Origin of the sequence: Sphingomonas faeni, assembly GCF_003053745.1 — a bacterium.
GTDB classification, from domain to species: Bacteria; Pseudomonadota; Alphaproteobacteria; order Sphingomonadales; family Sphingomonadaceae; genus Sphingomonas; species Sphingomonas faeni.
In genome coordinates, this window is the sequence record NZ_QAYE01000008.1 from 170561 (window position 1) to 225006 (window position 54446).

A 54446-nucleotide genomic window follows, 5' to 3' on the forward strand; every position below is an offset into this window, starting at 1 on the left:
GATGCTATCGCCCACCGACGTCCAGGCATCGGCGAGCGCCTTAGCGGCCGTGGCGGCAGCCTGCGCGTCCTGGATCGCATAGATCTGCTCCTGGAGCGCGCGGTTGCTGCTATCGAGCTTGGCGAGATCGAGCGCGCGGATCGCTGCGGTATCGCCCTGCAGCTCGAGCAGCTGGCGTTGGAGATCCTGCCGCTCGCTGGCGATATCGGCCGCGCTCTTCGCGCCCTCCATCGATGCCTGCAGATCGGCAAACGCCGGCGCGAGTTTCAACAGCGTGGCATAGGTCGATTGACCCGCCGCGGTGGTCAGATCCTGCGCCTCGACCAGCTGGCGGAATGCCGCCAGCGTCCCCGGCATCGCCAAGCCGAGGCTGGCGAACACGCCGTTCATCTGCGCGGTCTTGGCGGCCGCCTGCTCTTCCTTCGAGTAGAAAGTCTCGAAGTACGCACCGGCCGCGTCCGTCAGCGCCGAGACGCTGTCGAACTGATCCGCCAGCGCGAGCTTCACGCCGATCCCCATGGTCTGCGTGTTCGTGCCGAGCATGGTGAGCGACGTGCCGACAGCTTCCACCGTCGACGCCACGCGCACCAGCGTCTCGAACACACCCTCGCCGACCTTCTGGAACTGCTCGAGCCCCGGGAATGCTGCCGCGGCCATGCCGTCGGCCGCGGCGCCGAACACGGCCGACAGCTTCTCCTCGATCTCCGCGCCGGTGAGGCCCTTCAGGTCGATCTTGCCGATGTCGACGATGAAGCCGTTGAGCCGCGCCTGGACGTCGCCGGTGGCAACGCCGAGCGGTCCGGCCGCCGCGGCGATCGCGTCGTTGAACGACTTCAAGATGAGCGTGAACTGATTCTCAAGTCCGGCATCGGCGCCACTGTATTGCGTCGAGTATTTCGTGCTGGTCGTAAGTCCGAACAGCTTCTTCTTCTTTTCGATATCCGAATAGTACGAAGCATCGAAACCACCGCCGAGGATGCTGCCGACCGACTGCGCACCGCCATACAGGCCGCTGCCGATGACGCTGGTCTTCGAGCCGAACAGCCCGCCGAGGATCCCGCCGATGACAGGGATCCTGCTCAGCACGGATCCGATTGCGTTCGCCTTGAAGCCCTCGGTCACGCCGCTCGAGGCATCGATGTTGCCCGACCGCACGACCAGTGACGCGACGCCACCGATCTGGCTGTCGATCGACTTCAAGGAAGCGGCCATCTCGCGCGCGAAGGTATTGGTCATGGTGTCGACCTCCTTCAGCGCATCGATCGCGTTCTTGATGCTGTCGCTCTTGGCCGACGTGTCGCCGAGAACGGTGCCGGTACCCGAGTTGGTCGGCGCCAGCGTGTTCTTGCCGCCACCACCGAACGAACCGGCGATCGAGACGCCGATCGACGCCAGGGCGGCGACGGTTGCGGCGCCGGCCGCCAGGTTGAGCGGGAACGGCAGGCTCTTGATCGCATTCACGACCGCCTCGGTCGCGCCGACCGCGATACGCGCCACGCTGTTGGCGATCTTGGTACCCGTCTCGATCGCATCCTGCGCGATCGCGCGGACCGACAGGGCGAACTGCACCAGGCGGAATGCCTTCTCGGCGGTCTCGAGGGTCTTATAGCCCTGCGACCCTTCCTTGAAGAAACCCTTCGCGGCTGATGCCATATCGCCGAACGCGCCGATCTGCTGCGACGACGATCGGAGAGCGAAGAGGCGGTTCTCGCGATCGATCCGCGCCTGGTCGCCGTTCGCCGCGCGAATGGCCGCGGCATGGTCCTGCTGAAGCTTTGCCTGATCGGCGTAATAGCCGGTCATTACAGTCAGTGCGTCGCCGATCGCCGAACCGACATCACCGAACGCATCAGCCATGCCCTGCGCAGCCCGCTGCGCCGTCTGATCGATGGTATCGAACAAGTCGGCCGTCGCACTCAGCGAGGCGTTCCACGCGTCCTGCGCCTGCCGGTTGGTCTCGGCGCCGACCGCGATCTCGACCTGCTTGCCGATGTACGTGTTCGCATAGGCCGTACCGAGCTCGTAGCCCTTCGCCTGTAGCGTTTGCTCCGCCTGCAGCTTCGCCATGGCCTGCGCGCGGGCCATATCCGTTGCACCAACAAGCCGAAGCTCCTCGCGCTGCATAGCCAGCTGGCGATCGGCCTGCTGATCGGCGCCGGCGTAGAATGTGCCGATCTCCGCCGCCTTTACGGCACCGCGGGCGTCTTGCTGAGCCTTCAGCGCTGCGGTCGCCTTGTCGGCCTCTTCCTTCAAGCCGCGTTGCTGCGCCACCTCGATCGCTGCCAGAAGCGGGAGATCGGCGATACGATCCTGAACCAATTCAGCGGCGCGCTCAGCCGGCACGTTGCCGGCAGCGATCAGCGTATTGACCTCGGTCTGGATGCGCGCCTGGTCGCGCATCGAGGCGGCCGACTTCGCCGAGTCCGAAACCCGCTGCGCGATCTCGAGACGGATCTGGCGGTTCACCGCCGCCTCGATATCGGCCTGCTGCTTGATCGCCTTGCTTTCGGCCTTCACGCGCGCCTCGGCGATCAGTGCCGCGGCGCCGGACACGCCATAGGCTTCCGCCAGCTTGTAGAGGTTGCGGATCTGCGCCTCGGTCGCCTCGGCGTCGCGCGCGAGCTGCTCGGCGTGCTTATCGGTCTTCGGCTTCGGGAAATTGTTATAGCCGATCGACTTGGCGATACGCTCGCGCGCGTTGTCGATCGCGGCGACCCGCACGCGCTTACCGAGCTTCGTCAGATACTGATCAGCCGCGGTGTACGCGGCGCCGTAGGTCTTCTCGAGGAGCTTCGGATCGCCCTGGCCGATCAGCATCTTGCCGAGGCCGACGACGCCACCCTTCTCGACCTCGCCGAGATATGCCTTAGTCCCGGCCACGCCGGCGTAAATCGCCGCCAGGGATTGGCGCATGTAGCCGGTGAGGTCGTCGAGGACGCCCTTCACGCCCTTGGACATACCCTTCATGTCGCCGACGAAATAGTCCGAGATGTCCTTGCCGACGACGCTGAACAGCGCTTTGGTCGTGTCGGCCCAGGTGACCGTCTCGTCCTTCAGCTTGAAGAGTTCCTGCTTCGTTGCGTTGGCGCCGCCGGTGATCTTGCCGAGGTCGCGCGTCAGCTGGTCGTTCGTGACACCCTGATTGACCCACCGATTGAACAGCGCGAACCCCGCGCCGACGGCGGCAAAGCCGACCAGAAGGGGAGCGAACCGGAGAGCGAGAACGCCGACCTCCTTGCCGAAACCACGCAGGCCGCCTTCGCTCATCTGCGCGACCTGGAAGATCTGGGCGCCCTGCTGAATGAATACCTGGAACGGCTTCTGGCCGGTGAGCAGGCCCTGCGTGATATCCGGCAGCTGAACCGCGATGTTCTTCAACGCACCGCCGCTCCGGCGTGCGGATCCGGCCAGCTGGTCGTGCTGCTGCGCGGCGCTATTGCTACGTTCGGTCAGTGCGGCCTCGGCGCGGCCCAACTCGGCTGCCGATGCGCCCGCCGCGGTCATCACCCGTCGGGCTTCCGCCAGTTCGGCGTTCAATCGGTTCTGTGAGGCTGCGGCCGGATCGATCAGGGCACGCAGGCGAGCCAGGGCCGCAGCATCGCTTGCGGCCGCGGTCTCTTCCGCGCGTAGAGCCTCTGCACCGCGGCGCGCTGCGGCTTCGAATTGATCATGGGCAAACGCGGCCGAGCGGAGGCGCTGCGCCTCATCATCGCGTGCACTAGCAGCCTGAGCGGCGTCGAACTCGCGCTGAGCCGCGGCGCCCTTGCGCGCGGCCGACTCGAACAGGTCATAGGCGTGAGCAGCTTCGCGGATCCGCGTCGCTTCTGCCGTCGCGGCCGCGACCTTCTCCGCTGCTTCCATTTCGCGCATGGCAGCGATGCCACGCCGCGCTGCCGATTCGAAAAGGTCATGGGCGAACGCGGCCGAGCGCAATGCCTGCGCCTGTCGCTCGGCTGCCGCTACCGCCTGACTGGCGGCCAGGTCCTGCGCCTGGGCAAGCGCCTCGGTTTCCTCACGAGCCTTACGCGTTGCCGCGAACCGCTTATCGTACAGCGCGGCCTCTGCGGCGACCAAACGGGCGGACAAGTCTGCGTTGCCCTGCTTGCTATTTGCCAGCGCGAGTTCGGCAACCCGGGCTTCGCGCAGCTGCTCGCGGGTCTTGCCATAGGCTGCGGCCTCACGCTCGAGCGAACGCACCAGGGCTTCGCCGGCCTTTTCGACCTGCGCCATCGCCTGACGGCTCGCCGCCATCTCGCGCGTGGTAGCATTACCGAACGCGACAATGTTCGACGTGGCGGCCGAGACGTCGACCAGGCCCTTGGTGGCACGCTCGATGCGGGTGGCATCGGCGAGCACCTTGGCTTCGGTCGAGTCCATCGCGGTCTGCAGCTGCAGCAGCTCGCCAAACGAACCACCGGTGTCGATGACAAAGCCGACCTCGAGTGCTGGGGAGGAATCGTCCATGGGTATGTTCCTCCCCGGTCAGCCCAGCAGCTTGCGCAGCTGAGCTTCCTCGATGTCGACTTCGCGCTGAGACACAGGCGCACGCCATGGCGCCGGACAGTTCTCGCTTTCGGCGAGCCGGCCCTCGGCGATGTACGTTTTCGATAGCTGACGGATCAGCCGACCGACCCAAGGCTCGAGCCTTATGCCGGTGTTGTCCTGCCAGGCGGCAAGCTCGCGCGAGCTGATCGCTGCCGTGCCCATCCCGGCCGCTTCCGTCAGGCCCATCTCAATGAGCCAGTCGGTGATGTGCGGCGCGGGATTCGGAGGCATCGACGGAAGGATCTTCTTCCGCTTCAGATCATCGATCCGACTTAGCCTGGTCTCGGCCGGCTCATCTCTCCCGCGCCGGCTGCGGGCGTCCGGCTTTGGCGTAGCATGGAGCCACGCCATTTGCCGGACGTAGAGGGTTAGGCCGCCTTCGAGACGGCGCTGAAGTTTCCCCAGTCGCCGACGAACTTCGTCACCTGGCGGGTGATGAAACCGAGGCCCTGGTTGGCATAGACGGTGCGGAACAGATCCTCACCCTCGATCGGCTCGGCAGCGCCAGCCGGCTGATATTCGAAGTTCTCGAAGTGCGACGTGATCGCAGCGAGATCCTCGGCGGTCTCGGCGATACGCTCCTCGGGGGTCGCGGCGGTGATCTTGCCGTCATTGTCCTGCATGCGCTTCAGCGCGCGCGCCGACTGACGCGATTCGACGACGCCGTACGCCTTGCTGCCCGGGCCGTGCAGATGGATGCGAACAGGCAAGGTACGCTCTTCGTCGGCGAACAGCAGTTCGCCGGCCGGGTTCTTGACGTGGCAGGCGGCCGTGGCGGTGCAAGCGAGCAGTGCGATATTGAACTTCATGGTTTGATCCTTCGCGGGAGGATGGTGCACCAACTCGTCCCGCACCCGCGATAGCGAGGCGAGTTGATGCATGGGGAGCCGGCGTCGCGGGCGCCGGAAGGGGAAAAGTTAGGCCGCTGCGACCTTCACCGGCTTGGTGCAGATCTCGATCGTCGGCGCTGCCATCAGCATCGAGTCCGCGCCGTCGGCCGTCTCGGGCATGCCGAACACGCGACCCTGGAAGTAGCGCTTCGAGCCATCCTGATAGGTGACCTTGAACGAGTAGAGCTTCTGCGTCTCGTCGTCGGCCGACACCTGCATGAGGGTCTGGCCGGCATCGTCCGTATCGAGCGCCATGCTCGGCTGCAGAGCGCCGTAATCGGGCGAGCCCTTATACTTCTGCTTGCCACCCTTCAGCGGCTGGAACTCAACCTTGGCGAAGGTTGCGCCGAGGGTGCCGAGCTTCTCGACGTTGCCGACCTCGATCAGCGTCAGGGCAGCAAAGCCGGCCGCGTCATTGGTGGCGGGGGAAGCGGCAGCGATGGCGAGCGTCGAGCCCGCCGCGGTCATGGTCTTCATAATTTACCTCTCAGAAGGCGAGCCGGCTCGGCCGGCGTGGATCCTCCGCCGATCGGCGGAAGTGCGGGTCAGCTGCGGGTGCGGCCGGTCTTGGCGGGGTCGCCTTCCGCCGGTGCCGGCGCGGCCTCGGCGTCAGCCTCTTCGACCAGGCCGGCCGCGTGATAATTCGCGAACGCACCCTCGCTGACCTCGACGGTTTCGCCGCCGGTGAACTGGGTCTCGGTGCCGGCGTCCTTGAAGTTGCGGACGATCTTGGCGCGCTTGGTCTTGGTGTCGGACATGGTGGTCTCCTTCAGGCGGGAGCGTCGAAACTGACGCGGAAGTCTTGGGTCTGTTCGAAGCTGTTGCCGGGGCCGCGCGCATCGGGGCCGGCGCCGGCGGTAAGGACGGACACGCTCTTCGCTTCGCCGACGTCGCCAGTTCGGCCGGCGCATGCTTTGCGCACGAGGCCGATGGCCTTCGTCTGCTCGGCATAGGTTTTGCCGCGAACGGTGACGGCGACACGGTCGACGGTCCGGACGGATCCGCCACGTTTCAGCGGCTGGCGTTCGACGCTGCTGACCAGGCGAACCAACAACGCTGGCAACACGACGCCGTCGGGCAAGGCTCCGGCCTTGATCCGTTCGGCCGTGTGCATGTCGACGACCGCCTGGTCGTCGACGAGCAGCGCGCCAATGATATCGACACCGGTCATTCGTCATCGCCTTCCGGTTCGGCGCTGGCGACGATCCCTGACCGGGTGACGTGCGCGTTGATGTAGCTCTGCGCGGCCGCGATCGCTTCGGCGCCCTTGATGTCCAGCGATGGCCGGAGGAACGGATGCGGCTTCGCGCCCGGGTGGAAGATTGTCTCGCCGACGAACTTGCCGCCGATGACCATCGAGCGTTTGGTGGTTGCGTTGAATCGGGCGACGCTCTTTCCGCCGCTCTCGTCCTTCGCAAGTGTGATGAAATGGGCGTCGGTGCCGTACTCGAGCCAGTTGGCGATCGCGCGGCCCCAGCCCTTACGCACCGTGATCTTGACCGTGATGCGACCGGCTTCGAGCTTTGTCCGCAGCACGATCGCTTCGTCGACGTCGCTCGAGATCGAGCGCTCTTTCGCTTCCGCCTCGATGATCTTGCCGCCGGCGCGCGCGGCGCCGCGCAGGACCTGCTTTTCCAGCTTCGAGGGCAATTGCGAAATGAAGCGGCGCACCTCCGAACCACCCCGGCTCGTTGGCATCAGGTAGCGGCCCGCGGGTCGTAGTCTTCGACCATCAGCTCGAGCCCGCCCTTGCGGCCGAGTTCGGCAGGCGCGGAGACGATCTCCATGATCCTGTCGCCGAGAACCAAGCGCATCCCCGCGTCGACGTCCTCACGGTGATACATGCGGATCCGCGCCGGCCTGGTCGTCGTCGTGAAACCGCCCTGGTCACGCTCGCCGCGGCTCGGGAGCTTATCCTGGATCCCGACCCATATTTCGTCGACCAGCGCCCACTCGTCTTCGCCAGCGCTGGCAAACTCGGTGCTCTCGACTTTGCGCTCGAGCCGCACCAGGTGCTCGAGTTCGCCAGGCCGTACGACGATCATGCGATCGAGGTTGCCATGTAGCGGCCGATCATCGGCATCAGCTGCGCGTCGGTCAGCTCGGGCGCTTCGCGGTTGATGTAGAAGTCGGAAAGCGCGAGCTTGACGGCGTGCACGACGATCGCCGGCACCTTCTCGGCCGATGGCCAGCCAGCGTCGCCGACCAGCTCGCGGCCGAGATAGCTCTCAATCCGGCCGATCGCCGCCGGAATGAGCGGCGACACCTGAGCGTCGGCGCTGGCGCTGACCTTCAGGAAGGCGCGCGCAGCGGCGATCGTCAGCACGCCGCCATCGATCGCCGCTACGTCGACCATATCAGGCGGCCGGTGCCGACTTGGCGGGCGCCTTGTAGGTCTCGGCGATCTTGCGCTCGACCAGATCCTTTTCGGTCTCGGCGTCGAACTTGGCGATATCGCCCTTCACGAACAGCGACCCGTGCGTGTGGGTCATGAGCAACTTAACGGCCATGATAGTCTCCGGATGCGCAAACGGGCGACCGAAGCCGCCCGTTTGCAGGTGTCGATTGATCAGCGGCCGGCTGGCCGCGGACCGGCTCAGTCGTCGCCAGGTGCCCAGGTGACGCCGGTGAGCATGGCGAACGCAACGGCGTAGCGCGTACCGGTGTCGTGCTCGGCGATGAGGCGGACCACCGTCTCGTCGTTCGAGAACGCCGAACGGATCGTGCCGTTGTCGTCGTATGCCGCGGTGTCGGAGCTGGCGATCGTCACCGCCTCGGTGTCGCCGATCAGCAGCTGCGAGAAGTCGCCGAAGTAGATCTCCGACTCGTTGCCGCCTACGCCGAGGTTATCCGGCACCGACGTCGTCATGCCGATCGGGTAGCCATAGAGCTTGCCCGATGCCACTTCCGGGAAGGCGATGTTGCCGTTGCCGTCGCGCAACGTCTCAAGGAACATCTTCGAGCGCGGCGTCATGATCCAGCCACAGCTGATCATCGGCACGTTCGAATTGATGACCTTCAGGCGAAGCTTCGCGAGATCCGCCGTGACCGTCTTCAGCGTGGTCTCGGCGCTGACCGCGATCTTGTTGCCGACGGGCATCAGCGCCGCAAGGCCCTTCGGCGTGACGGCGTCGCCGGCGCTGCGGATGAACACGGCGTCCTCCTTGACAGCAACGCCCTCGAGGAGATCGTCGCGCACCATCTGGACCACGCCGATCGAGGCGCGGCGGATCAGCTGGTTCGTGATCGGCACCAACGCGCGCAGCGTCTTGGCGGACATCGACATCTGGCCGACCTCCACGTCGGTCGTCGGCGCCGGCGTGCGTTCGCCGACATAGCCGGCCGTCGTGCCCTTCGTCTTGTTGCGCATGGTCAGGTTGCCGTCGGGCATCGGGATCGAGCGCGCGCCGAGTGCGCGCACGACGACGCGCGGCCGAAGCAGGTCGATGAAGTCGGCGCTGTAGACCGGGTTGACCAGGAAGCCGCCCTTGACGTTGGTCGACTGCTCCTGGTTGGCGACGATCTGGCCGGTCTCGGTTCCCCAGAGCTGCTCGGCGTGGTCGGCCGCGGCGCGCTGGTCCATGTTGCAGGCTGCAAGCGACATGGCGATGCGGGTGAACATCGTGCCGGCCGGGAGCTGCGCTGCAGGCGCTGCCGGTACGCTACCGGCAGGCGTGCCACCGGGAGCGCCGACGACGATCGGAGCTGCCGTGGATGCCTTCAGCTTCAGGACCTGCTCTTCGCGGCCGATCTTCGTCTGCAGGCCGGTCGCCTCGGTCATCTTGGCGTCGAATTCCAGCTGTTCCTCAGCCGAAAGGTCGCGATCGCCATCGGTGGCCGCGGTGGTCATGATCAGCTCGGCTGCCGCGAGGACGCCGGCAAGGCTCGTCTTGAGCGCGGTGATGCGCATAGGTAGGTCTCCTGGGGTTTTAGAGGCCGGCGCGGGCGTGCGCGAGCTTCAGGGTGTTCTCCGCGGACGTGCGCCGGGTGGAGGGGTTGCGGGTCGCAAGGCGTCGGATCGCGCCGTCCAGGCCGTCCGCTTCGACGCGGTCGGCCATGCGGGCTTTGACGGCCGAGGCACCGGCGAGCGTGCCGCCCTGACCGAAATCGCTGCGCACGACCGCCTCGGTGACACCGCGGCCGCGCGCAACTGCGCCGATGAACACGTCCTCGATCGAATCGATCATGGCCTGGATGACCGCGCGGCCGTCCTCGGTCGTCAGATCCGGACGCTTGTTCGGCGCGCTCTTGCTGACGATCGCGATGTCGCGACGTCCGGCCTGGTCAGGATTCTCCTGGACGCTGCCGCCCATCATCACGCCGATCGAGCCGACCATCGCGGTCGCGTCGATCGAGATCTCGCTCACCTGGCTAATGATCCAGTAGGCAGCAGAGCAGCCCATGCCGCTGACGTGCGCGACGACAGGCTTCGTCGACTGCGCGACCAGGCGCGCGAATTGCGAGATATCGGTCGTCACGCCGCCCGGGCTGTCGACGGCGAGCAGGATCTTGCGCACCGCGGGGTCGGCCTGCAGCACCCGGAAGTCGGCCGCGAGCAGATCGAGCGCGACGGCACCGCCGCCCGACGGGCTGATCATCGCGGCGCGCGGCAGGATCGGACCGAAGATTGGCAGTGCACCGACGCCGTCGCGAATCGCGGCCGAGCGTGTGCCGGCAACGCGCTCGCCCATCTGAGCGACCGCCTCGAGGTGGCGCTCGATATGGCCATCGTCCTTCACCGCCGCGACGGCCGGATGATCGAGAGCGCGCATCGCCATCGCTTCGATGGCCTCGAGATAGCCAGGCATGATCGCCCAGGGCACGGACCGGATGGCCGCCAGAATACGATCGCTCATGCTGGATCCTCGTCTTTTTCGGGTGCGGGCGACGGCGCCGGCGCCGGCTGCTGTTCGCCTTCGATCTGCGAGCCCGATCCGACGCGGTATTTCTCGCCGCCGGGTCGCTTGTTCCGGTTCTCGAGACTTCGAACCTCGTCCGGATTGAGCACGCCCTTATCGATCGCGATCGAATAGGCCTCGTACCGGCTCTTGATGTCGCCCTTCAGGAGAGCGTCAGGCAGGAATTCGAAGAAGTGCCCGGGCTCGGCGAACTGGTGCGTCGCCGCGGCCGCCACGCGCTCGAAGTGACCCATCATCGAATACAGGATCAGCTCGAGGCTTTGCTGTTCGATGTTGGAGAAGGTCGCACGGCTCAGCTCGAAGACGATATGCGGGGGCACACCGAACGCGCGCGCGATCTCGACGACGTAGAAGCCGCGGACTTCGACATACTGGCTCTTCGCGTTGTCGTGCGCGAGGAACTTGGCGTCCATCTCCTGATCAAGCACCGCGACCGCGCCGGCGTTCTTCGGTCCAGAGAAGCGGCTCTGCCAGTCCGTTTTCAGCTTGGTCTTGTCACCCGGCTCCATCTTCGCCTTGGAGGTCAGGATCGTCGACGGCTGCGCGTTGTTTTCCCAGAAGCGCGCGGCAAAGGCCGACGTCGCCGCGGCCGCCTGCAGCGTGTCCTGCAGCAGCTTCAGCCGATCGATGCCGACCAGGCCGTCGCGCGAGAACCCGGGAATGAACCAAAGGTCGTTTCGGGTCAGCCGCTCGAACGTGCCGTCGGGCAAGTGCGTGTCGTAGAACACCTCGAGCCCATCGGCCTTGTCCCAGCTCGATACCGGCGAGACGCCGTGCGGATTGACGCGTGTCAACTTGCTGGCGCGATAGAGACCGTCACGATGGATATAGCCGGCAAACTTGCCGGTCATGATCAGATCGCCGAGCATCAGCTCTTTGAACAGGAAGGCGTTCTGGACGTCGTTCGTGCGCGTCCGGAGCATCATCGCTGGCGGGGCGTCTTCGACCCGAACCTTGCCGCCGTCCTCCTCGCGGTAGTAAATTAGCGGCGCCATGGCGAAGAGCCCGGTCAGCACCTCGAGCGCGCGCAGCACCGCCGGCGACGACAACGCCGCCTGCTCGCCGATCGAGCCGCCACGCGTACCGCCGAGCAGATTGAAGAACGTGAAGCCGCTCGTGTCGTTCAGACCGTCAGCGCTGGCCTGTACGGTTACCGCGGCTGAATCGTCTGACGTGGTACCGCGGCGACGAGCCTCGGCTTCTGCCGCACGTGGCGACAGCTGATATCCGCTGATCGACATGCTCAGATCCCCGTATATTCGAAGGTGTTGGTGCGCGGGTTCCGCGTCATCAGCTGCACGGCATTGAAGCCCGCCAGCAGCGGATCGATCTTCGCCACGCCCGACATCTGCTTCGTGATCAGGATCGCGCTGCCGCGCGGTTCGACCTTCGCGTTACCGACGCACCAGTTCATGAGCAGCTGGCCGGCATGCTTCATCGTGCCGTCCTTGAGCTTGCGCTCGGTGCCCTTGATCGCGCCGGTGAGGCGAAAGCCCTGCGGTACCGCGACCAGCTGGTCCGCCGTAAAACCACGGCCGGATAGCTCGTCGACCAGGGCGGCGACACCTTGCGGATCTAGCCCGATCGCCGCCTCGTCGGGAAACAGCCCGGCGTCTTTCACCAGCTCGAGGAGATCCGCGACTTCGACCAGGTCCTGCGTCGGATCCTCGCAGCGGATCAGCGTGCCCTCCGCCATGAAGTCGGTGAGCTTGCTGACGATGTCCTTGCGCCGGTTGAACACATCGAGATGCGCCCAGGCCCGGTTCCACATTAGCCAGGTGCGCGGATCCGACTTCAGCCGGCCGAGCAGCGCCAGCCCGAACAGATCGTCAAGCCCGCCGCCATCGATGCCGGCGACAGCGACCTCGACCAGCGCGAGAAACTGCTCGAGCGAACCGTCCCACAATTCGACTGCGGCTTTCGCCTGGGCCCAATAGACCGCGCCGATCCAGGCATCGTGCCGCAGCCCGACGCCGATCTCGACGTTCAGGTGCTTGGCGTAGAAAACCTGCTTCGTGCCGTCCTCGGCGTTCTCGATCTTGCGGAACTGCGCCTCGAGCCACGACTGGCTGACCGATCGGCCGAGGTTCGGGTTGGTGATGTAGAAGTTTGCCGGGTTGAGATGCTCGTCATTGGCGAGCATCTCTTCCGGAAATTCGTACAGGACCGGCAGAAACTCTTTGTCGACGACCTTCCCGTCGCGGACGTCGCGAGCGTAGGCCAGCTTCTCCTTGAAGACGCCCGCGGGTGGCTCGTCGGATTGCGTCGTGAGGTAGAGCGTATAGCCCTCCGGACGCGACACCTGACCGCCGGCCGCCTCGCGCAGCATCGAGTCCGCGTTGGCCTTCTTGCCGAAGAGCCATAGCTCGTCGACGAGCACCCGGCTGGCCTTCTTGCCCGACACCGTCGCCGCATCGGCCGCGACGACCTTCAGCGTCGCCTTGGTGTCGCGGTTGGTGATAAGCCGGACATGCTCCTGGATGTGGAGCAGATCCGCCAGCTCCTCGTCCGCCCGGATCATGTCGCACGCCGGCTTGAAACTGTTGCCCGCCACCTCGATCGTCGGCGCCAGGATCAGGTTCTCGTCCGACGGGCGCCAGCCGCAAATCAATTCGGTCAGCATGATGCCGGCCGCGATCGTCGACTTGGTGTTCTTCTTCGACACCAGCAGCAGGCCCTCGCGGATCAACTGCTCGCCCGTCTCGGCGTTATAGGCCCCGAAGATCGCGGCTGCGAAATCGAGCAGCCATTCGTCCGCGCTCTCGCCGATCGTCCAAGTCTCGTCGGTATCGGGGTTGATACCGAGGTCGGCAATCTTGAGCGCTGTAAAGACCGCCATCTTCGCCTCGGCCGAGGCGGGAAACAGGGGCGTGAACGGGATCAGCGTGCGCCGATCGCGGATCCGTCGCTTCCAGTCGAGGCACGCGGTCGACCAGGTCGGATCAATCAATTGATCGTCCTGGTCGGCGCACCGATCGCACCAAATTTGCGACCGACGGCCGTTGCGCGATCCTGCGCCTGCGCCTTCTTGCCCTTCGTAGGTGCAGCCGTCTCGTTGATGACCTTCAGCGACGCGGCGAGGTTCTTCAGGATCTGCGATCGCGCCGGCAGCGAGACCGCCTTCATCATCGCGTCACGCCGTTGGTCGTTCTCGTCGTTGGCGGTGAGGATCTCGATCGACTCCTCGAGTTCGCCCTGGAAGCTCGTTACCGCGTCCAGCTCGTCAAGCATTCGCGCAGCCAACTGGCGGGCGTTCTCGGCGATCGTGCCGGCGTCGACCGGCTCGCGGACCTCGAGCGGCTCGGCGATCGCCAGCCGCGGCGCCGGAAGCAAAGTGCGCACCGGTTTGCGCATGCGCACCGGCCGTTCCCAGCCTTTTGCCTGCGCGTGCTTACGAATAGCCGCTTCGGAAATCTCATGCCGATCAGCTATTTCCCTGATCGAGTCTTCGCCTTGCAAGTATTCGCTCTGAATACGCGACCACTCTTCATGGGTTTTCCGGGTTGCCATCGAACAGCACCCCCAACCCAAAGTACGCACCCGGAAACGCCCAGGGGGAAATAATCTCCGCATGGGAGCCATAGGGGTCCAGGGGGCCGGACCCCGTCAGGGATCGACCCACCCCCCTGCCCATGCAAAGATCGAGGAGATCGTCCGTCTTGGCCGATCAGGAGCAGGAGCCACATATGCCCACAACAAGCGATGGAGTGATCAAAGCCCTGCACGCCGGCGTCGTGTTCGAATCAGTCGATGCAACGGGCAAGACGAGCGACGGGGTAATCAAGATCGGTAGAGCGATCATAGCAACCGGAGGAACACCACGGTTCGTAAACTGCCAGAGCCTTACCAGCGATGCCTTGATCAAGGTCTACAAAGCTCTTGGGGGCCGGGTTGAACTAGTAGGCGTCTAGCGCAACGCGGCGCGCTCGGCGCGCTGCTTGCGACTATCGTGACACCGCTTGCAGAGCGTCTGCAGGTTGGCCAGCAACCAGAACAGGCGCTCGTCACCGCGATGCGGCTCGCAGTGGTCAGCGACCAGGAGCGACGTGTCGGCCGACGTAAAGCCGCAGCCAGGCCACTGGCAGGTGTAGAGGTCCCGGATGAACACGGTGATGCGCAGGGCACGCCAGCGGGCCGACTTGTACCACTGGTGCCAGGGCTTGAAGAGGCGGCGATCGGCGTCCGCGCTGCGCTCGACGGGGGCCAGGGAGCCCATCGTTGGCTTGAGCCTGGTCAGCGTGCTGCCGATGGCCTTGAGCTTCCCCATGAGGCTTACGCGGACGCCAGGTCGATCGTGACCGGGTGCCAGGGCGCGTCGTGCGCTGGCCGGTCATAGAACCGGACATAGGTGCGCGAGCCGATGACCCGGATCGAGTCCTTGATCGCCTCCATCGCGCGCAGCCAGCGCGCGTCGTCGAAGTCGAGGCGGAGCAGGCGGAACAGTTCGGCCCGGTTGATCTGGCCTTCCTTGTCGACCTGGAAGACGCCGTTGACGATCGCCTGCAGCTCGACCGGCGAGCCGCCTGCCCAGCCCATGAGGCACTCATCGATCAGGACCTTGGCGGCCTGAAGCTCGGGCCCGAACTCGAGAAGGTCGGCGACCTGCACCTGAGCCCGCTCGCGCCCGTCGAAGGTGAGCAGCGTGATGTTGCCCTTCTTCCCGCCGACGGTCGTGCCGTATTCCTGCGCTAGCAGCGCCTGGAAAGAGCCGACCCGTTCGAACGTCCGGACCTTGAACGCGGCGATGAGGGCGGACAGTTCGCGCGCATCGGTGAGGATCTCCCGCACCGTCTCGTCCATGAGCAGGTCGACCGGCTTGACCGCGGCGAGCGGGACCAGGCTGCCTTTGGCGTCCCGGAGGTACGGGTTGCCGTCGACGTCGATCGCGGCGGGGTGCGGCTTGGTGGTCATGCCGGCGTCCCCTGGGGCGCGGCGATGGCGACGATCGTCTCGACCGGCAGGAACTTCAGGATCTCGCGCATCAGGCTGACCGGCACGCCGATCAGTGCGGTGTCCGGATGACCGGCATCGACGGCACGCCGAATAGCCTCACGCGGGATAGCCATTACCAGCCTGCCTTCGTGCCGTCGGCACTGAGATAGAGGGGCGGACGGGCAGCGCGACCGGCGTTGCCCCGGAACGGCTCGAGAATGTCGCGGGAGATCCCCTGCGCCAGCTCCTCGAGCTCGTTGTATTGGTCGGCGGAATCAATGCCCAGCCGCGCTCGTTGGGTCAGCTCATCGAACCGCGGTGTAATGCGTTCGAGCTGATCGGCCAGTTTCGAGTTCGGCTGGGCAGGCCGTGCACCGGATCGGGGACCATCGTGACGCATGCCAGATCTCCCTTCACGTCTGACGCATGCTCAAGGGGGGGGCGAGCGGCGCCATGCGGATACAACTGTGGCGGGGTCAATTTGAGAGTTACGTGACCGTTTTGGCAGGTGCCCTTGTGGGAAGTTCCCCAAAGGTAACCCCTAGCAGCGCTTCCAGCTGTTCAGGGCAGACACCAGGATCGAGCGCGCCCGTCGGTTGGACATCCGCCAGTCTCGCGCGGTTGTCGTCAGCGCCATGTCGTCGACGATGATCGCGAGCAGCATCGCACCGTGCGGAGCGACTGCCTCACGCCAGCGAGCGTATGCGCGCTCCCGAATCACGGCAGCGATCGGTGCGTGTGAAGCGCTGTGCGGACCGCCGCCAGAGCTGCGCGGCTCCAAGTTCGCAGTGCGAACCGCAACCTCGGCCGTGATCGAATGGTACGCTTCCGCGATCTGATCTGCTGCGGCGAACTGGTGCGCGTCGATCGCGCCGGTTGCGACGAGGCGGGCGAGCGATCCCTCGCGCCGCGCTTGCGCAGCAGCGTGTTCGTGCGTCTCCGCCGTGCCGTTCTTCTTGTGAGACCAGCGCTCGCGCAGCTGCATGCGCTCCTCGATGCCGTCCTCGAGCACGACGATCGCTGGCGCCTTGCCCTTCTTCAGCCGGTTGGCGCCCTTAGGTTTGGGGCGCGGCTCACCAAGGACCAGGTGCGCGACGCGCTGCCCTTCCCGCTCGAGTGAATGAGCAAGCGCGAACGATGCGTCAGTAGGTTGGTGTGGCATGGAGATCCCCGGCGTCGACGTCAGGGACATGCTCGAGGATTGCCACAAGCGGGAGATGACCTTGTGGTAACGGCAGCACGCGATCGCCCCGCCTGAAATCGTCGTTCACGACGACGCCCATGCTGCGCATCCGGTCGAGCAGCTGGCGCTCGAGCAACCCGGGCACGGTGATCGCGCGCTGCGCGCCGGCCGCGCGCTCGATCATCTTCTCGAACGCCAACTTCTTCACCAACGCCTTCGCCCTGGTGTCGCTCACGCCGAGGGCAAGCGCAATCTCGCCCATTGCTGGACTACGGCCGTGCTCCAGGATGTATTCGGAAATGTAGTCCAGCGCTTGCTGTTTGCGGCTAGTCTTGGCCGGTAGCACCTCTGAATATGCGCCCATCTATCCCCCGCGTTCCCCTCGGAGAACATAGAGAGAATCAAAGAAAAGTACTAGCGGAGAGGTGCTGGTTTGCGGACTACTTCGGCAATTCGGCGTCAACCCAGGCAAGGAAGTCGGCAGGCGGTGACGTTAAAGGCTGGACGGTGAATACGCCCCTAACGACATAAGAAACGCTCGTTGCTGAGACGGACATGATCTTCCGATCCGGACCGAGCCGCCCTCTGTACCACCCGCCGGCTTTCAATCGCGGTGGATTACATGCGGCCATGCGTTGAGACCATCCGGTGGAGCGAGATTGTTGTACCGTTTCAGCGGGAGCAGAGCTGAATATAGCTTAGCCCAATTGTTTTGAAGAAGCAGAAGCAATTCTCGGTTACGGGTCTCGTGCTGCATCCGCAACGAGTGCCAATCGTCCGTGCCGCCAAAGACTTCCTGCCACGCAGCATGCGCTTGGCTCACGCCATCGAAGATAGCGAAGAAAAGTTCTTTGTGCGCTGACTCTGTGAAATGAGTACCAATAATAGTCATAAGCTGACCAGTTACGCAGTGCATGCGGAAAGTAGCAGGAGGGTGCGACCTTTCGAGGATAACCTCGAATGGATCATCATCTGATGAGTCTGCGAATATCTGACAGCAGGTATAGATTGCAAACGATACAGCCTTGATAAGATTTTGTATCTTTCCAAAGTATTGCCAACCTGGACGTGGCGCTTGCGCCATCGCATGCGGCATCGTGTAGATAAGCTCCATCACGCCCTGCATACCGCCGCAATCCGCATCGAACTCCAAGGTTTGAAGGTCGAGCCCACTTAGGTTTGGAGTTGATGCGATCCTTAGCTCGTCGATAGGTTGGGCACCGAACCTCGCCTGAATCCAATCGACATGGCCATGGCGCACGTGAGTTGCTTCGTGTTCAAAAATGAACCGCTCTGCGAAAGTTGCCAAGAATTGCATGACGTCGATCTCAGGGCCGTCGTTCGGGAGTTGAGAACCCGAGAAGCCAAGCGGGCCCCTAACCGCTGCTTCCTTGCTCCATTTCACACTCGATCTTGCTTCAGGTGTTCCGACATCAGGGAAAGCGTGTTGCGTTGCCAGTAGCGCTTCGAAAATTGGCAGCAAGCGGAGTGGGACACCGGCGTTTATTCCGATGAGATCGACCCCGTCGACTTTGCCGGCAACCGCGTTGAAGGAGAGGTCTACGAGTATCCCAACTTCTAGCTGCATGGGACTGCCCGCGGCCTTTGCCTCTTGGCAGATTTTAGAACCTCGGTGCTTAAGGTCTCTAAGCGTCATTCCGATCGGACCGTCGGTAATGTCGGAAGGGCGAACACTGCCGCCAAACGAAGCCGCTAGCGCTTCGAACGCTGCTGCTCTTCTCGCACGGTTACCAGACATGGCGCGAATTATCCCTTCCTAGAATGACAGTTCAAGATGCTTGCGGCGGATACGCCCTCCGCCGCATGGATTGGACGCCGTACAAATTAGGCGCGAGCTCGGGCTGCCATTGCGGCGAGTATCCCTTTCAACGCTCCCACTTCCGTGAAAGGAAGCGGTTCAGAGATAGTCACCGGTGCTGGGTCCAAACAATCAACCCTCCAATCTTGGAACCGACTTGGCAGCCCTCGCCGATCGGATACAACGAAAAAACCTACACCTGCCACGGTGAGCATCCATCCAGCCCTGTCGGCAAAGCGGACCCTATAGGGGTGTAGATTGAAGTCGATAGCTCCGCGTCCCGGGGTGACGAAGTTGGTCCTTTGAACGACAATTGCCCAGTCGGGTGATGCACCGCCGTCGAAGAGGTGATTACGAATTACCTGTTCATATGGCCCAAGCGATAGAGTTCCCTCGGTCCCACTGTGCACCTCCCTCCAAATCGTCAGCAAGGCAAATGATCGTAGTAAGTCAGGCCTTGGATTCGCTATCGCAAGAGCCGACGTGCTGGTTCGATCCACCCACCCATCCGTAACGCGACGCACGAATTCGATCGCGTACTTGTCAATTGGAGCAGTAAGATTCTCGTGTGTAGAACACAGCATAGTGCTGGAAAAAAACCCACTCTGACTCGTGCGCGGCACCTTCTCAAAACGTGAGCCCGTGACCACGTGCTTCGCTCCATCTCTTACGTCATGCGCGAAAGCTCGTGGAATTATATGGCTTCTTACCGTCTCACCATCGCCGCAAAGTATACAGCCCATACGACTCCGTAGATATCAGTCAGTTATGCTAAAAAGAGATGTTCACGACTTAGGTCAAACCCTGAATACTTAGTAGTCCTGCCCGGGTGGAACCGGCGCTTCGCGGTCGACCCGATAGCCGTTCGCATCCAAGATTAGGACCGGCGGATCGGCAGTGAGATCGAAAACCGGCGGATCCTCCGTGGTTATCGTGAAAGTGATAATCGAACCTGGAAAATAGCCAGACTCATAACCTTGCATCACGAGAGAAACCTCCGACCCGATCGGCGGCGCGAAATCTAAATTACCGTCCCAAATGATACTGCCACTGACATGGACTCGCGTTTTCATAAATTCTCCTAAGTATCGAGACACCTTCAGCCGCGCCCGGCTCGATCTCTCGAGCGGTATTCGGAATTGGCCGCCAGAGCGGTCGATCAGAAAATATCGATGTACGTGTTCGTAGGGTTAGGCCAATTGTCTTTTAGGACCTTCTCGACCCTTGCGACAATGCGACTGTCGGCTGCCGCCTCTACACCGGTCCATCCATTGCCAGCGCTAAATGTTTCCATTCGGAACGCTAACCCGCTGATATTTTGGTTGCCGACATCATCGGACAATTCGGCTATACCCGTTGTTGAGACACGTATTTGTCGATTCCGGGTGTTGTCCTTGGAACCGAGAAGTTGAGCAACGTCGTTTGTCGTAAATGGCGTTTTCAGGTCAATCTGCATGTCATCGCTCCTTTCAATATCTACTAGACGCGGATAGTCTCTACGCTGCGGTCACGAAATTAGTCAGCGGATGCCGCCTCTTGCGATCCTCCCTCGGAAGCCGTTGATCATCCGGTTGCACTGCGCCAGGTTAAACTGTCGATCCGTGTCATCGAGACCTATATCGAATGACTTCAGGTAATAGTCTCGGGTGCGTGCATCGTCCGATCTACCGAACTCGGCGAAAAGCGCATCGGAGCGTGCTTTGCCGATGACCGCGCGACACGTCCCAGCGACCATCATCAAATCGCCCCGCGCTTGAATTACTGGTGTCTGCCAGCTTGCAAGACCGCCGTCTTCCAACATGCTATCCGCAAACTTTGTTGCAGCGACCTGGAGATCGAAACCAGCTGGCTTCTGGATCGAAGCGGAGAAGAGCGGATCGCTAGTCGCCTCGACACAAGTACGCCCATAGCCAAGCAAAATGGTACTAAGCTTCCGCAACTGCGCGGCGCTCTTTGCATTCGCCTCCTCGGTGTCTAGGTCCTGAGCGAACAGCTTGCCCTGCCGATCGGCAGAGGCAGCCGCGAGCTGCTCAAGCCGGCCTGACGGCACGCCCCATTTGGCCGTCTCAGCCTTAAACCCTGCCGCAACTTTCGCCGGTAGATCCGAATCGACAGCCATCCCAAGGCCGCGGCATAGAGGCGCCGTGACGATCAAGCGAGAGACGCGATCGATCCGATCCTGTTGCTGCTGCGTCTGCGCATGCAGCGGTTGAGTGGATAAACAGATCGCGACCGTTGCCGAGCCGAACCAAGCTGCCGAAGGATGCATTGCTTTCCTTTTCGGTGCGGTTGCGGCGGATAACCCCTCCGCCGCAGCCTTCTGAAACATGCGGAAATCGGCCATTTCTGAGGCTTCCACTTCGCAATGTACCCCGGCGATACCCCGACGCTACGAGACGACCAGGACGAACAAGAACACGGCACCGATCACCGCCACCAACACGCCAGCGACCATGAATGTCGCGCGATTGAGATCGCGATCGCGCTCTGACAACTCGGCCGGTGTCAGCTCGCGTTGAACCGCTACCGTTTCGGACACTTCATCGACTGCAGACGCGGTATCGCCTTGTCCGGCTAGAGCTGGGTGTACCCTGGTGCCAATGGTATCGATGCCAACGCCCGCCGCGGTTAGGACAACGCCCGAGACTGCGATCGCAAGCCCAGTCACGAAGACCATCATCTGACGCTGAAGCATCCCCAAGTTGTAGATCTGACTGACGGTGGTGCCGCCATAGAGACCGGCGGGAGTTTCAGTCGATACAGATGTCGTGATGAACACCGCGCCGAACGTGATGATCACGCCCACCACAACGAGTAAAATACCCAACCCCTTCAATACCGCCCCCTATCCGTTGTCATTTTCGACCAATCGCTCGCAAAGCGCCATCTTCTCAACCGGATTAACGTCGATCAGACCGATACCTCCCAAGCCGTAGCCGGCACGGGAGCCTGAATACCTATGATTGAACCGATTTTCCGAAGTACGCCGGGGTGCAGCGAAGGCTGTATCCCATGCGAGATCATGTGCGCTGTCATCGCTGGCGTTCGTGATCAGGCGTGGCAAGAACTGGAGCGCGTTCTGTTGGCGCTGGAGCCGACGGGACCGTGCCGGGGAGCAAATCTCGCAGCTGCGACAGCGCGCTGGGTAGACGCTTCGCGAGAAGCAAAGCTTGCTCGTCCATCGTCTTGGCATTCTTCGACGTCTTCAGCAGCCCCAAGAACATTCGCGCCAGCGCGGCCTCGCTAGGCATCGCGACTGCCATCATGACATGCTGAATGACTGGCTCGGGCGTGGGGGGATGCGCGTTCACGTCCGGATCGTCGGTCTCACCGACGAGATATTCCACCGTAGTTTCAAGCGCTCGAGCGATTTGAACGAGATACGGCGACCACCTGTACGGCTTCCGGATCAAGCCACTCAGAGTTGATTGGCCCACGCCGGCGCGAACTGCCAACGCTGTTTGCGTCTTTATACCTATCGCCTTCCTGCGAAGTTCAATGCGGTCACCGATTGTCATCTCGATGAGCCTAACGGCGCGCTGTTAGAAAAACACAGGCGCATGCTGTTGACATCATTAACGGCATACTGTTAGTTCGGCCAATGGCGCTAGAACACGAATCAGACTCGGCCCTTGCAAGGGCGGTTCGCGTAGCTGGCTCACAGTCGGCGTTCGGCAGATTGGTCAAGAAGCGCCAGTCGACAGTGCGCGAGTGGCTCTTGGCAGATCGCCTGCCCGGCGAGTATGTTCTTGCCATCGAACTGGCGACCAAGATCCCGAAGGAAGAGCTTCGTCCCGATCTGTATGTGCCAGTCGCTGCCGCCCCGAGCATGGGCTCCGGCAGTTGAGCAAGCGTCAATCAACAGTTTCTCTCGGCCGTCACCCTGACGGCGAGCGTCGACGGCAGCTATTGTCTCCCTGGCTGTCGTCGACGTCCACCTCATCCTCCATCTTTTGCCGAGCGAAACTTACAAGCGCACCGGGAATAGCAGTTGATGTTTCCCGTCATGGCTGATGCCCAGCTCTCGGTCGACGATCGCCGTCTCGCTGAAGCCACGAAGCGAGCCGTCAAGGCCGCTGGCGGCGGCAAGGTCTGCGAGGCGGAAACCGGCCTCTCTGACACCCGGTTCTCTTGCTACTGCTCGAAGTTCGATCGTGCGAGCATATCGATCAGCAACGCTATCCGGATCGATAGCATCGGCGCCAGTGAAGCGGGACATCCGCACATCCTGAACACGATGGCGAGCATTCTCGGTGCCGTCGTGATCATGCTCCCCGATCATGACGGCGCGGAGCCCTGCCTTCGGACTGGCGTCATGGCGCTCAGCGTCGAGGTTGGCGACGTCTCGCGCGCTGTCTCCGACGCTCTCGCTGGAACCGGCGAGGAGGGTAGCAAGGTCACGCCGCGCGAAGCTGATGCCGCTCTCGAGCACGTTCAACACCTCGAAAGAGCGACGGCGAAGCTTCGGTACCAGCTCGAGCGCATCGCAGCTCCGCCGGAAGCGCCGCCCTAAGCCAATCGCAAGCGCCGGCTGACGCCTCAGCCACCTCGACACTGCCGCCACCCCGCCCCGCCCGCTGATCATCGTGATCATCGGGGCGGGAAACTGCTGCCTGGACACTTTGCCATGCCCGAACGACGCGAAGCCCTCACGAACCTTTCCAGCTCCCTGCAGCAGGCCGTGCCCGCCCTGCAGGCGCTCACTCAGCCTGGCGACGAACATTTGCCGTTCGCCATGCGGCATCTGCTCGACGCGATCGATCGGGTTGATGTCGAAGCGACCGGCGACCTCGATCGGAGGGCTCGGTCATGACGCTGACCCCAGGCCAGTACCTGAAGAAGCGCCGTGAGGCGGCAGGTCTTTCGATCGACGACGTCGCAGAACGCATCGCGACGACGCCACGATGGGCCCAGCACCTCCGCCGCGGTTGGCTCGAGCAGATCGAGAGCGACCAGATGCCGGCGACGTTCCGGACGATCGTCGTCCTTCACCAGGTCATGCAGTTCGACCTCGGCGTATTGGTGGCGCTCACGGCCGACGGTTGCGAGGCACCTCGCCTGTGCGTCGTTTGCGCCTGCAGTGAGGACGACCCTTGCGTCGGTCATTCCGAGCCGTGCGGATGGGTCGACGTCGAACTCTGCAGCGCGTGCTTCGCGCACGAACCGGCTGATCGCATCGCCATCATCCGGTCTGCAGCAGCTGCACGCGAGGCCGCGGCATGAGCGGCCTGCGCACCGTCCACGCGATCGCCGTCATTCTGAGCGGCGCGGCGCTCGGCCTGGTCCTGTTCGGATCGGTTCGCCGCGGGATCGCTGTGCTGGCGATCGTCACCATCCTGCTGGCGTGGAGCCTCGAAGTGCTTCGCGTGGCCATTCAATCCCGTCCGGAGAACAGGCCATGATGCAGAAGCTCAAGTTCGAACCGACGTTCCGCTCAAGTGATCAGCGCCTGCGCTACGCCGAGATCCATGACCATGATTGCGACTGCGCCACCTGCGCACCGTACGTCCCCAGCGATCCCGATCGGCTAACCGCCGTTCATATGGGCAAGCTCGCCTGCCTCGGCGTACTCGTCGGATCTGCGATCATGTTCGTGATCGATCCGGCCGGCGCCAGCGCCGCGCTGCTTGCTACAGTCGGCATCGGCCTGTGACGTGGCTCGCGCGCCCGCCCGAGCGGCTTCAGCCGCACAATGCGTATTCAGCCACGGCGATCGCGTCGTCTTTCTCGGTCAGGGCCAACGCCGCGGCCAGCACGGGGATGCGCTGTCACCCCGTCGCGAGTTCGCTGGCGTTCGGTTCGATGACGGTGAGCGTATCCTTTGCCTCACAGCGGCTCTCCATCCGATACCGCGCCGACCGCCCCCTATGTTCTGATGCGACCGACACCCCGCCGCGACGCTTCGAAGCGCAGGCAACGAACTGTGCCGCAAAAGCGGCACAGCGCGGGTTCCCTATCGGAATGGGCCGGATGATGGGTTTGGAGACCGCGGCGACCTTGATGGGCGGAAAGGTCCAGCTCGCTGAGGAACTGGCCATACAGCCCCGTCCGCTGCGTGCCAAGCTCTCGGCCGATCGCGGCGTGTCCAATGTTGATTTGATGCTCGCGGCCGGTGCCTTGGAGGCGCGCGCCGCGAGGATGATCGAGCACGCAAGCAAGCTCCGGATCGAGGCCGCTGCCGGCATTGCTCCCCATGCTTCCAAGCCCTGCGAAAGGTGAACGCTGATGTCCGCCAGCAATACAGCGACCGGCCGCTACTTACGCTTGCCCGACGTGCTTAGCGAAACCGGCCTCGGCAAGACGACTATCTACCATCTGATCGGCGAGGGCGCGTTCCCGAAGCCCGTGAAGATATCGAGTCGCGCGGTGGCTTGGCGCGAGGGCGCGATCGAAGCCTGGAAGGCTGATCGGCAAGCCCAGCCGGAATAGCGGCATTTTCAATGTGGGGGCATCGTCGGGGGGCACCGGCGCCCCCTCACCTCAAAATCTAGCGTGATTTCAAAGGGTTTACCGATGCAGTTTGCGACGTACTCAGGGAGCCATTTTCCAGCCGGACAAGTCCTCGCTTCTTCGCGAGATGCCGGCAGGCCGGAACCCCCTTTGCAATTGTGTTTAGCCCGTTGCTGGCATTCTCGCGACAGCGTCTGACTTGCTCTTCGAGCAGAGGTCGAGGACTGAGCCCAAGATCTAACTCAGGCGAAACACGGTTACGATCGACAGGATTGGGCGGCATTCCCGCAAATACTTAAATGTTACCGACACTTAGGTATGGCGAACATTTTTTAGTTCATGAAACTTATTTCATGTTAAGATACTTTGTGGTTTAGGATGAAGTCTTACTCAAACAGTGGAGATTTCATGTTTATTAAGTCACTTACCACGGCATCGGCTGGCCTCATGCTGCTCGCCGCTCCGGTTGCCGCGAACGCAGCCTCGGCCAACCCAGCATCCAGCCTCTCGACGATCCAGTCGGCACGCGCCGGCACGCCGACCGTCAAGAAGTCCAAGGTCGCCGACGGTGGTTTCATCATCATCGCTCTTGCCGCCGTTGCGGTCGGTGGCGGTCTGTATCTCGCGATCGACGATGGCGACGATTCCGACAGCAACTAATCTGTTGGACCGGTGTCATGCACCGGTCCAATCGACCTGGGCTCGGCTGAAGCCACGTCGAAACACGGACGTCATTGCCGTTGGCTCTCAAAAAGCGCTGAACTACCTATAATCGTCGCGGCGACACGCGCGCCCTGCTCGATCCGACGATGCTCCCCGATGGCTTTATTCGTGCGTCGCGCGCCGATTTGATACTATGCGGTCCTGCACGCGGAAAACGGGGCGAGGGTTCGGAATGGTCGATGCAGTGATAGTCCGCGCAGGCGACAGCGTCGCGACCCTGTTGCGCGACGGCGACATCGGCGACCGGATCGATACCGGCGACGCCGTGCTTACCCTGACGCAAGCCGTTCCGCGCGGCCACAAGATCGCACTCGACGCTATCGCGCCTGGGGCGGACGTAACGAAGTACGGCTATTCGATCGGGCGGGCGACGGACGCCATCGCGCCGGGCGATCATGTCCACAGCCAGAACCTGTCGACCGGATTGGCCGGCACGCTCGATTACGGTTTCGCCCCAACGGACGAGCCGGTCGCGGCATCCTCCCGCAGTACGACCTTCAACGGTTTCGTTCGGCCCGACGGCCGGGTCGGCACGCGCAACGAGATCTGGATACTCCCCACCGTCGGGTGCGTCGCGCGGACCGCCGAGCGGATCGCCGCCAGGGCCGGGGCGACCTTGGCCGGCAAGGTCGACGGCGTCCACGCGTTCAGCCACCCGCACGGCTGTTCGCAGCTCGGCCACGATCTCGACGGCACGCGCCAGATCCTCGCGAGCCTCGCCTGCCACCCCAATGCCGGCGGGGTTCTGATCGTCGGGCTCGGGTGCGAGGAGAACCAGATCAACGCGCTGGTCGAGGCGATCCCCGCATGGCGGCGCCCGGCGATCCGCACGCTGACGGCACAGCTGAGCGTCGACGAGGTCGAGGAAGGCATCGCGCTGGTCGAGGAACTGGCGGAGCTGGCGGCCTGCGAACGGCAGGAGGTCGGGCTCGATCGGCTCGTGCTCGGTGTGAAGTGCGGCGGGTCCGACGGCTTGTCGGGGCTGACCGCCAACCCGCTGGTGGGCCGGATGAGCGACGAGGTCGTCGGCGCCGGCGGCCGCGTGGTGTTCACCGAGATCCCCGAGATGTTCGGCGCGGAACAGGCGCTGATGAACCGCGCTGCCGACGTATCGGTGTTCGATGCGATCGTCGGCGTCGTGAACGGCTTCAAGCAATATTTCATCGACCACGGCGAGCCGGTGTCGGAGAACCCCTCCCCCGGCAACGTCGTTGGCGGGATCACGACGCTGGAGGAAAAGTCGCTAGGCGCCGTGCAGAAAGCCGGCCGATCGCCGATCGTCGACGTCATCGGCTATGGCGCGCAGGCACGGACCGACGGGCTGACGATGCTGGAGGCGCCCGGCAACGACGCGGTATCCTCGACAGCCCTCGCCGCCGCCGGCGCGACCGTGATCCTGTTCACGACCGGACGTGGCACCCCGCTCGGCTTTCCCGTACCGACGATCAAGATCGCGTCGAACACCGACCTTGCACAGCGCAAGCCGGGCTGGATCGATTTCGACGCCGGGCAGGTGCTCGACCAGGGGTTCGCCTCGGCCGAAACGGCGCTGCTCGACTGCATCGCCGCGATCGCATCGGGCCGCGAGACCGCCGCCGAGCGCAATGGCGAACGCGAGATCGCGATCTGGAAACGTGGAGTAACGCTTTGACACGACTGACCCATGCGACGCTCGACAAACTGCCGACGACGATCGAGAGCCCCCGAGGCCGCGCGATGCCCTCGATCGGCATCGTTCATTTCGGGCCGGGCGCATTCCACCGCGCGCATCAGGCGGCGTATATCGACGCGCTGTTGGGTGATGACCCACGCTGGGGCATCGCCGCAGTCTCGATGCGCAGCAAGCGGACGGTCGCCGCGCTCGCCGAGCAGGACGGGCTCTATACGCTCGCGATCCGCGACGCCGAATCGTCGAACCGCGTGATCGGCGCGCATCGCCGGTTCCTCGGGCCCGACGACGCGGCCGAAACGCACGCACTGCTCGCCGATCCCGCGGTCCGTCTGGTGACGTCGACCGTCACTGAAAAGGGCTATTGCCTCGCCGCCGACGGCACACTCGACCTGTCGCACGCCGATATCGTCCATGATCTTGCGGGGACTGACACGCCGCGCAGCCTGGTCGGATGGCTGGTCGCAGGCCTCGCCGCGCGCCGAAATGCGCGGATCGGGTCGTTCGTACCGATGCCGTGCGACAATCTCGCCAACAACGGCGCCAAGCTCCACGCCGCCCTGGTCGCCTTCGCCCGCGTGGGCGGCACGGATCTGGCGGACTGGATTGCCGGCGAAGTGCGGGTGCCGTCGACGATGGTCGATTCGATCACGCCCGCGTCCGACGCTGCGCTCTACGACGATGTGGCCGAGGCGATCGGGCTCGAAGACCTCGCCGCGGTCCAACGCGAATCCTTTGCCCAGTGGGTGATCGAGGACATCGGCACGCCGCTCGGCCCCGACCTTGCATCGGTCGGCGCGACCATTACGACGGATGTCGCCAGCTACGAGAAGGCGAAGCTGCGGATTCTTAACGGCGCGCATTCGACGCTTGCCTATGTCGGCCTGCTCCGCGGCGCGGCGAGCGTGGCGGACGCCATGAACGATGCGGCGCTCGCGGGGTTCGTCGATGCGATGATCCGCGACGACATCATCCCGATGCTAGCCCACACCCCCGGCCTCGACCTGGATGCCTACCGCGCCGCCGTGCTCCAGCGGTTCCGCAACCCGGTCATCGTCCACCGGCTCGACCAGATCGCGCAGGACGGATCGCAGAAGCTGCCCTACCGGCTGGGCGATACACTTGTCGCAAACCGCCGCGCGGGTCGCATGCCCAAGGGCGTCGTCACCGCGCTCGGCGCGTGGGTAGCGTTCCTGATGCAACGTGCCCGCGACAATATCCCGGTCGTCGATCCAGCCGGCGATCGCCTAGCGGACGCGGCACGCGATGGAACGCCGACCGAAATCGTCGCGCGCCTGATCAACTCGGGACTGGGCTTCCCACCCGAACTCCGCGACGACGCAGCCGCCCGGTCCGCGATCGCCGATGCGGCGGAACGGATCAGCCGCGGCGACTGGTCGGGCGTGAACCTCTAGACCCCATACGCCGCCCGAGCATTGCCGCCGAAGATCGCGTCCCGCGCCTCCGGGCAAGCGCGCGTGACGAACCCGTCGATCAGGTCGACGACCTGGCGATACTCGGCGGCAAGGCGGCAGACCGGCCAGTCGGAGCCGAATATCAGCCGATCGGGCCCGAAGCACGCAAGCAGGTGGTCGAGATACCGCGCGATCTGGTCCGCCGTCCACGTCGCGTGATCCGCCTCCGTGACGAGCCCGGATATCTTGCAATAAAGCGGCGGCACCTGCGCCATGTCGGCGATCGCGTCCGCCCAGGGCTGCCAACCGCCATGCGCGATGTCGGGCTTCGCAGCGTGATCGAGGATTAGCCGCGGCGCCGTCGAACGCCCCGCCGCGACCAGATCGCAGAAGCGACGGACATGGATCGCCTGGCGGGGTTTGACGAGAATGTCGTAGCTCAAACCGCGCTCGACCGTAGCCCGCACCCCGCGCACGAAGTCGGGTGTCAGCAGGAAATCGTCGTCCGGCTCGTCTTGGACGATATGCCGAAACCCAACGAGTTTGGAAGATCCCGACCAAGTCTCCAGCCGCTCGGCAATATCGCCGGCCCGCAGATCGATCCAGCCGACCACGCCCATGATGCGCGGATGCGCAGCCGCGAGCTCCAGCAGCCAGTTGGTCTCGGCCTCGGTCTGCCGCGCCTGTACCGCGATACAGCCGTCGATCGCGGCGCCGTCCAACAATGGCATCAGATCGGCAGCCGAAAAGTCGCGAGCGAGCACGCTGTCGCGATCGATCCAGTCGAATGCAGACGGCGAATAGGTCCAGAAATGCTGGTGCGCATCAATACGAGTCACGCCGCGATTCTCTCCCGGTTGGTAGGCTGTGTCTGCATTCGAAGAACGTACCGCGTACACGCCGGCGCAGCAATCGGACCGACGTGTTGCTTTGACCGAGCGCTACTTCGCGACGACCGCCGGCATGAAAATATAGCCGTTGCCGCGGACCGTCCGGATGATCTCCGTTCTTTAAATACCATCACGACCATCGACGCGTTTCCCGGCACGATGGTTGCACCAGACACCAGTCGGCGCTAGCGGCATTCCCCATGTCGACGCCCGCCAAACCGCACGTTAAACCCTTGAACTGGCTCCAGCCTTTGGAGGGCCTGCGGATACTGAAGCGGGGCGACGTGCCGATCACGCGAGTTCAGGTGTACGGCCAGCGATGCAGCGGGACCAACCTCGTCACGCGCGCGATCGAGGCGAACATGCCGAGCGTGACGATCACCGAGGATTTCGGCTTCAAGCACTGGTTCGTGCCGCCGCAGACGTTGTTCGTGAAGGATACGCTGGTGCTGGTCGTCGCCCGCGATGCGTTCGACTGGACCCGTAGCCTTCACCGCCAGCCATGGCACGCGCACCCGGACCTCAAGGCGGAGCCGTTCGACGTGTTCATCCGCAGCCAGTGGCACAGTTATTGGGACGATCATTTCGGTCCCATCGAGCCGGGGCATCCGATGCAGGGCGACGAGATGCTGCACGAGCGCGATCCGGAAACCGGCGAACGCTTCGCCAATTGCATCGCCAAGCGCACCGCGAAGCTCCGCCACTGGGCGTCGTTGACCAACCGGACGCACAACGTCGCGTTGCTCGGCTATGATGCGTTCGCGCGCGCTCCGTCGGCGTTCGTCGAGGCGTTGTCCGAGGCGACCGGGATCCCGCGGCGCGAAGAATATGTGCCGATCACCAGCTACAAGGGACAAGGCTATGCGCCCTACGTTCCGACGGCTTATCCCGAACTCGCGCCTGCTGATGCCGAACACATCACCGCGTGGCTCGATCCCGAGGTCGAGGCTGCGTTCGGGTTGAGCGCCGAATATACTAATCGATATCAGTCGCCATCGGAGGCCGGATCGGTACAACGTTCGGCATGACCAAGCCGATCACGTTCTTCATCCATCACCAGGGTCGCGGCCACGCCAACCGCGCGATGGCGATCATCCGCGAACTGCCTGCCGAGCGCGCGGTGACGATCCTGACCGCCAAGCCGTCGCTGTTCGACGGGTTCGAGCGGCCGATCGCGATCGCCGCGCTGCCCGACATGATCGGCGCGCCGGTGCCGACGCCAGGCCTGTTCGCGCAGGCGACGCCCGAGGTGATGCACTGCGTCCCGCTCGGCGTCGCAAAGACCCGCGCGACGATGCGGACGATCATCGACCATCTCGACGACGCCGATCCGGCACTGTTCGTGGTCGACGTCTCCGCCGAGATCGCGCTGCTGGCCCGGATCGCGAGCGTGCCCGCGATCAGCATCCGGATGCACGGCGACCGGCTCGATCCGGGTCATCTGGGCGCCTACCAGGCAAGCGTCGGCCTGCTCGCACCCTTCGGCGAGGCACTCGAACAGGCGGACACGCCGGACTGGGTCCGCGCCAACACGTGTTACGCAGGCGGCCTGTGCACGACGGTCGACCCCGTCCCGACCAAGGCCGAGGCGCGTGCGAAGCTCGGCCTCGATCCGACCAAGGAAATCATCGTCGTCCTCACGGGCGGTGGTGGCGCGGGCACGCCCTACGCGCCGCTGACGATGGCGGCGCGCGCGGTGCCGGATGCGCTGTGGCTGGTGCTCGGGCCGGTCCACCGCGAGGGGCATGAGACCGACTTCGGCAATCTCGTCGAACTCGGCTGGGTCCCCGGCGTCACCGACCACATCGCCGCCGCCGACGTCGTCATAGGCTCGGCCGGCGACAACACCGTGCATGAGATCGCACGCGTCGGTCGGCCTTATGTCTGCGCGCCCGAATGGCGGTATTTCGGTGAGCAGACTCGGAAGGCGGAACGGCTTGCCGAACTGGGGGCGGCAGTCGCGCTGCCGTCATGGCCGGGGGCACTGGCACCGTGGCGGGGTATACTCGACGCGGCGAAGGCGCTCGATCCGGTCGCGCTCGCCGACCTGTACGACGCGGATGCGGCCAAGGTTGCCGCTGACTATCTGGAAGGACTGGCGGTCTCGCTTTGGGCGCCCGCTTAGAGATCGAGCGCTAGTCGATCCCCCCGCCAGGGAGAGATCGACACGTTGCGCAGCATCTCAGCTAAACAAAACCTCCGGCGGCATCTTTGACGCGGCCACCTCTTCCGCGGTCGGCCCCCGCAACACCGTAATCGTATCCGCATCCCAGGCGATCAGCCCGCGCTCGGCGAAATGCCCCAGCCAATAGTCCATGCACCACCGCCCCCAAGTCCCGCGAAACAACCGCGCATTGCGGATTATCGCGTCAAAATGCTGGTACGCAGGCGTGTGGACGACATGGTGCTGGTGATACGCGCGTGCACCGCCAACCCACCACATCGGCACGCCGGCGCGCTCGAGCCGCGCGGCAAAGTCGGTTTCCTCGCCGCCATAGCCGACATAGCGCTCGTCCATCCCCCCTGCCCGCGCCCAGTCCGCCGCGGAGATCGCGAACGACAAACCCCAGAGCTCGCCATGGCTCGGCGTCGGCAGTATTTCATCAGATGCTATCGGCGGCTTGGCCGGGTGACGCACGCCGACCCGGTCGAGCCTGTCCCAGTCCAGCCCGGCATCCAGCGCGCCGGCAGGGAGATACAGCACCTCGCCCAACCGGATACCGCCCGGCTCGCTCGCCGTGACCGCATAGCGTTCGACCAACGTCGGCGATGGATTGCAATCGACATCGAGGAAGATCAGTTGCTCTCCAACCGCTGCCGCCGCCGCACGGTTGCGCGCCGCCGCCAGCGGCATCGCGTCACCCTCGACGAACACCGCGCGCACTGGAAAGTCGGTCGGCGGAAGATCGGCATGCGGCGCGTCCTGCATGTACGCGATCACGAGTTCGTCAGGCTTGCGCGTCGATGCGTTGAGGCCGGCGATCAAGTTCACCAAATGCGCGCGACGTCCGCGTACCAGCGTCAGCACGCTGACCGTCGAGGATGTCACGATGCTTTCCTGATACCCTCGACGTGGATCCCGGCCGCCGCATCGCGGAAGAACGCGACGCCTTCGATCACGCCGCGCGCATGATGACCGATCGCGACATAGCCGTGCGCCAGGTCCGCGCGCGATCCCAGGCCATCCGAATAATTGCCGACGATGATCGCGTGACGCGACGATCGCAGCATCTCGATATCGTTGCCGCTATCGCCCGCGACGATCACCTGTCGCGGTTCCAGACCGAGGCGGCGGCGGACGTGCTCGACCGCGGTACCCTTCGATGCGGCATGCGGCAGGATGTCGAGATAGCGGCCATGACTCTGGATGATCGAACAGCTGTGGCCGTGTTCCGCCAGCAAAGCCCGTACCCGCTCGGCCGCCGCCATGTCGCCATCGGCGAAATAGCTGAGCTTGAAGCGGCGTTGCTCCAGAGGGCTCTGCGGCGTCAGTCCGGCATGTTGGCCGATCAGTGCGGCGACCGCCTCGCGATCCCAACCGGCGGCAATGATCCCGTCCCATTCGGTATCGCGGTCGTACACCGCGCCACGCACCGTCCGGTAATAAATCTCAGAACCGACCGAGGTGATCAGGATTTCGGGCCGCGGCGCATCATGCTGCCCGAGTACCGCCATCGCGCTGTGGAAGCTTCGCCCGGTCGCGATCGCAAACGCGACATCGGTCTGCGCGTCGTGCCACGCGGTGAAATCGTCGACGCCCTTGGCACAACCGAGCAGCGTTCCGTCGATATCCGACACCAGTAACAATTCCGGCTTCCGGTCCGTGACCGCAGGCGCGGCGTTCACGACCTCTGCGAGCAACCCGGTATAAAGCTGTACGTGCCGGTCCCAGTCATAGGCGCGGATCGCTACCGATCCTGCCGCTGAGTAGCGCGACCACAGCGCCGGATCGTCTAGTATCTTCCGGATCGCATCGGTGATGGCGCCAGGCGAACGCGGATCGACGAGAATGCCGTTGCCGCAGGTCTCGACGATATCGTTCGGCCCACCGCTGTCGGTCGCGACCACGGGCAACCCGCTCGCCGCCGCTTCGAGCAAAGTCAGTCCGAACGGTTCGTTGAGCGCCGGATTGACGAAGACGCCGCGCCGGGTTCGGGCATGAGCATAGACCGCGGCGATATCGTCCGGTCGGTGCTGCTTCGGATAGGCGACCTTACCGTACAGGTCGTAGCGGTCGATCAACTGCAACAGCTCGGCGATGTTGTCGCGAATCTCCGGCTCGAGCGTGGCGCTGTCGTCGCGCGTGCCTGCTAGGATCACGAGGTTCGCCGCGGTCTGCAACGCGGGCGAGCGGCCATAGGCATGGACAAGCGCGGCGAGGTTCTTCTTCGTGACCGGCCGTGCGATCGCGAGGATTACCGGCTTGGCGGGATCGTCCAGGAACCGGTTGATCAGCGCATCGACGCGGGCATCGGTGCCGCAGTTCGCGAACTGCTTGAGATCGCTACCCGGCGCGAACACGCGGATGCTGCCCGGATCATACGCATCGTAATCGGCATACTGGACTTCGGCCTCGTCACGCGACGACGCGATGATCGCGGCCGCCCCGGCGATGGCTTCCTCTTCGATTGCGATCCGGCGATCGAGGCCCGCGGTTTCCGTACACTCACGATCGAACGCGGCCAGCTTCACCCGACCGAGCGAATGTGCCGTGAACACATAGGGGATGCCGGTACGCGCCGAAACGCGCGCCGCAATCAGTCCGGCATCCGCATAATGCGCGTGCATGACGTCCGGCGCGCGATCGAGCGTGGCGATATGCGCCACAAGCGCCTCGACCAGGCTGTCATGCTCGGTCCACAGGTCTTCCTTGACGAGATACGCATCGGACGCGGTCAGCAGGCGGACGATGCGCGTGGTGCCGTCGATCGTCTCGATCGGCTCGGCATAGCATTCCGCATACGCCGCATGATGGAATGCACGCGTGACGATTTCCATCCGGTCGATCGCCGGATTGCGGCCGCTGGCAGCGACGAGATCGAGAAGGTACCGGATATGGCCCCCGGTATCCGCGGTGATTCCGTATTCGACGTCGGTTGCGCGTAAACACCCCTGCAACGCGATATGTAGTACGAACACCCTTCCCCCGTTCATCTGCAATTCACGTAAGGAACCGCTCACGGGGTTGCCGAGTTCCGGGCCGATGATACTTTACATGCCGGTATTGACGCAGGTTATTACGTTCCCTGCGGCGCCTCGTTCTCTCGGTGATCGATCGCTGTGAGGATCGCTCTACTCACCTGGGCCTATCCTCCTGAAAAGAGCGGACTTACTCGCGCCGCGCGCGAGATTGCGCAGTCGTTGGCACAGTCTGGCAATGACGTCTGTGTCTTCACTATGGACCGGCGCTACGACAGCCACGACGGCCGGGTGTCGGTCGTCGGTTGCGGTCTGCGCGAGGGCTCGCTCGCCGCGCGCCTGCGCAAGATCGCCGGGATCGGGCACCTCGTCGCGCCGTTCGCGTTCCGGCGGGCAGTCGCACGCGAGCACCGTCGCGAGCCGTTCGACGTGGTCGAGGCGACCAACTGGTACGCGCCGGGACTAACGATCGCGCTCACCGGTCCTGCGCCGTTGGTGACGCGCAACTCGACCCCGGCAGCGACCTCGGCCGAGACGGTAACGAGTCTCCGCGACCGGTTCGATCGGCGCGCGGCGATGCTCGCGGAGCGGATCGCAGCGCGCTTCAGCAAGGCATTGATCTCGAACACGCAGCTTCACGGCGAGAAGATCGCAGCATTGTACGGCGTCGAAGCTCCAGGACCAGCCGGGCATCACGCGGTCATCGGCCTCAGCCTGCCGCCGGAGATCGTGGCCCGAGGAACGGCCGCAGCCTATCCCGACGATGTTCCCCAGGACCAGCCGATCGAACTGCTGTTCGTCGGACGTGACGAGCATCGTAAGGGATTCGATGCCCTGATCATGGCGCTGAGGATCCTCGCCCGGCGCGCAGATGCCGGGATGCGCGATTTCCGCCTGACGATCGTCGGCGTTCATGCGGACGATTTGAAAGCGCTTCCGTCCACCGCGCGAGCGCGGCTGCGATGCCATCACCGGGTCGACGAACCGACGTTGCACGACCTGATGAGCGCCGCGCACGTCATCGTCGCGCCCTCGCGCTACGAGAGCTTCGGGCTGGTGTACCAGGAAGCGATGATGTTCGGCCGACCGGTCGTCGCCTGCGCCGAGGATCCGAGCGCACGGTTGTTCATCGGCGAAAGCGGTGCCGGATTACTCGCCAAGGCCTGCACCGGCGACGACCTCGCCACGCAGGTCCAGCGGCTGATCGAGGACCCGGCCTTGCGTGCACAGTACGCCGCGGCGAGCCGGCGGGCGTCGGGGATGTTCACGCGCGATACCCTGTCCGCGCAGACGACCGCGGTCTATCGCACCGCGATAGGATCGAAGGGGGCGAGCAACAACGCCTCGTCCTCCGGCCTGCCCGCGCCGGTCGACATCGCCTCGTAGATCCGCGTCCGCTCGCGCACCCGCTCGCCATCGAGCCGATGTTCGAGCGCGCCGGCCAGCGCCAGCGAACTCTCGACGAACGCCACGACCGGGCGCTCGTGGACGCGGCCGGCAAAGCGGATGTCGCTGCGATTGAGGCGGTACTGGATGTCGGGATAGGACGCGGACTGCACCCCGTCGACGAGGTTGCGGCGCGGCAGGCCGAGCGAGCGCAACCCGTCGCGATCCGCCGCCGCGACCAGCCAGCCGAGCGCGTCGAGCAACGCGGTGTCGGGGCGCTCGTCGGTATCGATCTGCAACACCCAGCGGGTCTGCATCGCGTCCTGGAGGCGATTGCGCTGCGCGGCGAAATCGCCGGCGAGAGGGTGATGGGCGACTTCGATCCACGGAACCCGCGCTGCGATTTCGCCTGCCTCGTCTGCCGTGCCGTCGAGCAGGACGACGATCCGGGCAAACGCTGTGCGATAATCGGTCGCGATCTCGACGATGTCGTTGGCGTCGGCGGGCCGCGCCATGATGCCGAGCCCTATCGCGTGCGGCACAGTCGTCGCGGAAGCCGATTGCGCTTGGGCTGGACGGTAATCGGGAGGAAAGCGGACATCGCCCCGCGCAACGGCGACCGGCTCCACCTCGAACCCGAACCGCCACGCCGCGTTCCGCAAACCGGCTGGGTCGAGCATCCAGCGCTCCGCAGGATCGCGCTGTAGGTCGACAAGCTCGCTTCGCAACCGCGCGACGATCTCGTCGGCAACCGCACCGACCTCGTTCGCGTCGCGAACAAGCAGGCGGCAGTGGCTACACTCGAACCAATCCTCGCGCACGAGCCAGTCCCAGTTCCCACAGATCGAGCATCGTAATCGCATGTTTCCGGCAACCCGCAGCGCCAAGGACCGGTTCCCCCGCTGCGACCGGCACCCTTCCGATCTAACCTACCGCCGTCATCTCGACTTTCGCCAGGATGACGGCCGAGCCGCTCAATACCCGAACGAATGCGCCAGCGTCAGCAACAGCCAGTACAGCCCGCCCGACAGCAGCATCGCCACCGGCAGCGTCATCACCCACGCCAGCGCCATGTTCATCACGGTCCGCCGCTGCAACCCGGCGCCATTCGCAACGCTCGCGCCCGCGACACCTGACGACAGGATGTGCGTGGTCGACACCGGCATGCCGTATTTCACCGCCAGCAGGATCGTCGCCGCCGCGACCAGTTCGGCGGACGCGCCCATGCCGTAGGTCAGGTGCGTCTTGCCGATCCGCTCGCCGACGGTGACGACGATCCGCTTCCACCCGACCATCGTGCCGAGACCCAGCGCCAGCGCGACGGTGACCTTCACCCAGGTCGGGATATAGCGCGTGCCCTGTTCGAGCCCGCTATTGTAGCTCTTGAGCGTCGTGATCTCCTGCGCGGTGAAGCGGCTCTGCGCGGACTTGTCCTCGGCGATCAGCTTGGTCGTATCGAGCACGAGGTACATGTCGTTGCGCAGGTTCGGCGTCGCCGCGGCAGGCACCTTGCCCAGCGACCCATAGCTTGCGATCCTGCTCGACACGTCGTCCGACAGCGTCGCCAGCGCGCCATAGATGACCGGATCGGCAACGTGCTTGGTCTTCAGCGCCTTGGTGACCTGCGCGCGCGAGGTCGCCACGTCGGCCGGCGCGCCGTCGGCATGCGCGCGGTACGCGGCCGATGCAGCCTGCGCCGACTGCACGAATGCGGGCATCGCGCTCTCGGGCATCGTCCGATTCAGCGCATAGGCGGTCGGCGCGCAGCCGATCAGGATGAGCATGATCAGCCCCATCCCCTTCTGCCCGTCGTTGCTGCCGTGCGCGAAGCTGACCGCTGTGCAGGTGCCGATCAGCAGCGCGCGGATGCCGCGCGGTGGCGGCGTCTGGCCCTCGGGCGCCTCGTACAGCTTCTTGTCGCGCAGGAAGCGCTTCATCACGAGCAACAGCAACAGCGCGCCGACGAACCCGACGATCGGGCTGAACGCCAGCGCAGACAGAACCTTCCAGACCTGCACCATGTCGACGCCCGACGTGCCGTCCGCGCCACCGCCGTTGATGATCTGGTTGGCAAGGCCGACGCCGAGGATCGAGCCGATCAGGGCGTGGCTCGACGAATTGGGCAGCCCGACCGCCCAGGTCGCGAGGTTCCACAGGATCGCCGCGAGCAGCAGCGCGAAGATCATGGCGAACCCGCCGACGCTGCCGACGTTGAGGATCAGGTCGACCGGCAGCAACGTGACGATCGAATACGCCACCGCGCCCGACGAGAGCATCACGCCGAGAAAGTTGAAGAATCCCGACCAGACGACCGCGAGCGGCGCGGGCATCGAGTGCGTGTAGATGACGGTTGCGACCGCGTTGGCGGTGTCGTGGAACCCGTTCACGAACTCGAACCCGAGCGCGATCAGCAGCGCCAGCGCGAGGAACGCGAACGCCCCGCCCGCCAGGCTCTCGCCGACCTGCGCGGTATCGAACGCGATGCTGAACCCGGCATAGGCGAGTCCGCCGATCAGCACTGCGAGGAATATCCAGCGCCCGGACGGATGCAGCGAATGATCGAGCTTGGGACCGGTATGCGGCGCAGCGGTAGCGCTCGAATCAGCCGTCACCGCATCGGGTGCAAATGTGGAGGTTGCCATAGGAATGTGCAGTCGGCCCTTACGATGACAATCTTATGACAGATGTAAATCAAGCGATCGTTCGACCCTATTTGGGACGTCGCCCTCTACAATCCTCCCCCGCCAGGGGGAGGTGGCTGGCCCTTGCCAGACGGAGGGGAGGCAGGGATAACACCTGTTCCGTGTCTTCCCCCTCCGTCGCCTTCGGCGCCACCTCCCCCTTGCGGGGGAGGATCGTTCGGAACCAACCTCCTCGACCTTAATCAGCGAGTTAATTCACCGAGCTTCACCGATGCTCGCGAGCTGCATGCCATTGCGGCCGAACAAAGTGGCCATCTTCACGTCCGCATCCGCAGTCATTTCCTTGCGGCACTGTTGCGCGTCGGCGAGCGCCGCGAGGCCGACACCGTGCGATTGGCAGGCGCCGACGATCGCCGAACGCAGCCGGCGCTGGAACGCGGTGCGCCCGGCGTCGCTGGTCAGGTCGAGCCCGGCGCGCGACACGCGCACCGATACCGGGTCGCGCCCGGAACTCGCCGAAGCGACCGTGGAAAACAGGCAAGCGCCGACGATCGCCGCCGAAGCGACGCTGATGAAAAGCTTCATGATGATGTTCCTCAAATGGTCCTGCGGTCCGCAAGGCTATGCCTGCGGGCGACGGCGCCAGCGCGTCGGGACACCTTTCTGGGTGCGGCATCTCCGACGACGAACCACGTCGCTGCGCATCCCCTACCCGTGGTTCGTTACGCTCGCGCGACGGTTTGGCGTCGGTCCGACGACGCGCAGAAACTCTACCTCGACCGTTCGATCACATCCCGGGATATCGCTCGAACGTCGGCAGTGCGGTCACGTCAGCCATCCACGCCAAGCGATCGGCCACCTGGATATGCGCACCCGGCGCGACCGCCTCGGGATCGTCCAGCGTACAGGATTGCACGTCGATGATCCCCGGCAGATACTCGGCATTGGTATAGAACAGTCCCGTCCCGCACCGTCCGCAGAATTGACGCCGACCGCTCGCCGACGATTCATACGTCACCGGATCGCCCGAGATGGTCACCTGCTCGGATCTGAATGCGATCCAGCCTACCATCGGCGCACCCGCGCTTCGCCGGCAATCGCCGCAATGGCACAGCGCGTGATGCTCGGGCTCGCCCTCCGCGACATAGCTGATCGCTCCGCAATGACATCGTCCCGCCAGCATGCCCGCCTCCCTCTATGTTCTCAACTTGTTCCACGTATCGTCGAACCGCGCAAGCCATACCCGCTTGCCCCATCGGCCCCCGTTCCCTACCTGTTCACCGGTGAACCAGATCGCCCAAACGTCCGCGCCGCAAGCAGAGCCTCCCTATCTGCGCGGTCTCAACCCGCCGCAGCGCGAGGCGGTGCTGACCACCGACGGGCCCGTGCTGATCATCGCCGGCGCCGGCACCGGCAAGACCGCGGCGCTGACGGCACGGCTTGCGCACCTGATCTTCACCAAGAAGGCGTGGCCGTCCGAGATCCTCAGCGTCACCTTCACCAACAAGGCCGCGCGCGAGATGCGCGAACGCGTCGGGCGGCTGGTCGGCGACGCGGTCGAGGGCATGCCGTGGCTCGGCACCTTTCACGCGATCGCCGCGAAGATGCTGCGACGTCATGCCGAGCTCGTCGGGCTGCAATCGAACTTCACGATCCTCGATACCGACGACCAGTTGCGGTTGTTGAAGCAACTGATCCTCGCCGCCGACATCGACGAGAAGCGCTTTCCGACGCGCAGCCTCGCGGGGCTGATCGACCAGTGGAAGAACAAGGGTCTCGTCCCCGCCGATATCGATGCGGGAGAAAGCGAGCGTTATGCCAACGGCCGCGGTGGCGAGCTGTACCAGCAATATCAGGCGCGCCTGATCGCGCTCAACGCCTGCGATTTCGGCGACCTGCTGCTCCACATGCTCGTCATCCTGAAGACGCACCGCGACGTGCTCGCGCAATATCAGCAGCGCTTCAAATACATCATGGTCGACGAGTATCAGGACACCAACTCGTCGCAATATCTCTGGCTGCGGCTGCTCGCGCAGGAGCGCAAGAACATCGCCTGCGTCGGTGACGACGATCAGTCGATCTATTCGTGGCGCGGCGCGCAGGTCGAGAACATCCTGAAGTTCGAACGCGACTTTCCGGGCGCGAAGGTCATCCGCCTCGAACAGAATTACCGCAGCACGCCGCATATCCTCGGCGCCGCGTCGGGCGTGATCGCCAACAATGGCGGGCGGCTCGGCAAGCAGCTCTGGACCGAGCGCGACGTCGGCGAGAAGGTGAAAGTCATCGGCGTCTGGGACGGCCCCGAGGAAGCGCGCCGCGTCGGCGAGGAAATCGACATCGTCCGCCGCTCGGGCAAATCCTTGGACGAGGTCGCGATCCTGGTCCGTGCGCAGCACCAGACGCGCGAGTTCGAGGACCGCTTCATCGCGATCGGCATGCCGTACAAGATTGTCGGCGGCTTCCGCTTCTACGAACGCGCCGAAATCCGCGACGCGCTGGCCTATCTCCGCGTCGTCAACCAGCCGGCGGATGACCTCGCCTTCGAACGCATCGTCAACGTCCCCAAGCGGGGCCTCGGCGACAAGGCGGTCGCGCGAATCCACCAGCTTGCCCGCGCTACTGGAACACCGCTGACGACGGCAGCCGCGCGCATCCTCGACACCGACGAACTGACCGGCGCGGCGAAGAAGTCGCTCGGCCGGCTGGTCGGTGACATCGCCCGCTGGCGCGACATGGCGACCAGCCTGCCGCACGCCGAACTCGCGCGGCAGTTGCTCGACGAGAGCGGCTACACCGCGATGTACCAGGCCGAGAAATCGGTCGAGGCTACCGGTCGCCTCGAGAACCTCAGCGAACTCGTCCGCGCGATGGAGGAATACGACTCGCTCGGCGCATTCCTCGAACACGTGTCGCTCGTAATGGACAACGAGGGCGGCGCGCAGGATCCGCAGGTCACGATCATGACCATCCACGCCGCCAAGGGCCTTGAATACGACACGGTCTTCCTGGTCGGCTGGGAGGAAGGCCTGTTCCCGTCACAGCGTTCCCTGGACGAAGGCGGCGTAAAGAGCCTCGAGGAGGAACGCCGCCTCGCTTATGTCGCGATTACGCGCGCCCGGCGACTGGCGGTCATTATCCATGCCGCCAACCGCCGCATCTACGGCCAGTGGAACTCGTCGATCCCCTCACGCTTCGTCGCCGAACTTCCGCCTGAGCATATCGACACCGAAACCACGATGTCCGGCGGTGCGAGCCTCTGGCAAGCCAACTGGTCCGACCGCGCCGATCCGTTCGCCGACGTTGCACGCGGCACTGGCCGCGGCCCCGGTTGGCAACGCGCATCAGGCACCGGCAGCACCTTCTCCACCAAACCCGCCCGCGTCGTCGAAAGCCGCTCCAGCGCGATCAGCCTCGGCAACAAGGGCCGCGACGACCTGTCGCTCGGCATGCGCGTGTTCCACCAGAAGTTCGGCTACGGGCTGATCGCCGAGATCGAAGGCAACAAGCTGGAGATCGACTTCGAACAGTCCGGCCGCAAGCGCGTAATGGACAGCTTCGTGACGCTCACGCCCTAACGGCACCAAACCGAAGAGAGATCAGCTGGCGGTCTGATCAGCGAGCGAGAAGATCCGCTCCATCACCGCCCATTTCGGCCCTGCCGCAGCGATCGGCTTCTGATACACGTCCATCGCCGTCTCCCAGGACGCGACGACCGGCTGCAACGCCGGGTCGGCCGCGCGTGGGAAATCGTCCTCGACCTCGGCGATCATCACGAGCCGGTCGGCGACCTGCCAGATCTCCATCTCTCGATACCCCCGCTGGACGATGTCGCGCACGACCTCGGGCCACACGGCGCCCGGCGCGTGGCGTTCGCGATAGGCGGCGATCAGGTCTGCGTCGTCGACGAGGTCCAGCGCGGTCACAATGCGATACGTCACGGAAATTCCTTCGATACGGCGTACTCCCGCGACAATAGCGCCGCCGCCCCTTTTCAAAAGTCACTTTGACTAATAAAACCACCGAAACGCACAATGACGCGCAGGAGATGGAATGAAACTGTCCGGCAAGACTGCGGTAGTGACCGCGGCGGCACAAGGCATCGGCCGCGCCACCGCAGAACGCTTCCGCGACGAGGGCGCACGCGTCTTCGCGCTCGATCGTGATGGCGATGCGCTGCAGGCCATCGACGGCGTCGAACGTCTCGTCGTCGACCTGCTCGACGCGCGCGCGATCGCCGCGCTGCCCGCCACGATCGGCGACATCGACATTCTCGCCAACGTCGCCGGCTTCGTCGCGGCGGGCGACATCCTGCAAGGCAGCGACGACGACTGGATGCTGTCGTTCGACCTCAACGTCCACGCGATGCACCGCATGACCCGCGCGTTCCTGCCCGGCATGCTCGCACGCGGCGGCGGTGCGATCGTCAACATGAGCAGCATCGCGTCGAGCGTGAAGGGCATCCCCAACCGCTACGCCTACGGCGCATCGAAGGCAGCCGTTGTCGGGCTGACCAAGGCCGTGGCGGCCGATTTCGTCGGCCGCGGGATTCGCTGCAACTGCGTGTGCCCAGGCACGATCGAGACCCCGTCCCTACGCGAACGCATCGTCTCGCAGGCAGGGACTCAGGGCATTTCGGTCAGTGAGGCCGACGCGGCGTTCGTCGCGCGCCAGCCAATGGGCCGGCTGGGCCGTACCGAAGAGATCGCCGCGCTGTTCCTGTATCTCGCCAGCGACGAATCGAGCTTCACCACCGGCGCGGTCCACGTGATCGACGGCGGCTGGGTCAACTAAAGGAATTCCGGATGAAGTTATTGCGTTACGGCCCGCGCGGCCAAGAAAAGCCCGGCATCCTCGATCAGGACGGCGCGATCCGCGCGCTGCCCGCGGACCTCGGCGATATCGCCGGTGACCTGCTGTCGCCCGAGGGCCTCGCTAAGATCGCAGCGCTCGACGTGTCGACCCTACCCAAGGTCGATGGCGCGCCGCGGATCGGGCCGTGCGTCACGCGCACCGGCAAGTTCATCTGCATCGGCCTGAACTATTCGGACCACGCCGCCGAGAGCAACATGGCCCTCCCCGCCGAGCCGGTCGTGTTCGGTAAGTGGACCAGCGCGATCCAGGGCCCGAACGACGATGTCGAGATCCCGCGCGGCTCGGAAAAGACCGACTGGGAGGTCGAACTCGGCGTCGTCATCGGTACGCCCGGCCGCCACATCGCCAAGAAAGACGCGCTGTCGCATGTCGCCGGCTATTGCGTCGTCCACGACGTGTCCGAGCGCGCGCTCCAGCTCGAGCGCGGCGGTACGTGGGACAAGGGCAAGGGCTGCGATACGTTCGGGCCGATCGGTCCCTGGCTCGTCACCGCGGACGAGGTCGGCGATCCCCAAAAGCTGGGTCTGTGGCTCGAAGTCGACGGCCATCGGTATCAGGACGGCACCACCGCCAACATGATCTTCGACGTCGCGACGATCGTGTCCTACCTCAGCGACTTCTGCACGCTCGAAGCCGGCGACATCATCTCGACGGGTACGCCCAAGGGCGTCGGCCTAGGCCAGAAGCCGCCGGTGTATTTGCGTGCAGGCCAGACCGTCCGCCTGGGCATCGACGGCCTCGGCGAGCAGACTCAGACGATGGTCGCCGCCGCGTGACGACCATCACCGGCCTGCGGACGATCGACCTTCGTTTCCCGACCAGCGCGGGGCTCGACGGGTCCGACGCGATGAACCCCGATCCGGATTATTCGGCCGCGTATGTCGTGCTGGAGACGGATACGGATGGGCTCGAAGGCCACGGCCTGACCTTCACGATCGGGCGCGGTAACGACATCTGCGTCGCCGCGATCGAGGCGATGCGGCATCTCGTCATCGGGCTCGACCTCGACTGGATCATCGAGAATCCGGGGCGGATGTGGCGGCATCTGACCGGCGACAGCCAGTTGCGCTGGATCGGCCCCGACAAGGGCGCGATCCACCTCGCGACCGGCGCGGTGGTCAACGCGATCTGGGACCTGTGGGCGAAGGCGGTCGGCAAGCCCGTCTGGCGCCTCGTCGCCGACATGACCCCGGAGGAATTGGTCCGCACGATCGATTTCCGATACCTGACCGACGCGATCACGCCGGAGGACGCTCTCACGTTGCTGACCAAGCGCGCGGAAGGCAAGGCCGAGCGGATCGCCGATCTCGACGCGACCGGTTTTCCCTGCTACACCACGTCGGCGGGCTGGCTCGGCTATCCCGACGACAAGCTGCGGCGGCTCGCGCAGGAAGCCGTCGACGCCGGCTTCGATTACATCAAGCTGAAGGTCGGTCGCGATCTTGAGGACGATATCCGTCGCCTGACGATCGCGCGCGAAGTGCTCGGGCCCGACCGCAAGCTGATGATCGACGCGAACCAGGTGTGGGACGTGCCGCAGGCGATCGAATGGGTCAACGCGCTCGCCTTCGCCAAACCCTGGTTCATCGAGGAGCCGACCAGCCCCGACGATATCCTCGGCCACCAGGCGATCCGCGAAGCGATCGGCGAGGTGAAGGTCGCGACCGGCGAGATGTGCCAGAACCGGATCATGTTCAAACAGTTCATGGCGGCAGGCGCGATCGACGTCGTGCAGATCGACAGCTGCCGTCTGGGCGGCGTCAACGAGGTGCTGGCGGTGCTGTTGCTCGCGGCCCGGTACGACCTGCCGGTCTGTCCGCATGCCGGCGGCGTCGGCCTGTGCGAATATGTCCAGCATCTCTCGATGATCGACTATCTCTGCTTCTCCGGGACCAAGGAGGGGCGCGTGATCGAGTATGTCGACCATCTCCACGAGCATTTCGTCGACCCCTGCGTGATCCGCGATGCGGCGTACATGCCGCCGACGCTGCCGGGCTATTCGATCGAGATGAGGCCGCAGTCGCTGATCGACTATCGGTTCGCCGGATGAAGCTGGGGCTGGACGGCAAGGTCGTGATCGTCACGGGTGGCGGGGCCGGTATCGGCCTCGCCATCGCCCGGGGGTTGGCCGAGGAAGGCGCGATCCCGGTGATCGTGTCGCGCAGCGCGCCCGAGGACTTCGCGGCCGAGCATCTGTTCGTCGCGACCGAATTGTCCGACGACGATGCGTGCGCGGCGGCGGTCGAGGCGACCGTCGCACATTATGGTCGGATCGACGGGCTGGTGAACAACGCCGGTGCCAACGACAATATCGGGCTCGGCCGGACGCCGGCGGAGTTTCGCGCGTCGCTCGACCAGAACCTCGTCCATTATTTCGCGATGGCGCATCACGCGGTGCCGCATATGCGCAAGACCGGCGGCGCGATCGTCAACATCTCGTCGAAGACCGCGGTCACGGGTCAGGGCGACACCAGCGCTTATGCCGCCGCCAAAGGCGCGCAACTGGCGCTGACCCGCGAATGGGCGGTGGCGCTGCGCGGCGATGGGATCCGCGTCAACGCGGTGATCCCCGCAGAGGTGATGACGCCGCTCTACCGGCGCTGGATCGACAGTTTCGACAATCCGGCGGAGAAGCTCGACGGCATCGTCGCGCGCATTCCGCTCGGCCACCGCATGACCGAGGATCGCGAGATTGCCGATACGGTGGTGTTCCTGCTCTCCGACCGGGCAAGCCACACGACCGGCCAGTGGCTCTATGTCGATGGCGGCTATACCCATCTCGACCGTGCGATAGACTGACGAACGAAAACATAAGCAGGAGTGGATCATGAGCGGAACGACCGCCGACAGGAAATATGTGCCGGCGATCGTACTGACGGTCGCGCTGTTCTTCCTCTGGGGGATGGCGAACAACCTCAACGACATCCTGATCGCGCAGTTCAAGAAGGCGTTCACGCTCACCGACTTCCAGACCAGCTTCGTCCAGCAGGCCTTCTACATGGGCTATTTCCTGCTCGCGGTGCCGGCCGCGCTGGTGACGCGCGCGAAGGGCTACAAGACCGCGATCGTCACCGGGCTGGTGCTGTATGCGGCGGGGGCGCTGCTCTTCTATCCCGCCGCGCATTACGGCGAGTATCTGTATTTCCTCGCCGCGCTGTTCGTGATCGCGTGCGGGCTGGCGTTCCTCGAGACGTCGGCGAACCCGCTGATGACCGAACTCGGCGACCCGACGACCGCGGCCAAGCGGTTGAACTGGGCGCAGGCGGCGAACCCGGTCGGTACCGTCGCGGGCGTGCTGATCGGCAAGTATTTCATCCTGTCGGCGATCGTCCACGACGAGAACGCGGTCGCGGCGATGAGCCCGGCGGCGCGCGAGGCCTTCTATCGCAGCGAAGTCGTCGCGGTGCAGACGCCCTATCTGGTGATCGGCCTCGTCGTGCTGCTGTTCGCGGTCGCCGCCGCGGTGATCCGCTTTCCAGAGCACCGCGCCGAAGAGACCGTCGGCGCACCGTCGCGGTTCGTCGACGTTTTCCGCCACCCGCGGCTGATCTTCGCGACGGTGACGCAGTTCTTCTACGTCGGCGCGCAGGTCGGCATCTGGAGCTATACGATCCGCTATGCACAGGCGAACGTCCCCGGCATGGCCGAGCACGATGCCGCGGATTACCTGTTCGCCAGCCTCGTGCTGTTCGGGATCGGCCGCTTCGCCGGCACCGCTTTGATGGGCCGGATCGCGCCCCCTCGCCTGCTGGCGATCTTCGCGATGGTCAGTGCCGTGCTCGCCGCCGTCGCAGGTCTCGTCGGTGGGCAGGTCGGGTTGTACGCGCTGGTGCTCGCCAGCCTGTTCATGTCGATCCAGTTCCCGACGATCTTCGCGCTCGGCATGGACGGACTCGGCCCGCTCCGTCGTGCGGGCGCCTCGCTGATCATCATGGCGATCATCGGCGGCGCGGTCCTGACCGGGCTGATGGGGCATATCTCCGACCTCGCCGGGATCGATACTGCGATGCTCGTGCCGGCCGTGTGCTTTCTGGTGGTGCTGGCGTTCGCAGTGAAGGCCGGGCGGACGCTGTCGGGTGAGATGGTGCCGCCGACGATCCATTGAGCAACTTAGCGCGCCGCGCACCTCCTTGTTCTCCCGCGAAGGCGGGAGCCCAGTCTGGGTCCCCGCCTTCGCGGGGAAACATGCTTGTCTCGAGGTTGGAAGACTAGACCAGAATACCCCGGTCGATCTCCGCAATCGATCGCACCCCCGTCAGCGCCATCGCCACCCGCATCTCCCGCTCGATCAGCGTCAGCAATTGCGTCACCCCAGCTTCTCCCCGTGCTGCCAGCGCATACAGCCACGCCCGGCCGAGCAGCACGCCATCCGCTCCCAACGCCAGCATCCGCACCACGTCGAGCCCCGACCGCACGCCCGAATCCGCCAGCACCGTAAGCTGTCCCTTCACCGCCTCCGCGATCGCCGGCAGCGCCGCCGCGCTCGACAACACGCCGTCGAGTTGCCGGCCGCCATGGTTCGACACGACGATCCCGTCCGCACCGATCGCCGCCGCCTCGCGCGCGTCGTCGGGGTCGAGGATGCCCTTGATGATCAGCGGCCCATCCCACCCGTCGCGGATCCATTCGAGGTCCTTCCACGCGATCGACGGATCGAAATTGCTGCCGAGCCAGCCCATATAATCGTTCAGCCCACTCGCCTTGCCCAACACCGGCTCCAGATTACCCAGTTGGTGCGGTCGGCCCCGCAAGCCCACGTCCCACGCCCAGCCAGGCCGCCCCATCGCCTGCAACATCCGGCGCAGCGGCGCGCGCGGCCCCGACATTCCCGAATGCTGATCGCGGTAGCGCGCGCCCGGCACCGGCATATCGACCGTGAACACCAGAGCCTTCGCACCCTCCGCTTTCGCCGTGGCGAGTAGATCGCGCATGAACGCCCGGTCGCGGATGACGTAGAGCTGGAACCAGGTCGGCCCCGTCGGTGCCGCCTTCACCACCTCGCCGAGCGAACAGAGCGACACCGTCGACAGGCAGAACGGCACGCCCGCGGCATGCGCGGCCCGAGCCGCCTGAGTCTCGCCGCGGCGATGGTACATGCCTGCTATCCCGACCGGCCCAAGCCCGACCGGCAACGTCTGGTGCTGACCGAACAGCGTCGTCGACAGATCGAGATCGGACACATCGCGCAACACCCGCTGCCGCAGCGCGATCCCCGACAGGTCGCTGACGTTGCGCGCGAGCGTCGCCTCCGCATAGGAGCCACCATCGGCATACTCGAACAGGAACCGCGGCAGTCGCTTACGCGCAGCCTCGCGGAAATCGAGCGTCGAGGCGATCGTCATGCGGCATCTCCCATATTGTGCACGTCGATCCCGAAATCGCGGCGTGCGACGTCCCCTAGCAAGCCAACGCCCCCGCCAGCAACTTTCAGATATGAAAGATTGTTGTTCCGCGTCCGCGCGCTTGCGGCATAAGGATCGCGCCCGCAATCACGATAGCTTCGACCATGCCGCTTCCCTCGCCGCCGCCGCCGCCAGATATCAACAGCGCCAGTCCGCGTGTCTATTCCGCGCCCGCACTGGAAAAGGCGATCGACATCATCGAACTGCTCGCGCGCGAACCGAACGGCCTGACGGTAAGCGAGATCGCCACTCGCCTGTCGCGGTCGATCAGCGAACTCTTCCGCGTGATCGTCGTGCTCGACCGGCGCGGCTGGCTACACAAGGATCCCGGCAGCGATCGCTACCGCGTGACCTACAAGCTCCTCGAAACGGCGCACCGCGCGACCCCCGCGCAGGAACTGACGCACGTCGCCGCGCCGCTGATGCAGACCTTGGCGGCGACCGCGATGCAATCCTGCCACCTCGTCGTCGTCAACGGCACGTCGGGACTGATCATCCTTCGACAGGAAAGCCCGGGCCCGACCGGTTTCGCCGTCCGGCTGGGTACCAGCATAGCCTTGGCGACAAACTGCTCGGGTCACGTCCTGCTTGCCTTCATGGCCGACGATGTTCGATCCGCGATACTCAACCAAACGATGACCCCGGCGGACCGCGACGCGCTCGATGCCGCCTTTGCCGCCATTCGCAAACGCGGCTATGAGTCGATCCGCAGCGCACGGATGGGCGGCGTTTCCGACATCAGTTGCCCGATCTTCGGCTTTGACGGCCACGTCGTTGCCGCGCTGACCATCCCGTTCCTCGAGGTCATCGACGAAACGCCGCATATCTCCGCCGACGAAGCACTGGTCGCGCTAAAGCACACCGCGACGCAGATTTCACAAGCGCTCGGCTGGTATGCGCCGACCGAGACGTCCGCCTGACGGTCAGCAACGTCGTTTACGCAAGCCAGTACTGGCGAGTGGCGCGAGGCACGCGTTGTCGTTCGCATCGATGCGGCACCGCTCAACCTCTTCGCTCTGTCGTAGTGTCGCACTACCTCGTTTGAGCTCTGTTAACCGTTCGGTTGTAAAGACTCGGGACCACCATGAGGGGCCGAAAGTGCGCATCGATCAACTTCAGCCTACTCCCAGCGTGGCGGAACCGCTCGAGATCCCCGCGGAGTTGTTGGCCAGCGTACAGCGTCACCAGGCACATCTCGCCGAACTGATCGTCAGCCTGCGGGCGGCGGGACTCGGCGAGGACGTCGTCGATGCGAGCATCCGCACGCTGGTCGACAGCTATGCCGACGATCTCACCGTAGCAATCCGCGCGATGATGAAGGCAGCGCATCATGGATAAAGCTCTGTTGCTGGACGACGATGATGGCCGGGTCGCAGCCTTGCGTCGCCTCGACGTGCTCGACACCGCGGTCGAAGAGCCGTTCGAAAAGATCGTCACGCTCGTCCGCACCGTGCTCGCGGTACCCGTGGCGACCGTGACGCTTGTCGATCGCGATCGGCAATGGTTCAAGGCGCGACGCGGCATGGAGCAGAGCGAAACGCCCCGCGCGGTATCCTTCTGCACGCATACGATCCAGCAACGCGACCCGTTGATCATCGAAAATGCTCTGGCCGACCCGAGGTTCGCCGAAAGTCCGCTCGTCGTGGGCCCGCCCTATGTGCGGAGCTATGCGGGCATCCCCCTGCGCACGCCCGAAGGATACAATGTCGGGGCGCTGTGCGCGATGGATACCCGGCCGAGACGGTTCAGCCCTGCGGACATCGCCATCCTCAGCAATTTCGCCAACATCGTTTGCGACGAACTCGAATTGCGGCTGATCGCACAAGTCGATCACCTTACCGGCGCGCTGACTCGACGTGGCTTCGTCGACCAGGCGCAACGGGAAATGGAGCGTACGCTTCGCTACGGGCGGGCAAGTTCGCTGATCATGATCGACGTCGATCATTTCAAGCGGGTGAACGATACTTACGGCCACTCGATCGGTGATCAGGTCCTGAAGCAAATCGCCAGCATTGCCGAAACGACACTACGCCCTTGCGATCTGTTCGGTCGTCTCGGCGGCGAGGAATTCGCCCTCCTGATGCCGGAAACCAGCGGCGCGGCAGCGCTCGTCGTCGCGGAGCGACTTCGGAATACCATCGCCGATCATCCGATGACGCTCCATGGCGGCGGTCCGATCCACGTAACCGCGAGCTTCGGCGTCGCTGAACTGTCCGCATCCTTCAACACGCTTACCGCCTGGCTCGAACGTGCGGACACGATGCTCTACGCAGCGAAGTCCGGCGGCAGGAACCGTACGCAACTCGCGGAGCCGATGTAGAACGCCGGCCGTACGCGGACGCGGAACGGCGACGTTCATGATTTCAGCGAAAACGTGGAGCGGGTGAAGGGAATCGAACCCTCGTCACTTGCTTGGGAAGCAAAAGCTCTACCATTGAGCTACACCCGCGAACGGCGGTCTACGCCTGTCGGTCCGGGTCTTGCACCGGCTCTCGATGACCGGCCGAGTGCCACAGTCCTTGCGGCGACGTCAACGCCAAATCGTCCCGCGTGAGCCCGCCTGCCCTCCGGCGCATCACCTAACCGCGCAGGCCGAACACCTGCGAACGGTCCGCCTCGGGCACCAGTCCCTCGAGCACCGCCCAGAACCCCGAGACCGCGCTTTGCCCGGCGCTCGCATACGCCTCGGCCATCCGGATCCGCGCAGCCTCGAACAATTCGCGCTCCATCTTCGAGCCCTCGGCCGTCAACCGCAGCAACCGCTGCCGTCGGTCACGCTCGCCCGGCCGCGTCTCGACCAGCTTGCGGTCGGCGAGTTCGTTCAGCACGCGTCCCAGCGACTGCTTGGTGATCGCCAGCAGCGACAGCAGTTCGCTCACCGTCATGTCGGGCTTTCGCGCGATGAAATACAGTGCGCGGTGGTGTGCGCGCCCCAGCCCCTCTTCGGCGAGACCCTGGTCGATCGATCGGGTCAGGTGGCTATAGCCGAAGTACAGCAGCTCCATGCCGCGGCGGAGTTCGGGTTCGCGAAGGAACAGGGGTGAGGCGGACGAAGCTGTGGCAGACATGTTGACCGGTTTAGACATCGCCCGTAGTCGTCGGCAACCCGCAACGAGAGAGATTTTCGATGTCCGTTCCAGCTTTTACGCCGCCTTCCGCCTTCCGCCATGAGCCGAACGCGACTCCGGTCGAGGCGAACGAGCGGGCGAAGCGGCTGATCGATCCCGGATTCGGGCGAGTCTTCACCGATCACATGGCGATGATCCGCTACAGCGAGACCGAGGGCTGGCATGACGCGCGGATCACCGCACGCGCGCCACTGACGATCGATCCGGCGTCGTCGGTGCTGCATTACGCGCAGGAGATCTTCGAGGGGATGAAGGCGTATCGGCTTGCCGACGGCGGCACCGCGCTGTTCCGGCCCGAGGCGAATGCGCGTCGCTTCCAGGATTCGGCCCGACGCCTCGCAATGCCCGAGCTGCCGACCGAACTGTTCCTCGAATCGGTCGAGCGCCTCGTGAAGACCGACGCGAACTGGATACCTGAGAGCGACGGCGGCGCGCTGTACCTGCGGCCGTTCATGTTCGCGAGCGAAGTGTTCCTTGGCGTGAAGCCGTCAGCCGAATATCTCTACATGGTGCTCGCCTCGTCGGTCGGCGCCTACTTCAAGGGCGGCGCCCCCACCGTGTCGATCTGGGTAAGCCAGCAATACACGCGCGCTGCTCAGGGCGGCACCGGCGCGGCCAAGTGCGGCGGCAACTACGCCGCCAGCCTGCTCGCGCAGTCCGAGGCGATCCGCAACGGCTGCGATCAGGTCGTCTTCCTCGATGCCGCCGAGCGGCGTTGGGTCGAGGAACTCGGCGGCATGAACATCTTCTTCGTGTTCGACGACGGCAGCATGGCGACCCCTGCCCTCACCGGCACGATCCTGCCCGGCATCACCCGCGACTCGATCCTGACACTCGCACGCGCGAACGGCATTACGGTCCGCGAGGAAGGCTACACGATCGACCAGTGGCGCGCAGACGCTGCCAGCGGCCGTCTGGTCGAAGCGTTCGCCTGCGGCACCGCGGCCGTGGTTACGCCTATCGGCACGGTGGCCAGCCCCGAGGGCCGCTTCACGATCGGCGACGGTGCTCCGGGCGCACTGACGATGCGGATGCGCGACGCGCTCGTCTCGATCCAGCGTGGCACCGCGCCGGACGAGAACAACTGGCTGCACCATCTCGCGGATTGACGTCCGCAAGGGCTTTTCACACGCCGCTGCCCCGCTATAAGGCCGCCTCTGTTGGGGCGTCGCCAAGTGGTAAGGCAGCGGCTTTTGATGCCGCCATGCGCAGGTTCGAACCCTGCCGCCCCAGCCAAGTCTTATCATATTCCGGATCTGCCGTATTTATCGGCAAGCCGCCGCCAGTAGCACGCCCGACTGTGCCAACAGCGTGGCCGCGGACTGGTCACAGCCTTGGCTTCGCTACGGGTCCTTTATCACCACGTCGCATGATCGATTATCGACACTTCGAAATGTGCCTATCGTGGTCGCGTGGCATTCCCAGGCTGGAGCATGCCACGCCTCAAGTCAGGTTGAGACCCGCGCACTTGGCATCCGCCTCCACATCGTTACGCTGGAGGAATGCAACTCACCCGGCCTCAAGCAGAAAATCTCGCGCGCGAGGGGATGGCTGCGCTCCGCAACGGTAATGCGGGACGCGCCTATGAAACGCTGTCCCTTCTACGCGACGGTGCACCGGGCATGCCCGCGCCGTGGTTCCTGATCGCACAAGCCGCACAGTCGCTCGGCCGCGACGACGAGGCGGAAACCGCGCTGGTGCATTTCCTGGCAGCAGAACCACGCCATCTGGCTGCGCTGTTGACGATGGCCGCGCTGAAGGTCCGACGCGGCGACGAGCGCGCGGCGCAATCCTTTTATCGCACCGCGCTGAACGTCGCTACGCTGCCGGATGCCACGATCGCGCCCGTGCTGGTGCCGATGCTGAAGGCCGGTGAAGCGTTCCTGGCGGATTGCGCGAAACGGTTTGCCGCACATCTCGGCGATGCGCTGGCGGGGACGGGTCTTGCCGCTGGCGTATCGGGGGGGCGTACGCGGTACGCGCTCGACCTGCTCCTCGGGCAGCGCGAACTGTATCTGCAACACCCGTCGATGTTCTATTTTCCCGGGCTTGCGCAGCGTGCGTTCTTCGAGCGCGACGAGTTCGCGTGGGTTGCCGCCATCGAGGCCGCGACCGCAGACATGCGTGCCGAGCTGGAAAGCGTCGTCGCGGCCGAGAAGGGCTTTGCGCCCTATGTCCAATCGACGCCAGACCGCCCCGCGCCGGCCAACCCGTTGCTCGACGATCCAAGCTGGAGCGCATTCCATTTATGGCGCGGTGGCGAGCGCGTGGAACCCAACGCATCGTCCTGTCCGCATACCATGGCCGCGCTCGAGCAAGCACCGATCCCGATCATCGCGGGTCGCTCGCCGATGGCGATCTTCTCGTTGCTGAAGCCTGGCACGCACATTCGGCCGCATCATGGGATGCTCAACACGCGACTGATCTGTCATCTGCCGCTGA

62 protein-coding genes and 2 tRNA genes (2 of these 64 running past the window's edge) are annotated in these 54446 nt (G+C 64.6%); 26 read left to right on the forward strand and 38 right to left on the reverse strand.

The genetic code is table 11. From position 1 onward, the window contains the following. The 27 genes from C8J25_RS15240 to C8J25_RS15360 form a co-directional block, all read right to left on the reverse strand. Positions 1–4464: the 5' portion of a phage tail length tape measure family protein gene (locus C8J25_RS15240; RefSeq protein ID WP_107955246.1), read on the reverse strand. It extends 525 nt beyond the left edge of the window; only the first 4464 of its 4989 coding nucleotides appear in the window; it begins with the start codon at positions 4462–4464; its stop codon lies beyond the left edge, outside the window. Positions 4465–4482: 18 nt separating this feature from the next. Further along, a complete protein-coding gene (locus C8J25_RS15245; protein WP_244187137.1) occupies positions 4483–4896 on the reverse strand; it encodes a hypothetical protein in 414 nt (137 codons plus the stop codon). Between the two features lie 17 nt (positions 4897–4913). Further along, positions 4914–5354 carry a hypothetical protein gene (locus C8J25_RS15250; RefSeq protein WP_146173347.1) on the reverse strand — a complete coding sequence of 147 codons (441 nt, stop codon included), beginning with the start codon at positions 5352–5354 and terminating at the stop codon, positions 4914–4916. A gap of 108 nt (positions 5355–5462) precedes the next feature. Then, positions 5463–5912, reverse strand: a complete 450-nt coding sequence (locus C8J25_RS15255) for a hypothetical protein (protein ID WP_107955249.1) — start codon at positions 5910–5912, stop codon at positions 5463–5465. Between the two features lie 68 nt (positions 5913–5980). Beyond that, the gene (locus tag C8J25_RS15260) at positions 5981–6193 is read right to left on the reverse strand and encodes a hypothetical protein (RefSeq protein ID WP_107955250.1); all 213 of its coding nucleotides are present in this window, start codon (positions 6191–6193) and stop codon (positions 5981–5983) included. Between the two features lie 11 nt (positions 6194–6204). Next, entirely contained in the window at positions 6205–6606 is a 402-nt protein-coding gene (locus C8J25_RS15265; RefSeq protein WP_107955251.1) for a hypothetical protein, read from the reverse strand. Further along, complete coding sequence (locus C8J25_RS15270; protein ID WP_107955252.1) at positions 6603–7133, reverse strand: HK97 gp10 family phage protein; 531 nt, start codon at positions 7131–7133, stop codon at positions 6603–6605. The genes C8J25_RS15265 and C8J25_RS15270 overlap by 4 nt, the downstream gene beginning before the upstream one ends. Beyond that, positions 7133–7480: a phage head completion protein gene (locus C8J25_RS15275; protein WP_107955253.1), complete on the reverse strand. Its 348-nt coding sequence runs from the start codon at positions 7478–7480 to the stop codon at positions 7133–7135. Before C8J25_RS15275 ends, C8J25_RS15270 begins: the two co-directional genes overlap by 1 nt. After that, positions 7477–7791 (reverse strand): head-tail connector protein, encoded by a 315-nt coding sequence (locus tag C8J25_RS15280; RefSeq protein ID WP_107955254.1) that lies wholly within the window; start codon positions 7789–7791, stop codon positions 7477–7479. The genes C8J25_RS15275 and C8J25_RS15280 overlap by 4 nt, the downstream gene beginning before the upstream one ends. Position 7792: 1 nt before the next feature. Then, a complete protein-coding gene (locus C8J25_RS20790) occupies positions 7793–7945 on the reverse strand; it encodes a hypothetical protein (RefSeq protein WP_167397731.1) in 153 nt (50 codons plus the stop codon). A gap of 86 nt (positions 7946–8031) precedes the next feature. Further along, positions 8032–9345 carry a phage major capsid protein gene (locus C8J25_RS15285; protein WP_107955255.1) on the reverse strand — a complete coding sequence of 438 codons (1314 nt, stop codon included), beginning with the start codon at positions 9343–9345 and terminating at the stop codon, positions 8032–8034. A 19-nt stretch (positions 9346–9364) separates the two neighbouring features. Then, a complete protein-coding gene (locus tag C8J25_RS15290) occupies positions 9365–10291 on the reverse strand; it encodes a S49 family peptidase (protein ID WP_107955256.1) in 927 nt (308 codons plus the stop codon). Further along, positions 10288–11595: a phage portal protein gene (locus C8J25_RS15295; RefSeq protein WP_107955257.1), complete on the reverse strand. Its 1308-nt coding sequence runs from the start codon at positions 11593–11595 to the stop codon at positions 10288–10290. The genes C8J25_RS15290 and C8J25_RS15295 overlap by 4 nt, the downstream gene beginning before the upstream one ends. A gap of 2 nt (positions 11596–11597) precedes the next feature. Continuing rightward, positions 11598–13304, reverse strand: coding sequence for a terminase large subunit (locus C8J25_RS15300; RefSeq protein WP_244187138.1), 1707 nt, complete (start codon positions 13302–13304; stop codon positions 11598–11600). After that, complete coding sequence (locus C8J25_RS15305) at positions 13301–13714, reverse strand: hypothetical protein (protein WP_244187139.1); 414 nt, start codon at positions 13712–13714, stop codon at positions 13301–13303. The genes C8J25_RS15300 and C8J25_RS15305 overlap by 4 nt, the downstream gene beginning before the upstream one ends. 547 nt (positions 13715–14261) lie before the next feature. Then, positions 14262–14621: an HNH endonuclease gene (locus tag C8J25_RS15315; RefSeq protein WP_107955259.1), complete on the reverse strand. Its 360-nt coding sequence runs from the start codon at positions 14619–14621 to the stop codon at positions 14262–14264. Between the two features lie 5 nt (positions 14622–14626). Further along, positions 14627–15265 carry a DUF3164 family protein gene (locus C8J25_RS15320; RefSeq protein WP_107955260.1) on the reverse strand — a complete coding sequence of 213 codons (639 nt, stop codon included), beginning with the start codon at positions 15263–15265 and terminating at the stop codon, positions 14627–14629. Further along, positions 15262–15420, reverse strand: coding sequence for a hypothetical protein (locus C8J25_RS20795; protein ID WP_167397732.1), 159 nt, complete (start codon positions 15418–15420; stop codon positions 15262–15264). The genes C8J25_RS15320 and C8J25_RS20795 overlap by 4 nt, the downstream gene beginning before the upstream one ends. Beyond that, positions 15420–15686, reverse strand: coding sequence for a hypothetical protein (locus tag C8J25_RS15325; protein WP_107955261.1), 267 nt, complete (start codon positions 15684–15686; stop codon positions 15420–15422). Before C8J25_RS15325 ends, C8J25_RS20795 begins: the two co-directional genes overlap by 1 nt. 141 nt (positions 15687–15827) lie before the next feature. Beyond that, on the reverse strand, positions 15828–16448 hold the full coding sequence (locus C8J25_RS15330; protein WP_107955262.1) for a hypothetical protein: 621 nt from the start codon (positions 16446–16448) through the stop codon (positions 15828–15830). Next, entirely contained in the window at positions 16429–16833 is a 405-nt protein-coding gene (locus tag C8J25_RS15335) for a LexA family protein (RefSeq protein WP_146173348.1), read from the reverse strand. Before C8J25_RS15335 ends, C8J25_RS15330 begins: the two co-directional genes overlap by 20 nt. Positions 16834–17073: 240 nt before the next feature. Further along, complete coding sequence (locus C8J25_RS15340; protein WP_146173349.1) at positions 17074–18228, reverse strand: hypothetical protein; 1155 nt, start codon at positions 18226–18228, stop codon at positions 17074–17076. An 872-nt stretch (positions 18229–19100) separates the two neighbouring features. Then, positions 19101–19361, reverse strand: coding sequence for a hypothetical protein (locus tag C8J25_RS20315; RefSeq protein WP_146173350.1), 261 nt, complete (start codon positions 19359–19361; stop codon positions 19101–19103). Between the two features lie 86 nt (positions 19362–19447). Continuing rightward, positions 19448–19744 (reverse strand): hypothetical protein, encoded by a 297-nt coding sequence (locus tag C8J25_RS15345; RefSeq protein ID WP_107955265.1) that lies wholly within the window; start codon positions 19742–19744, stop codon positions 19448–19450. 63 nt (positions 19745–19807) lie between these two features. Further along, positions 19808–20632 (reverse strand): hypothetical protein, encoded by an 825-nt coding sequence (locus C8J25_RS15350; RefSeq protein ID WP_107955266.1) that lies wholly within the window; start codon positions 20630–20632, stop codon positions 19808–19810. A 45-nt stretch (positions 20633–20677) separates the two neighbouring features. After that, positions 20678–21088, reverse strand: a complete 411-nt coding sequence (locus C8J25_RS15355) for a hypothetical protein (protein ID WP_146173351.1) — start codon at positions 21086–21088, stop codon at positions 20678–20680. A 232-nt stretch (positions 21089–21320) separates the two neighbouring features. Next, positions 21321–21806 carry a helix-turn-helix domain-containing protein gene (locus C8J25_RS15360; protein WP_107955268.1) on the reverse strand — a complete coding sequence of 162 codons (486 nt, stop codon included), beginning with the start codon at positions 21804–21806 and terminating at the stop codon, positions 21321–21323. Positions 21807–21889: 83 nt separating this feature from the next. Between C8J25_RS15360 and C8J25_RS15365 the strand changes: the two genes are divergently transcribed. The 11 genes from C8J25_RS15365 (at position 21890) to C8J25_RS15420 (ending at position 28545) form a co-directional block, all read left to right on the forward strand. Next, the gene (locus C8J25_RS15365; protein ID WP_107955269.1) at positions 21890–22135 is read left to right on the forward strand and encodes a transcriptional regulator; all 246 of its coding nucleotides are present in this window, start codon (positions 21890–21892) and stop codon (positions 22133–22135) included. Between the two features lie 420 nt (positions 22136–22555). Next, a complete protein-coding gene (locus C8J25_RS21385; RefSeq protein WP_425275472.1) occupies positions 22556–22801 on the forward strand; it encodes a phage regulatory CII family protein in 246 nt (81 codons plus the stop codon). A gap of 114 nt (positions 22802–22915) precedes the next feature. Next, positions 22916–23101 (forward strand): hypothetical protein, encoded by a 186-nt coding sequence (locus C8J25_RS21390; protein ID WP_107955271.1) that lies wholly within the window; start codon positions 22916–22918, stop codon positions 23099–23101. Then, on the forward strand, positions 23098–23511 hold the full coding sequence (locus tag C8J25_RS15380; RefSeq protein WP_107955272.1) for a helix-turn-helix domain-containing protein: 414 nt from the start codon (positions 23098–23100) through the stop codon (positions 23509–23511). The genes C8J25_RS21390 and C8J25_RS15380 overlap by 4 nt, the downstream gene beginning before the upstream one ends. Then, positions 23508–23690, forward strand: coding sequence for a hypothetical protein (locus C8J25_RS15385; protein ID WP_107955273.1), 183 nt, complete (start codon positions 23508–23510; stop codon positions 23688–23690). The genes C8J25_RS15380 and C8J25_RS15385 overlap by 4 nt, the downstream gene beginning before the upstream one ends. Beyond that, complete coding sequence (locus tag C8J25_RS15390) at positions 23687–23941, forward strand: hypothetical protein (RefSeq protein WP_107955274.1); 255 nt, start codon at positions 23687–23689, stop codon at positions 23939–23941. The genes C8J25_RS15385 and C8J25_RS15390 overlap by 4 nt, the downstream gene beginning before the upstream one ends. Further along, a complete protein-coding gene (locus tag C8J25_RS20800; protein ID WP_167397733.1) occupies positions 23938–24507 on the forward strand; it encodes a hypothetical protein in 570 nt (189 codons plus the stop codon). Before C8J25_RS15390 ends, C8J25_RS20800 begins: the two co-directional genes overlap by 4 nt. A gap of 6 nt (positions 24508–24513) precedes the next feature. Then, complete coding sequence (locus C8J25_RS15405; protein ID WP_107955277.1) at positions 24514–24717, forward strand: helix-turn-helix transcriptional regulator; 204 nt, start codon at positions 24514–24516, stop codon at positions 24715–24717. 429 nt (positions 24718–25146) lie between these two features. Continuing rightward, positions 25147–25398, forward strand: a complete 252-nt coding sequence (locus C8J25_RS15410) for a hypothetical protein (RefSeq protein ID WP_244187140.1) — start codon at positions 25147–25149, stop codon at positions 25396–25398. A gap of 235 nt (positions 25399–25633) precedes the next feature. Continuing rightward, on the forward strand, positions 25634–27112 hold the full coding sequence (locus C8J25_RS15415; protein WP_107955279.1) for a UxaA family hydrolase: 1479 nt from the start codon (positions 25634–25636) through the stop codon (positions 27110–27112). Then, positions 27109–28545 carry a mannitol dehydrogenase family protein gene (locus C8J25_RS15420; protein ID WP_244187141.1) on the forward strand — a complete coding sequence of 479 codons (1437 nt, stop codon included), beginning with the start codon at positions 27109–27111 and terminating at the stop codon, positions 28543–28545. Before C8J25_RS15415 ends, C8J25_RS15420 begins: the two co-directional genes overlap by 4 nt. On the opposite strand, the gene C8J25_RS15425 is transcribed toward C8J25_RS15420, so the two are convergent. Further along, complete coding sequence (locus C8J25_RS15425; RefSeq protein WP_107955280.1) at positions 28542–29384, reverse strand: amidohydrolase family protein; 843 nt, start codon at positions 29382–29384, stop codon at positions 28542–28544. The two genes, C8J25_RS15420 and C8J25_RS15425, sit on opposite strands and share 4 nt — an antisense overlap. Positions 29385–29635: 251 nt before the next feature. Here C8J25_RS15425 and C8J25_RS15430 point away from each other — a divergent pair, with 251 nt between their 5' ends. Further along, positions 29636–30463, forward strand: a complete 828-nt coding sequence (locus C8J25_RS15430) for a hypothetical protein (RefSeq protein WP_107955281.1) — start codon at positions 29636–29638, stop codon at positions 30461–30463. Further along, the gene (locus C8J25_RS15435) at positions 30460–31560 is read left to right on the forward strand and encodes a glycosyltransferase (RefSeq protein ID WP_107955282.1); all 1101 of its coding nucleotides are present in this window, start codon (positions 30460–30462) and stop codon (positions 31558–31560) included. The genes C8J25_RS15430 and C8J25_RS15435 overlap by 4 nt, the downstream gene beginning before the upstream one ends. Positions 31561–31617: 57 nt before the next feature. Here C8J25_RS15435 and C8J25_RS15440 read toward each other — a convergent pair whose 3' ends face one another. After that, entirely contained in the window at positions 31618–32484 is an 867-nt protein-coding gene (locus C8J25_RS15440) for a glycosyltransferase family 2 protein (protein WP_107955283.1), read from the reverse strand. Beyond that, positions 32481–34574 (reverse strand): HAD-IIB family hydrolase, encoded by a 2094-nt coding sequence (locus tag C8J25_RS15445; RefSeq protein ID WP_107955284.1) that lies wholly within the window; start codon positions 34572–34574, stop codon positions 32481–32483. Before C8J25_RS15445 ends, C8J25_RS15440 begins: the two co-directional genes overlap by 4 nt. A 141-nt stretch (positions 34575–34715) precedes the next feature. On the opposite strand from C8J25_RS15445, the gene C8J25_RS15450 reads away from it, so the two are divergent. Beyond that, positions 34716–35960: a glycosyltransferase family 4 protein gene (locus C8J25_RS15450; RefSeq protein ID WP_107955285.1), complete on the forward strand. Its 1245-nt coding sequence runs from the start codon at positions 34716–34718 to the stop codon at positions 35958–35960. Here C8J25_RS15450 and C8J25_RS15455 read toward each other — a convergent pair. The 4 genes from C8J25_RS15455 to C8J25_RS15470 form a co-directional block, all read right to left on the reverse strand. Beyond that, positions 35876–36781, reverse strand: coding sequence for a glycosyltransferase family protein (locus C8J25_RS15455; protein WP_244187142.1), 906 nt, complete (start codon positions 36779–36781; stop codon positions 35876–35878). The genes C8J25_RS15450 and C8J25_RS15455 overlap by 85 nt on opposite strands. A 153-nt stretch (positions 36782–36934) precedes the next feature. Continuing rightward, a complete protein-coding gene (locus C8J25_RS15460) occupies positions 36935–38602 on the reverse strand; it encodes an inorganic phosphate transporter (protein WP_107955286.1) in 1668 nt (555 codons plus the stop codon). Positions 38603–38857: 255 nt separating this feature from the next. Next, on the reverse strand, positions 38858–39187 hold the full coding sequence (locus C8J25_RS15465) for a UrcA family protein (RefSeq protein WP_107955287.1): 330 nt from the start codon (positions 39185–39187) through the stop codon (positions 38858–38860). 202 nt (positions 39188–39389) lie between these two features. Beyond that, a complete protein-coding gene (locus C8J25_RS15470) occupies positions 39390–39785 on the reverse strand; it encodes a GFA family protein (RefSeq protein ID WP_107955288.1) in 396 nt (131 codons plus the stop codon). 109 nt (positions 39786–39894) lie between these two features. On the opposite strand from C8J25_RS15470, the gene C8J25_RS15475 reads away from it, so the two are divergent. Beyond that, positions 39895–42177: an ATP-dependent helicase gene (locus tag C8J25_RS15475; RefSeq protein WP_107955370.1), complete on the forward strand. Its 2283-nt coding sequence runs from the start codon at positions 39895–39897 to the stop codon at positions 42175–42177. 21 nt (positions 42178–42198) lie between these two features. On the opposite strand, the gene C8J25_RS15480 is transcribed toward C8J25_RS15475, so the two are convergent. Then, the gene (locus tag C8J25_RS15480; RefSeq protein WP_244187143.1) at positions 42199–42540 is read right to left on the reverse strand and encodes an L-rhamnose mutarotase; all 342 of its coding nucleotides are present in this window, start codon (positions 42538–42540) and stop codon (positions 42199–42201) included. A 112-nt stretch (positions 42541–42652) separates the two neighbouring features. On the opposite strand from C8J25_RS15480, the gene C8J25_RS15485 reads away from it, so the two are divergent. Genes C8J25_RS15485 through fucP form a run of 5 tightly spaced genes read left to right on the forward strand, consistent with a single transcriptional unit; the run spans position 42653 to position 47579 of the window. Next, a complete protein-coding gene (locus C8J25_RS15485; protein ID WP_107955289.1) occupies positions 42653–43393 on the forward strand; it encodes an SDR family oxidoreductase in 741 nt (246 codons plus the stop codon). 11 nt (positions 43394–43404) lie between these two features. Continuing rightward, entirely contained in the window at positions 43405–44250 is an 846-nt protein-coding gene (locus tag C8J25_RS15490) for a fumarylacetoacetate hydrolase family protein (protein ID WP_107955290.1), read from the forward strand. After that, entirely contained in the window at positions 44247–45524 is a 1278-nt protein-coding gene (locus tag C8J25_RS15495; RefSeq protein ID WP_107955291.1) for an L-fuconate dehydratase, read from the forward strand. Before C8J25_RS15490 ends, C8J25_RS15495 begins: the two co-directional genes overlap by 4 nt. Continuing rightward, complete coding sequence (locus C8J25_RS15500) at positions 45521–46273, forward strand: L-fucose dehydrogenase (RefSeq protein ID WP_107955292.1); 753 nt, start codon at positions 45521–45523, stop codon at positions 46271–46273. Before C8J25_RS15495 ends, C8J25_RS15500 begins: the two co-directional genes overlap by 4 nt. A gap of 28 nt (positions 46274–46301) precedes the next feature. Beyond that, positions 46302–47579, forward strand: a complete 1278-nt coding sequence (gene fucP / locus C8J25_RS15505; protein WP_107955293.1) for an L-fucose:H+ symporter permease — start codon at positions 46302–46304, stop codon at positions 47577–47579. Between the two features lie 103 nt (positions 47580–47682). On the opposite strand, the gene lldD is transcribed toward fucP, so the two are convergent. Beyond that, positions 47683–48816 (reverse strand): FMN-dependent L-lactate dehydrogenase LldD, encoded by a 1134-nt coding sequence (gene lldD / locus C8J25_RS15510; RefSeq protein ID WP_107955294.1) that lies wholly within the window; start codon positions 48814–48816, stop codon positions 47683–47685. Between the two features lie 164 nt (positions 48817–48980). On the opposite strand from lldD, the gene C8J25_RS15515 reads away from it, so the two are divergent. From C8J25_RS15515 to C8J25_RS15525, 3 genes are all read left to right on the forward strand, one after another. Then, the gene (locus tag C8J25_RS15515) at positions 48981–49796 is read left to right on the forward strand and encodes an IclR family transcriptional regulator (protein ID WP_107955295.1); all 816 of its coding nucleotides are present in this window, start codon (positions 48981–48983) and stop codon (positions 49794–49796) included. Between the two features lie 178 nt (positions 49797–49974). Beyond that, positions 49975–50214 (forward strand): hypothetical protein, encoded by a 240-nt coding sequence (locus tag C8J25_RS15520; RefSeq protein WP_146173354.1) that lies wholly within the window; start codon positions 49975–49977, stop codon positions 50212–50214. Beyond that, positions 50207–51196, forward strand: a complete 990-nt coding sequence (locus tag C8J25_RS15525; protein ID WP_107955297.1) for a sensor domain-containing diguanylate cyclase — start codon at positions 50207–50209, stop codon at positions 51194–51196. Before C8J25_RS15520 ends, C8J25_RS15525 begins: the two co-directional genes overlap by 8 nt. Positions 51197–51251: 55 nt before the next feature. Here the strand turns inward: C8J25_RS15525 and C8J25_RS15530 are convergent. Both C8J25_RS15530 and C8J25_RS15535 read right to left on the reverse strand, forming a co-directional pair. Beyond that, positions 51252–51325, reverse strand: a tRNA-Gly gene (locus tag C8J25_RS15530). Positions 51326–51455: 130 nt separating this feature from the next. Beyond that, positions 51456–51944 carry a MarR family transcriptional regulator gene (locus C8J25_RS15535; RefSeq protein WP_167397735.1) on the reverse strand — a complete coding sequence of 163 codons (489 nt, stop codon included), beginning with the start codon at positions 51942–51944 and terminating at the stop codon, positions 51456–51458. 59 nt (positions 51945–52003) lie between these two features. On the opposite strand from C8J25_RS15535, the gene C8J25_RS15540 reads away from it, so the two are divergent. The 3 genes from C8J25_RS15540 to C8J25_RS15550 all read left to right on the forward strand — a co-directional run. Then, complete coding sequence (locus C8J25_RS15540; protein WP_107955299.1) at positions 52004–53113, forward strand: branched-chain amino acid aminotransferase; 1110 nt, start codon at positions 52004–52006, stop codon at positions 53111–53113. Between the two features lie 52 nt (positions 53114–53165). Further along, positions 53166–53240, forward strand: a tRNA-Gln gene (locus tag C8J25_RS15545). Between the two features lie 311 nt (positions 53241–53551). Next, positions 53552–54446, forward strand: the 5' portion of a protein-coding gene (locus C8J25_RS15550; RefSeq protein ID WP_244187144.1) for an aspartyl/asparaginyl beta-hydroxylase domain-containing protein. 239 nt of this gene lie beyond the right edge of the window; 895 of the gene's 1134 nt are visible here — the first part of the coding sequence; it begins with the start codon at positions 53552–53554; its stop codon lies beyond the right edge, outside the window.

What these genes read in the sequence shown, in the direction of transcription:
- C8J25_RS15245 (WP_244187137.1), bottom strand. Translation starts at nt 4,896, where the DNA reads ATGGCGTGGCTCCATGCTACGCCAAAGCCGGACGCCCGCAGCCGGCGC.
- C8J25_RS15250 (WP_146173347.1), bottom strand. Translation starts at nt 5,354, where the DNA reads ATGAAGTTCAATATCGCACTGCTCGCTTGCACCGCCACGGCCGCCTGC.
- C8J25_RS15255 (WP_107955249.1), bottom strand. Translation starts at nt 5,912, where the DNA reads ATGAAGACCATGACCGCGGCGGGCTCGACGCTCGCCATCGCTGCCGCT.
- C8J25_RS15260 (WP_107955250.1), bottom strand. Translation starts at nt 6,193, where the DNA reads ATGTCCGACACCAAGACCAAGCGCGCCAAGATCGTCCGCAACTTCAAG.
- C8J25_RS15265 (WP_107955251.1), bottom strand. Translation starts at nt 6,606, where the DNA reads ATGACCGGTGTCGATATCATTGGCGCGCTGCTCGTCGACGACCAGGCG.
- C8J25_RS15270 (WP_107955252.1), bottom strand. Translation starts at nt 7,133, where the DNA reads ATGCCAACGAGCCGGGGTGGTTCGGAGGTGCGCCGCTTCATTTCGCAA.
- C8J25_RS15275 (WP_107955253.1), bottom strand. Translation starts at nt 7,480, where the DNA reads ATGATCGTCGTACGGCCTGGCGAACTCGAGCACCTGGTGCGGCTCGAG.
- C8J25_RS15280 (WP_107955254.1), bottom strand. Translation starts at nt 7,791, where the DNA reads ATGGTCGACGTAGCGGCGATCGATGGCGGCGTGCTGACGATCGCCGCT.
- C8J25_RS20790 (WP_167397731.1), bottom strand. Translation starts at nt 7,945, where the DNA reads ATGGCCGTTAAGTTGCTCATGACCCACACGCACGGGTCGCTGTTCGTG.
- C8J25_RS15285 (WP_107955255.1), bottom strand. Translation starts at nt 9,345, where the DNA reads ATGCGCATCACCGCGCTCAAGACGAGCCTTGCCGGCGTCCTCGCGGCA.
- C8J25_RS15290 (WP_107955256.1), bottom strand. Translation starts at nt 10,291, where the DNA reads ATGAGCGATCGTATTCTGGCGGCCATCCGGTCCGTGCCCTGGGCGATC.
- C8J25_RS15295 (WP_107955257.1), bottom strand. Translation starts at nt 11,595, where the DNA reads ATGTCGATCAGCGGATATCAGCTGTCGCCACGTGCGGCAGAAGCCGAG.
- C8J25_RS15315 (WP_107955259.1), bottom strand. Translation starts at nt 14,621, where the DNA reads ATGGGGAAGCTCAAGGCCATCGGCAGCACGCTGACCAGGCTCAAGCCA.
- C8J25_RS15320 (WP_107955260.1), bottom strand. Translation starts at nt 15,265, where the DNA reads ATGACCACCAAGCCGCACCCCGCCGCGATCGACGTCGACGGCAACCCG.
- C8J25_RS20795 (WP_167397732.1), bottom strand. Translation starts at nt 15,420, where the DNA reads ATGGCTATCCCGCGTGAGGCTATTCGGCGTGCCGTCGATGCCGGTCAT.
- C8J25_RS15325 (WP_107955261.1), bottom strand. Translation starts at nt 15,686, where the DNA reads ATGCGTCACGATGGTCCCCGATCCGGTGCACGGCCTGCCCAGCCGAAC.
- C8J25_RS15330 (WP_107955262.1), bottom strand. Translation starts at nt 16,448, where the DNA reads ATGCCACACCAACCTACTGACGCATCGTTCGCGCTTGCTCATTCACTC.
- C8J25_RS15335 (WP_146173348.1), bottom strand. Translation starts at nt 16,833, where the DNA reads ATGGGCGCATATTCAGAGGTGCTACCGGCCAAGACTAGCCGCAAACAG.
- C8J25_RS15340 (WP_146173349.1), bottom strand. Translation starts at nt 18,228, where the DNA reads ATGTCTGGTAACCGTGCGAGAAGAGCAGCAGCGTTCGAAGCGCTAGCG.
- C8J25_RS20315 (WP_146173350.1), bottom strand. Translation starts at nt 19,361, where the DNA reads ATGAAAACGCGAGTCCATGTCAGTGGCAGTATCATTTGGGACGGTAAT.
- C8J25_RS15345 (WP_107955265.1), bottom strand. Translation starts at nt 19,744, where the DNA reads ATGCAGATTGACCTGAAAACGCCATTTACGACAAACGACGTTGCTCAA.
- C8J25_RS15350 (WP_107955266.1), bottom strand. Translation starts at nt 20,632, where the DNA reads ATGGCCGATTTCCGCATGTTTCAGAAGGCTGCGGCGGAGGGGTTATCC.
- C8J25_RS15360 (WP_107955268.1), bottom strand. Translation starts at nt 21,806, where the DNA reads ATGACAATCGGTGACCGCATTGAACTTCGCAGGAAGGCGATAGGTATA.
- C8J25_RS15365 (WP_107955269.1), top strand. Translation starts at nt 21,890, where the DNA reads ATGGCGCTAGAACACGAATCAGACTCGGCCCTTGCAAGGGCGGTTCGC.
- C8J25_RS21385 (WP_425275472.1), top strand. Translation starts at nt 22,556, where the DNA reads ATGCTCCCCGATCATGACGGCGCGGAGCCCTGCCTTCGGACTGGCGTC.
- C8J25_RS21390 (WP_107955271.1), top strand. Translation starts at nt 22,916, where the DNA reads ATGCCCGAACGACGCGAAGCCCTCACGAACCTTTCCAGCTCCCTGCAG.
- C8J25_RS15380 (WP_107955272.1), top strand. Translation starts at nt 23,098, where the DNA reads ATGACGCTGACCCCAGGCCAGTACCTGAAGAAGCGCCGTGAGGCGGCA.
- C8J25_RS15385 (WP_107955273.1), top strand. Translation starts at nt 23,508, where the DNA reads ATGAGCGGCCTGCGCACCGTCCACGCGATCGCCGTCATTCTGAGCGGC.
- C8J25_RS15390 (WP_107955274.1), top strand. Translation starts at nt 23,687, where the DNA reads ATGATGCAGAAGCTCAAGTTCGAACCGACGTTCCGCTCAAGTGATCAG.
- C8J25_RS15405 (WP_107955277.1), top strand. Translation starts at nt 24,514, where the DNA reads ATGTCCGCCAGCAATACAGCGACCGGCCGCTACTTACGCTTGCCCGAC.
- C8J25_RS15410 (WP_244187140.1), top strand. Translation starts at nt 25,147, where the DNA reads ATGTTTATTAAGTCACTTACCACGGCATCGGCTGGCCTCATGCTGCTC.
- C8J25_RS15415 (WP_107955279.1), top strand. Translation starts at nt 25,634, where the DNA reads ATGGTCGATGCAGTGATAGTCCGCGCAGGCGACAGCGTCGCGACCCTG.
- C8J25_RS15430 (WP_107955281.1), top strand. Translation starts at nt 29,636, where the DNA reads ATGTCGACGCCCGCCAAACCGCACGTTAAACCCTTGAACTGGCTCCAG.
- C8J25_RS15435 (WP_107955282.1), top strand. Translation starts at nt 30,460, where the DNA reads ATGACCAAGCCGATCACGTTCTTCATCCATCACCAGGGTCGCGGCCAC.
- C8J25_RS15460 (WP_107955286.1), bottom strand. Translation starts at nt 38,602, where the DNA reads ATGGCAACCTCCACATTTGCACCCGATGCGGTGACGGCTGATTCGAGC.
- C8J25_RS15465 (WP_107955287.1), bottom strand. Translation starts at nt 39,187, where the DNA reads ATGAAGCTTTTCATCAGCGTCGCTTCGGCGGCGATCGTCGGCGCTTGC.
- C8J25_RS15470 (WP_107955288.1), bottom strand. Translation starts at nt 39,785, where the DNA reads ATGCTGGCGGGACGATGTCATTGCGGAGCGATCAGCTATGTCGCGGAG.
- C8J25_RS15485 (WP_107955289.1), top strand. Translation starts at nt 42,653, where the DNA reads ATGAAACTGTCCGGCAAGACTGCGGTAGTGACCGCGGCGGCACAAGGC.
- C8J25_RS15490 (WP_107955290.1), top strand. Translation starts at nt 43,405, where the DNA reads ATGAAGTTATTGCGTTACGGCCCGCGCGGCCAAGAAAAGCCCGGCATC.
- C8J25_RS15500 (WP_107955292.1), top strand. Translation starts at nt 45,521, where the DNA reads ATGAAGCTGGGGCTGGACGGCAAGGTCGTGATCGTCACGGGTGGCGGG.
- fucP (WP_107955293.1), top strand. Translation starts at nt 46,302, where the DNA reads ATGAGCGGAACGACCGCCGACAGGAAATATGTGCCGGCGATCGTACTG.
- lldD (WP_107955294.1), bottom strand. Translation starts at nt 48,816, where the DNA reads ATGACGATCGCCTCGACGCTCGATTTCCGCGAGGCTGCGCGTAAGCGA.
- C8J25_RS15515 (WP_107955295.1), top strand. Translation starts at nt 48,981, where the DNA reads ATGCCGCTTCCCTCGCCGCCGCCGCCGCCAGATATCAACAGCGCCAGT.
- C8J25_RS15525 (WP_107955297.1), top strand. Translation starts at nt 50,207, where the DNA reads ATGGATAAAGCTCTGTTGCTGGACGACGATGATGGCCGGGTCGCAGCC.
- C8J25_RS15535 (WP_167397735.1), bottom strand. Translation starts at nt 51,944, where the DNA reads ATGTCTGCCACAGCTTCGTCCGCCTCACCCCTGTTCCTTCGCGAACCC.
- C8J25_RS15540 (WP_107955299.1), top strand. Translation starts at nt 52,004, where the DNA reads ATGTCCGTTCCAGCTTTTACGCCGCCTTCCGCCTTCCGCCATGAGCCG.